The 55,510-nt window shown below is 72.9% G+C and carries 56 protein-coding genes (2 of these 56 only partly in view); 40 read left to right on the top strand and 16 right to left on the bottom strand.

Annotated elements, in window-relative coordinates:
- Nucleotides 1-246: the 5' end (the start) of a pyridoxal phosphate-dependent aminotransferase gene (locus ACFIF2_RS13210; RefSeq protein WP_395572795.1), read on the bottom strand. It extends 957 nt beyond the left edge of the window; the window shows 246 of its 1,203 coding nt (coding positions 1-246); it begins with the start codon at nt 244-246; its stop codon lies off the left edge, out of view.
- Between the two features lie 185 nt (nt 247-431).
- Here ACFIF2_RS13210 and ACFIF2_RS13215 point away from each other — a divergent pair, with 185 nt between their 5' ends.
- The 18 genes from ACFIF2_RS13215 to ACFIF2_RS13300 all read left to right on the top strand — a co-directional run bounded on the left by ACFIF2_RS13215 (nt 432) and on the right by ACFIF2_RS13300 (nt 18,103).
- Nucleotides 432-719: a hypothetical protein gene (locus tag ACFIF2_RS13215; protein WP_395572796.1), complete on the top strand. Its 288-nt coding sequence runs from the start codon at nt 432-434 to the stop codon at nt 717-719.
- A 395-nt stretch (nt 720-1,114) separates the two neighbouring features.
- Entirely contained in the window at nt 1,115-1,654 is a 540-nt protein-coding gene (locus ACFIF2_RS13220) for a DUF2617 family protein (protein ID WP_395572797.1), read from the top strand.
- A 118-nt stretch (nt 1,655-1,772) separates the two neighbouring features.
- Nucleotides 1,773-3,491: a polyamine aminopropyltransferase gene (locus ACFIF2_RS13225; protein ID WP_395572798.1), complete on the top strand. Its 1,719-nt coding sequence runs from the start codon at nt 1,773-1,775 to the stop codon at nt 3,489-3,491.
- Nucleotides 3,492-3,615: 124 nt separating this feature from the next.
- On the top strand, nt 3,616-4,488 hold the full coding sequence (locus tag ACFIF2_RS13230; protein ID WP_395572799.1) for an SRPBCC domain-containing protein: 873 nt from the start codon (nt 3,616-3,618) through the stop codon (nt 4,486-4,488).
- Nucleotides 4,489-4,528: 40 nt separating this feature from the next.
- A complete protein-coding gene (locus ACFIF2_RS13235; RefSeq protein WP_395572800.1) occupies nt 4,529-5,326 on the top strand; it encodes an aldose 1-epimerase in 798 nt (265 codons plus the stop codon).
- A gap of 9 nt (nt 5,327-5,335) precedes the next feature.
- Nucleotides 5,336-5,884: an orotate phosphoribosyltransferase gene (pyrE, locus tag ACFIF2_RS13240; protein ID WP_395572801.1), complete on the top strand. Its 549-nt coding sequence runs from the start codon at nt 5,336-5,338 to the stop codon at nt 5,882-5,884.
- Nucleotides 5,885-6,042: 158 nt separating this feature from the next.
- On the top strand, nt 6,043-7,074 hold the full coding sequence (gene fbaA / locus ACFIF2_RS13245; RefSeq protein ID WP_395572802.1) for a class II fructose-bisphosphate aldolase: 1,032 nt from the start codon (nt 6,043-6,045) through the stop codon (nt 7,072-7,074).
- 87 nt (nt 7,075-7,161) lie between these two features.
- Nucleotides 7,162-7,575: a DUF3151 domain-containing protein gene (locus ACFIF2_RS13250; protein ID WP_395572803.1), complete on the top strand. Its 414-nt coding sequence runs from the start codon at nt 7,162-7,164 to the stop codon at nt 7,573-7,575.
- A 156-nt stretch (nt 7,576-7,731) separates the two neighbouring features.
- The gene (locus ACFIF2_RS13255) at nt 7,732-8,547 is read left to right on the top strand and encodes a tryptophan 2,3-dioxygenase family protein (RefSeq protein WP_395572804.1); all 816 of its coding nucleotides are present in this window, start codon (nt 7,732-7,734) and stop codon (nt 8,545-8,547) included.
- Nucleotides 8,540-9,811, top strand: coding sequence for a kynureninase (gene kynU, locus ACFIF2_RS13260; protein ID WP_395572805.1), 1,272 nt, complete (start codon nt 8,540-8,542; stop codon nt 9,809-9,811). Before ACFIF2_RS13255 ends, kynU begins: the two co-directional genes overlap by 8 nt.
- 44 nt (nt 9,812-9,855) lie before the next feature.
- On the top strand, nt 9,856-10,185 hold the full coding sequence (locus ACFIF2_RS13265) for a hypothetical protein (RefSeq protein ID WP_395572963.1): 330 nt from the start codon (nt 9,856-9,858) through the stop codon (nt 10,183-10,185).
- 170 nt (nt 10,186-10,355) lie between these two features.
- Entirely contained in the window at nt 10,356-11,291 is a 936-nt protein-coding gene (locus tag ACFIF2_RS13270; protein WP_395572806.1) for an alpha/beta hydrolase, read from the top strand.
- Nucleotides 11,292-11,493: 202 nt separating this feature from the next.
- Nucleotides 11,494-12,480 carry an alpha/beta hydrolase gene (locus ACFIF2_RS13275; protein WP_395572807.1) on the top strand — a complete coding sequence of 329 codons (987 nt, stop codon included), beginning with the start codon at nt 11,494-11,496 and terminating at the stop codon, nt 12,478-12,480.
- 134 nt (nt 12,481-12,614) lie between these two features.
- Nucleotides 12,615-13,841, top strand: a complete 1,227-nt coding sequence (locus ACFIF2_RS13280) for an acyltransferase (protein WP_395572964.1) — start codon at nt 12,615-12,617, stop codon at nt 13,839-13,841.
- Nucleotides 13,834-15,282 carry a histidine kinase gene (locus ACFIF2_RS13285; RefSeq protein WP_395572808.1) on the top strand — a complete coding sequence of 483 codons (1,449 nt, stop codon included), beginning with the start codon at nt 13,834-13,836 and terminating at the stop codon, nt 15,280-15,282. Before ACFIF2_RS13280 ends, ACFIF2_RS13285 begins: the two co-directional genes overlap by 8 nt.
- On the top strand, nt 15,279-15,965 hold the full coding sequence (locus ACFIF2_RS13290) for a response regulator (protein WP_395572809.1): 687 nt from the start codon (nt 15,279-15,281) through the stop codon (nt 15,963-15,965). Before ACFIF2_RS13285 ends, ACFIF2_RS13290 begins: the two co-directional genes overlap by 4 nt.
- Nucleotides 15,966-16,082: 117 nt before the next feature.
- A complete protein-coding gene (locus ACFIF2_RS13295) occupies nt 16,083-17,432 on the top strand; it encodes a sensor histidine kinase (protein WP_395572810.1) in 1,350 nt (449 codons plus the stop codon).
- A complete protein-coding gene (locus tag ACFIF2_RS13300; RefSeq protein WP_395572811.1) occupies nt 17,429-18,103 on the top strand; it encodes a response regulator in 675 nt (224 codons plus the stop codon). The genes ACFIF2_RS13295 and ACFIF2_RS13300 overlap by 4 nt, the downstream gene beginning before the upstream one ends.
- Nucleotides 18,104-18,114: 11 nt before the next feature.
- On the opposite strand, the gene ACFIF2_RS13305 is transcribed toward ACFIF2_RS13300, so the two are convergent.
- A complete protein-coding gene (locus ACFIF2_RS13305; protein WP_395572812.1) occupies nt 18,115-18,921 on the bottom strand; it encodes a hypothetical protein in 807 nt (268 codons plus the stop codon).
- Between the two features lie 76 nt (nt 18,922-18,997).
- Here ACFIF2_RS13305 and ACFIF2_RS13310 point away from each other — a divergent pair, with 76 nt between their 5' ends.
- The gene (locus tag ACFIF2_RS13310) at nt 18,998-20,215 is read left to right on the top strand and encodes a cytochrome P450 (RefSeq protein WP_395572813.1); all 1,218 of its coding nucleotides are present in this window, start codon (nt 18,998-19,000) and stop codon (nt 20,213-20,215) included.
- Between the two features lie 124 nt (nt 20,216-20,339).
- Here the strand turns inward: ACFIF2_RS13310 and ACFIF2_RS13315 are convergent, their stop codons facing one another.
- Nucleotides 20,340-22,010: an ABC transporter permease gene (locus ACFIF2_RS13315; RefSeq protein ID WP_395572814.1), complete on the bottom strand. Its 1,671-nt coding sequence runs from the start codon at nt 22,008-22,010 to the stop codon at nt 20,340-20,342.
- Nucleotides 22,007-22,927, bottom strand: coding sequence for an ATP-binding cassette domain-containing protein (locus tag ACFIF2_RS13320; protein WP_395572815.1), 921 nt, complete (start codon nt 22,925-22,927; stop codon nt 22,007-22,009). Before ACFIF2_RS13320 ends, ACFIF2_RS13315 begins: the two co-directional genes overlap by 4 nt.
- A 73-nt stretch (nt 22,928-23,000) precedes the next feature.
- On the opposite strand from ACFIF2_RS13320, the gene ACFIF2_RS13325 reads away from it, so the two are divergent.
- Nucleotides 23,001-23,507: a GbsR/MarR family transcriptional regulator gene (locus tag ACFIF2_RS13325; RefSeq protein WP_395572816.1), complete on the top strand. Its 507-nt coding sequence runs from the start codon at nt 23,001-23,003 to the stop codon at nt 23,505-23,507.
- Nucleotides 23,508-23,594: 87 nt separating this feature from the next.
- Entirely contained in the window at nt 23,595-24,188 is a 594-nt protein-coding gene (locus ACFIF2_RS13330) for a Uma2 family endonuclease (protein WP_395572817.1), read from the top strand.
- 17 nt (nt 24,189-24,205) lie between these two features.
- Here ACFIF2_RS13330 and ACFIF2_RS13335 read toward each other — a convergent pair whose 3' ends face one another.
- Nucleotides 24,206-25,252, bottom strand: a complete 1,047-nt coding sequence (locus tag ACFIF2_RS13335) for a diacylglycerol kinase (protein ID WP_395572818.1) — start codon at nt 25,250-25,252, stop codon at nt 24,206-24,208.
- A 185-nt stretch (nt 25,253-25,437) separates the two neighbouring features.
- On the opposite strand from ACFIF2_RS13335, the gene ACFIF2_RS13340 reads away from it, so the two are divergent.
- From ACFIF2_RS13340 to ACFIF2_RS13355, 4 genes are all read left to right on the top strand, one after another.
- Nucleotides 25,438-26,721 (top strand): adenylosuccinate synthase, encoded by a 1,284-nt coding sequence (locus ACFIF2_RS13340; protein ID WP_395572819.1) that lies wholly within the window; start codon nt 25,438-25,440, stop codon nt 26,719-26,721.
- A 186-nt stretch (nt 26,722-26,907) separates the two neighbouring features.
- Nucleotides 26,908-27,396 (top strand): DUF3515 family protein, encoded by a 489-nt coding sequence (locus tag ACFIF2_RS13345; protein ID WP_395572820.1) that lies wholly within the window; start codon nt 26,908-26,910, stop codon nt 27,394-27,396.
- An 86-nt stretch (nt 27,397-27,482) separates the two neighbouring features.
- Nucleotides 27,483-27,683, top strand: a complete 201-nt coding sequence (locus ACFIF2_RS13350) for a hypothetical protein (protein ID WP_395572821.1) — start codon at nt 27,483-27,485, stop codon at nt 27,681-27,683.
- A 92-nt stretch (nt 27,684-27,775) separates the two neighbouring features.
- Nucleotides 27,776-28,066 carry a hypothetical protein gene (locus ACFIF2_RS13355; protein WP_395572822.1) on the top strand — a complete coding sequence of 97 codons (291 nt, stop codon included), beginning with the start codon at nt 27,776-27,778 and terminating at the stop codon, nt 28,064-28,066.
- Between the two features lie 22 nt (nt 28,067-28,088).
- Here the strand turns inward: ACFIF2_RS13355 and ACFIF2_RS13360 are convergent, their stop codons facing one another.
- From ACFIF2_RS13360 to ACFIF2_RS13370, 3 genes are all read right to left on the bottom strand, one after another.
- The gene (locus ACFIF2_RS13360) at nt 28,089-28,739 is read right to left on the bottom strand and encodes a hypothetical protein (protein WP_395572823.1); all 651 of its coding nucleotides are present in this window, start codon (nt 28,737-28,739) and stop codon (nt 28,089-28,091) included.
- Between the two features lie 155 nt (nt 28,740-28,894).
- Complete coding sequence (locus ACFIF2_RS13365; RefSeq protein WP_395572824.1) at nt 28,895-29,629, bottom strand: GntR family transcriptional regulator; 735 nt, start codon at nt 29,627-29,629, stop codon at nt 28,895-28,897.
- Between the two features lie 154 nt (nt 29,630-29,783).
- On the bottom strand, nt 29,784-31,139 hold the full coding sequence (locus ACFIF2_RS13370; RefSeq protein ID WP_395572825.1) for an aspartate aminotransferase family protein: 1,356 nt from the start codon (nt 31,137-31,139) through the stop codon (nt 29,784-29,786).
- 188 nt (nt 31,140-31,327) lie between these two features.
- Between ACFIF2_RS13370 and ACFIF2_RS13375 the strand changes: the two genes are divergently transcribed.
- From ACFIF2_RS13375 to ACFIF2_RS13385, 3 genes are all read left to right on the top strand, one after another.
- Nucleotides 31,328-31,939 (top strand): DJ-1/PfpI family protein, encoded by a 612-nt coding sequence (locus tag ACFIF2_RS13375; protein ID WP_395572965.1) that lies wholly within the window; start codon nt 31,328-31,330, stop codon nt 31,937-31,939.
- A complete protein-coding gene (locus ACFIF2_RS13380) occupies nt 31,936-32,403 on the top strand; it encodes a MarR family winged helix-turn-helix transcriptional regulator (protein ID WP_395572826.1) in 468 nt (155 codons plus the stop codon). Before ACFIF2_RS13375 ends, ACFIF2_RS13380 begins: the two co-directional genes overlap by 4 nt.
- An 88-nt stretch (nt 32,404-32,491) precedes the next feature.
- Nucleotides 32,492-34,459 (top strand): protein kinase, encoded by a 1,968-nt coding sequence (locus ACFIF2_RS13385; RefSeq protein WP_395572827.1) that lies wholly within the window; start codon nt 32,492-32,494, stop codon nt 34,457-34,459.
- Nucleotides 34,460-34,710: 251 nt separating this feature from the next.
- On the opposite strand, the gene ACFIF2_RS13390 is transcribed toward ACFIF2_RS13385, so the two are convergent.
- Complete coding sequence (locus ACFIF2_RS13390; protein ID WP_395572828.1) at nt 34,711-35,469, bottom strand: SLATT domain-containing protein; 759 nt, start codon at nt 35,467-35,469, stop codon at nt 34,711-34,713.
- 235 nt (nt 35,470-35,704) lie between these two features.
- Here ACFIF2_RS13390 and ACFIF2_RS13395 point away from each other — a divergent pair, with 235 nt between their 5' ends.
- Genes ACFIF2_RS13395 through ACFIF2_RS13405 form a run of 3 tightly spaced genes read left to right on the top strand, consistent with a single transcriptional unit; the run spans nt 35,705 to nt 37,360 of the window.
- Nucleotides 35,705-36,049 (top strand): YbaB/EbfC family nucleoid-associated protein, encoded by a 345-nt coding sequence (locus tag ACFIF2_RS13395; protein WP_395572829.1) that lies wholly within the window; start codon nt 35,705-35,707, stop codon nt 36,047-36,049.
- Between the two features lie 59 nt (nt 36,050-36,108).
- Entirely contained in the window at nt 36,109-36,708 is a 600-nt protein-coding gene (gene recR, locus ACFIF2_RS13400; RefSeq protein ID WP_007451877.1) for a recombination mediator RecR, read from the top strand.
- On the top strand, nt 36,701-37,360 hold the full coding sequence (locus tag ACFIF2_RS13405) for a DUF5063 domain-containing protein (RefSeq protein WP_395572830.1): 660 nt from the start codon (nt 36,701-36,703) through the stop codon (nt 37,358-37,360). Before recR ends, ACFIF2_RS13405 begins: the two co-directional genes overlap by 8 nt.
- A gap of 69 nt (nt 37,361-37,429) precedes the next feature.
- On the opposite strand, the gene ACFIF2_RS13410 is transcribed toward ACFIF2_RS13405, so the two are convergent.
- Nucleotides 37,430-39,625, bottom strand: a complete 2,196-nt coding sequence (locus tag ACFIF2_RS13410; RefSeq protein WP_395572831.1) for an FG-GAP repeat domain-containing protein — start codon at nt 39,623-39,625, stop codon at nt 37,430-37,432.
- A gap of 273 nt (nt 39,626-39,898) precedes the next feature.
- Here ACFIF2_RS13410 and ACFIF2_RS13415 point away from each other — a divergent pair, with 273 nt between their 5' ends.
- From ACFIF2_RS13415 to ACFIF2_RS13430, 4 genes are all read left to right on the top strand, one after another.
- Nucleotides 39,899-41,176: an aspartate kinase gene (locus ACFIF2_RS13415; protein WP_395572832.1), complete on the top strand. Its 1,278-nt coding sequence runs from the start codon at nt 39,899-39,901 to the stop codon at nt 41,174-41,176.
- Entirely contained in the window at nt 41,176-42,252 is a 1,077-nt protein-coding gene (locus ACFIF2_RS13420) for an aspartate-semialdehyde dehydrogenase (protein ID WP_395572833.1), read from the top strand. Before ACFIF2_RS13415 ends, ACFIF2_RS13420 begins: the two co-directional genes overlap by 1 nt.
- Nucleotides 42,253-42,788: 536 nt before the next feature.
- On the top strand, nt 42,789-43,364 hold the full coding sequence (locus tag ACFIF2_RS13425; RefSeq protein WP_395572966.1) for a SigE family RNA polymerase sigma factor: 576 nt from the start codon (nt 42,789-42,791) through the stop codon (nt 43,362-43,364).
- 299 nt (nt 43,365-43,663) lie between these two features.
- Nucleotides 43,664-44,767 carry a hypothetical protein gene (locus ACFIF2_RS13430; RefSeq protein ID WP_395572834.1) on the top strand — a complete coding sequence of 368 codons (1,104 nt, stop codon included), beginning with the start codon at nt 43,664-43,666 and terminating at the stop codon, nt 44,765-44,767.
- A 58-nt stretch (nt 44,768-44,825) separates the two neighbouring features.
- Here the strand turns inward: ACFIF2_RS13430 and ACFIF2_RS13435 are convergent, their stop codons facing one another.
- Nucleotides 44,826-45,647 (bottom strand): SURF1 family protein, encoded by an 822-nt coding sequence (locus tag ACFIF2_RS13435; RefSeq protein WP_395572835.1) that lies wholly within the window; start codon nt 45,645-45,647, stop codon nt 44,826-44,828.
- Nucleotides 45,648-45,800: 153 nt separating this feature from the next.
- Here ACFIF2_RS13435 and ACFIF2_RS13440 point away from each other — a divergent pair, with 153 nt between their 5' ends.
- The 3 genes from ACFIF2_RS13440 (at nt 45,801) to ACFIF2_RS13450 (ending at nt 50,100) form a co-directional block, all read left to right on the top strand.
- Nucleotides 45,801-47,648 (top strand): S9 family peptidase, encoded by a 1,848-nt coding sequence (locus ACFIF2_RS13440; protein WP_395572836.1) that lies wholly within the window; start codon nt 45,801-45,803, stop codon nt 47,646-47,648.
- A 300-nt stretch (nt 47,649-47,948) separates the two neighbouring features.
- The gene (locus ACFIF2_RS13445; protein ID WP_395572837.1) at nt 47,949-48,458 is read left to right on the top strand and encodes a hypothetical protein; all 510 of its coding nucleotides are present in this window, start codon (nt 47,949-47,951) and stop codon (nt 48,456-48,458) included.
- A gap of 97 nt (nt 48,459-48,555) precedes the next feature.
- Nucleotides 48,556-50,100 (top strand): flotillin family protein, encoded by a 1,545-nt coding sequence (locus ACFIF2_RS13450; protein ID WP_395572838.1) that lies wholly within the window; start codon nt 48,556-48,558, stop codon nt 50,098-50,100.
- Between the two features lie 26 nt (nt 50,101-50,126).
- Here ACFIF2_RS13450 and ACFIF2_RS13455 read toward each other — a convergent pair whose 3' ends face one another.
- The 4 genes from ACFIF2_RS13455 to ACFIF2_RS13470 form a co-directional block, all read right to left on the bottom strand.
- Nucleotides 50,127-51,209 carry a PucR family transcriptional regulator gene (locus tag ACFIF2_RS13455; protein ID WP_395572839.1) on the bottom strand — a complete coding sequence of 361 codons (1,083 nt, stop codon included), beginning with the start codon at nt 51,207-51,209 and terminating at the stop codon, nt 50,127-50,129.
- Nucleotides 51,210-51,301: 92 nt separating this feature from the next.
- A complete protein-coding gene (locus ACFIF2_RS13460) occupies nt 51,302-51,613 on the bottom strand; it encodes a zinc-ribbon domain-containing protein (protein WP_395572840.1) in 312 nt (103 codons plus the stop codon).
- A 151-nt stretch (nt 51,614-51,764) separates the two neighbouring features.
- Nucleotides 51,765-52,049 carry a helix-turn-helix domain-containing protein gene (locus tag ACFIF2_RS13465; protein WP_395572841.1) on the bottom strand — a complete coding sequence of 95 codons (285 nt, stop codon included), beginning with the start codon at nt 52,047-52,049 and terminating at the stop codon, nt 51,765-51,767.
- Complete coding sequence (locus ACFIF2_RS13470; protein WP_395572842.1) at nt 52,049-52,546, bottom strand: DUF2975 domain-containing protein; 498 nt, start codon at nt 52,544-52,546, stop codon at nt 52,049-52,051. Before ACFIF2_RS13470 ends, ACFIF2_RS13465 begins: the two co-directional genes overlap by 1 nt.
- A gap of 177 nt (nt 52,547-52,723) precedes the next feature.
- Here ACFIF2_RS13470 and ACFIF2_RS13475 point away from each other — a divergent pair, with 177 nt between their 5' ends.
- Together ACFIF2_RS13475 and ACFIF2_RS13480 are read left to right on the top strand one after the other, a co-directional pair.
- Nucleotides 52,724-53,854: an amidinotransferase gene (locus ACFIF2_RS13475; protein ID WP_395572843.1), complete on the top strand. Its 1,131-nt coding sequence runs from the start codon at nt 52,724-52,726 to the stop codon at nt 53,852-53,854.
- A 222-nt stretch (nt 53,855-54,076) separates the two neighbouring features.
- The gene (locus ACFIF2_RS13480) at nt 54,077-54,379 is read left to right on the top strand and encodes a DUF3040 domain-containing protein (protein WP_395572844.1); all 303 of its coding nucleotides are present in this window, start codon (nt 54,077-54,079) and stop codon (nt 54,377-54,379) included.
- 285 nt (nt 54,380-54,664) lie between these two features.
- Here the strand turns inward: ACFIF2_RS13480 and ACFIF2_RS13485 are convergent, their stop codons facing one another.
- Nucleotides 54,665-55,510 carry the 3' portion of a YaaC family protein gene (locus ACFIF2_RS13485; protein ID WP_395572845.1) on the bottom strand. It continues 210 nt past the right edge of the window, so the window shows 846 of its 1,056 coding nt (coding positions 211-1,056); its start codon lies beyond the right edge, outside the window — the gene reads right to left on this strand; the stop codon is at nt 54,665-54,667.

The raw sequence follows: 55,510 nt of genomic DNA on the forward strand, positions 1-55,510 counted from the left end.
GGCGACGGCGGCGCGTAGCTCGGGGACGCCGGGGCCCGGCGGGTACTGGTTGCCGCGCCCGTCGCGCAGCGCCCGTACGGCGGCCTCCCGGACCTCCTCGGGACCGTCGGTGTCGGGGAAGCCCTGCCCCAGGTTGATCGCCCCGGTCCGCGCGGCCAGGGCGGACATCTCGGCGAAGATCGTCGTCCCGAACTCGGCGAGCCGGCGGTTGAGGAGGGGGCGGGCGCTGGAGCTCATGGAGGTCATGGCGGCCATCCTGCGCAAAAGCTCTGGAGTTCCTCAACTCTGCTTTGGCGCTCGGCGGCGAAGGGCATCTCCCGTTCACGCAACGAGAGCTTCACGTCACGACGCGGACAGCGGGGCACCCACGGGGGGTTGCTTCGGGGGAACTCCCGGGCGCGAGCCCGGGCATCGGAAGGAGGGGTGAGGCCATGATCATCGGCATCGTCTCGATCGTGTTCGTCGTCCTGCTGGTCGCCGCGCTGGTGGCCGGCGTGCGCAGCGGTTCGTCCGCCGGCCGGACGCGGCGGGGCCGCGGCTCGCGCTCGTCCGGCGACGGGTACGGCGGGGGCAACGGCAGTTGGTGGGCCGGGGACAGCGGTTCGTCCTCGGACGGCGGCCGTTCGGGCCACTCCTGCGGCGGCGGCTCGTCCTGCGGAGGCGGGTCGTCGTCCTGCGGGGGAGGAGGGGGCGGCGGATGCGGTGGCGGAGGCAGCTGACACGGGGCAGCTGAGCTTCGCCCAGGGGGAACCGCATCCCGCGCGGGGTCCGCTCCTGGGACCGGACCCCGCGCCTCCCACGAGCGCCCACCGGGTGACACACCCGGTGGGCGCTCCCACGCACCGGCGCACGCCGTGCGGGCGGGGTGTGCGCCGTGGTTGAACAGTTGAGCTGGGGAGCCCCCTGAGGGATGGAAACCCCACGAAGTTGGGTAAAAACGCTGTGGCGTCACCGCACTTCGTGATTCTCTCTTCATCATCAACGCAGCTCCTCGGACGACCTGTTGACCCCCCTCCTGACCGGCCGACTGGGCTGAGCGGGCCGCATACCCGGCAGTGTCCGGGACGCGCAGACCCCACACCTTCCTCTCCTTGTGTGCTTGCGGAGCCGATCCATGCTCACGACCCTGAACACCGCCTACACCGACACGCGTGCCGCCGACCTGGCCTGGGCCCTGGGACGCGAGCCGCTGCCCGCGCTGGCCAGCCTCGATCTCGAACTGGAGGGCGCGAAGATGCAGTTGAGACTCCTGGGCGCCTCACATCAAGTGCTGCTGGAGGAGGAGCACGGCAGCTGTTCGGAGACGGTGGCGTGCATCCCCGGCAGCAGCACGCCCCTGCCGCTGGGGGTCGCCAAGCGGGTGGGGGACTGGGAGTACGAGTTCGCCGCCCGGGTGGAGGTGCTGACGCCGGGCTCCTTCGCCGGCCGCGCGCAGGAACTGCTGGCCCTGGTGGCCGACCATCCGCACGGACTGGCGGGTGTCTTCCCCGGCAGTCCGCACGCCTTCACCGCGCTGCTGGCCCACCGGCACGAGGGGCAGGTGCACTGGCGGACCTGGCACGCCTATCCCCAGGACGGCCAACTGGTCGCGACCCGGACCCGCGTGGGGGTGCGGGTGCCGGCCTCACGGCTCAGCCCGTCCGCCGCGGTGTGAGCGGGCGGGAACGGGCGGGAAGGGGCGGGAGCGGGATAAACCTGTGGGCTCCAACGGCGCGACAGTTTCACACGTGTGGGTGACGAAGCGCAGTGCTGGAGTGACGTAACGTCACCCCGTGATCGAACCGCACGCGCCCGCCCCGCCCGGCTCTCCGCCGTCCTGGGGCGGCCCCGGCGGCTCCCCGGGCGGCTCCGGCAGCCCCTCCGGGTCCGGCAGTCCTTCCGGGGCCGGTGGACCGCCGGGGCCCGGTGGTCCGGCGCGGCTGCCGGTCCGGCCGGACGTCGGGCGGTTCCTGGTGCTGGCGGGGGTGTTCGTCTGCGCGGCCTGCGGGCTCGTGTACGAGCTGGAACTCGTCGCCCTCGCCTCGTACCTGATCGGCGACTCGGTCACCCAGGCGTCCGTCGTCCTGTCCGTCATGGTCTTCGCCATGGGCATCGGCTCGCTCGCCGCCAAGCGGCTGCGCCGGTTCGCGGCGGCCGGCTTCGGCGCGGTCGAGGCCGTCCTCGCCCTGGTCGGCGGCTCCAGCGCGATGGTCCTGTACGCCGTCTTCGCCTGGACCGGCGGCTGGGGCGGCCTGTGGGCGGACGGCCCGCGCTTCCTCCTGGTCGCCTTCTCGCTCGCCATCGGCATGCTGATCGGCGCCGAGGTGCCGCTGCTGATGGAGCTGATCCAGCGGATCCGCCGCCAGGACGCGGGCGGTGCCGTCGCCGACCTGTTCGCCGCGGACTACGTCGGCGCGCTCGTCGGCGGCCTCGCCTTCCCCTTCGTCCTGCTGCCCTTCCTCGGCCAGCTCACCGGCGCGCTGCTCACCGGCACCGTCAACGTGCTCGTCGGCGCCGCCCTGGTCCTCGGCCTGTTCCGGCGGGACATGACCCGCCGCGCCCGCCGGCTGCTGCTGGCCGCCAACGCCGTCGTACTCGCCCTCCTCACCACGGCCGCCCTGCTCGCCGACGACTTCGAACGCGCCGCCCGGCACGCCGTGTACGGCCAGGACGTCCGCGTGGCCGTCCGGACCGACGTGCAGGAGGTGGTCCTCACCGGTGACGCCGACGGCCGGCCCCTCGGCCTGTTCCTGGACGGCCGGCTGCGGGTCGGCGGCGGTGACGAGCGGCGGTACCACGAGGCCCTGGTGCACCCGGCGATGAGCGGCCCGCACGCCCGCGTGCTGATCCTCGGCGGCGGCGACGGCCTCACCGCGCGGGAGGTGCTGCGCCACCCGGGGGTGCGCCGCGTCGACGTCGTCGGACTCGACGCCGAACTCGTCCGGCTGGCCCGGCACGACCCCGGCCTGTCCGCGCTGAACGAGCACGCCTACGGCGATCCGCGCCTGCACGTCGGCACGGCCGACGCCTTCCGCCGGCTGCGCGCGACGCCCACCGCGACGTACGACGTGGTGATCTCGGACCTGCCGGACCCGGGCCTGACGGCCAGTACCAAGCTGTACTCGCAGGAGTTCTACGGCCTGCTGCGGCGCGTGCTCGCCCCCGGCGGACGGGTGGCCGTGCACGCCGGCCCGGTCGCCGCGCGCCCCCGGGACTTCTGGACGGTGGACGCGACGCTCCGCGCGGCCGGCCTGCGCACCGCCCCCTACCGCGTCGACGCCCGGCACACCGGCCGGGAGCCCGGCCCCGAACGCACGGCCGCCACACCCTCCGCGCCCGGCGACTGGGGCTTCCTTCTGGCCGCCCGTACGCCGCCCGCCCCGCGCCTCGACCCGTCGGCCCCCTGGCCGCGCACCCTGACCCCCCGCACCCTGTCCGAGGCCGCCCGCGCCGCCTCCCGCACCCGCGTCCCCGGCCTGCCGGCGTCGACCCTGGTGCATCCGCGGTACTGAGCCGGCCGCGGCGTACGGGGCGGGTGCCGCCGGGGTCGGGAGCGCGGGAAGGAGGGCGTGGGCGGCGGGTGACTTCGTGCCGACGGGGGGTGCACCGGGCGTCCGCTGGGTAGGCTGCGCTGACATGGAGCATGAGGTGTTCGTTCCGGTTCCGGCCGAGCGGCTCAGGGACGTGCTGGCCGACCCCGTCCGGGTCGCCCGGGCGGTTCCGGGGCTCCAGCAGGACGCGGGTGCCGAGCCCGTCGCGGGCCGGCTGAAGGTCCGCGTCGGCAGCCACTCCATCACCTACCGGGGCTCTCTGCGCCTGTCCGCGCGGGAGGACGGTGCGTACGCCGTCGAGGGCGACGCCACCGAGTCGCGCGGCACCGGCACGGTCACGCTGGCGCTCACCCTGCGCGTGCGGGACGCCGAGGAGGGCTCCACCCTGGTGATCGACGGAACGGCCACGGCGTCCGGGCGGGTCACGGAGCTGCCCGCGGACGCGGTGACGTCGGCGGCGACCCGGTTGCTGACCCGGTTCGCGGAGAACCTGGGCACGGCGGCGGAGCGGGAGTCCGAGCCGGAGCGGCCCGAGGCGCGGGCGGAGCCGCGGCACACGTCCGTCTTCGACACCGAGATCCCCCCGTCGGCCCTCGCGGACACGGATGCGGAGACGGACACGGACGCGGTTCCGGGCAAGGACACGGACCCGGGCAAGGGCAAGGACACGCCCCCGGGCAAGGACAAGCACCCGGGCGACGACGAGCCCGCCCACCTCGAAGCCCCCGCCGCGCCGGACGTCCCCGAGCCCCCCGCCGAGGCCGCGCACGCGCGCCGCACGATGATCGGACGCAGCGCCGAGGAGGTGGACCACGCCCCGCCGCGCGGCCGGTACGCACCCGTGCCCGCGCCCCAGTCCGGCGGGACCGGCGCCCCCCTGCGCTGGGCGGCCCCGGCGGCGGCGCTGGTCGTGGCGTCGGCGATCGTCGTGGGCCGCGCGCTGCGCAGACGCCACTGAACCCGCCACCCGCCCTTGATCGCCCCAGTAGGGTCGTGGCGTGAGTAACGAACCCATCACGCTGACCGCGGGTGACGCGGAGGCGACGGTGCTGCCGGGCAACGGCGGCCGGCTCGGCGGACTGCGCGTCGGCGGCACGGAACTGCTCCGGCAGGGCGACCGCTACGGCTGCTTCCCGATGGTCCCCTGGTGCGGCCGCATGCGCGAGGGCCGTTTCCGGGACGGCGCCGTCGTCCACCGGATGCCGCTGAACTCCCCGCCGCACGCCATCCACGGCACCGCCCGCGACGCCGCCTGGCGCACCGCCCGCGTCACCGCCGACGAGGCCGTCCTCACGTACGACCTCACCGACCCCTGGCCCTACCCCGGCCGCGTCACCCAGGTCTTCGCCCTCGCCGAGGACGCGCTGACGCTGACGATGTCCGTGGAGACGTACGAGTCGTCCTTCCCGGTGCAGGTGGGCTGGCATCCCTGGTTCAACCGCACCCTGGAGGGCGCGGACGGCCCGGGTGTGGCGATCTCCTTCGACCCCGCCTGGCAGGAGGAGCGCGGCGACGACCACCTGCCCACCGGCAACCGGATCGACCCGAAGCCGGGCCCCTGGGACGACTGCTTCGGCATGCCGGACGGTGTCGACGTCACCCTCACCTGGCCGGGCCGGCTGGAGCTGAAGGTGACCAGCCGGGAGCAGTGGGTCGTCGTGTACGACGAGCAGGACGCCGCCGTCTGCGTGGAGCCGCAGACCGGGCCGCCCGACGGCCTGAACACCCTCCCGCGCCTGGTCACGCCCCTGGAGCCGCTGGAGGCCACGACGACCTGGAGCTGGACCCGGCTCTAAGCTGGGGGCATGACGGACGTACGCGCGGCGCTGCTGCAGCAGATCAAGGACAAGGCCGTGGTGCACGGCAAGGTGACCCTCTCCTCGGGGCTCGAGGCCGACTACTACGTCGACCTGCGCCGCATCACCCTGGACGGCGAGGCCGCGCCGCTGGTCGGTCAGGTGCTGCTGGACCTGACGGCCGACCTGGAGTTCGACGCGGTGGGCGGCCTGACCATGGGCGCCGACCCCGTCGCCGCGAGCATGCTGCACGCCGCCGCCGCGCGGGGCCGGAAGCTGGACGCCTTCGTCGTCCGCAAGGCCGCCAAGGCGCACGGCCTCCAGCGCCGCGTCGAGGGCCCGGACATCAAGGGCCGCCGCGTCCTGGTCGTCGAGGACACCTCCACCACCGGCGGCTCCCCGCTCACCGCCGTCGAGGCCGTGCGCGAGGCGGGCGCCGAGGTCGTGGCCGTCGCGACGATCGTCGACCGGGCGACGGGCGCCGCCGAGAAGATCGAGCAGGGCGCGGGGGTGCCGTACCTGTACGCGTACGACAAGGACGAGCTGGGCCTGGACTGACGCCGGCCCCGGGGGGCGGTCCGGCCGGGGGGCGGACGTCCACTCGGAGTATCCCGGTTCGTCTGGAAGGATGGGGCCGACGATGACGTCGCCCCCCATGGTCTAGGTCAGGGCCTAAGCACGTATCACGCCCACCCGCACATACAAGGAGCGGACAGATGCCCATCGCAACTCCCGAGGTCTACAACGAGATGCTGGACCGGGCGAAGGCAGGAAAGTTCGCCTACCCGGCCATCAACGTGACCTCCTCCCAGACGCTGCACGCGGCCCTGCGCGGTTTCGCGGAGGCGGAGAGCGACGGCATCGTCCAGATCTCCACCGGCGGCGCCGAGTTCCTGGGCGGCCAGCACAACAAGGACATGGTGACCGGCGCCGTCGCCCTCGCCGAGTTCGCGCACATCGTGGCCGAGAAGTACGACGTCACCGTCGCCCTGCACACGGACCACTGCCCCAAGGACAAGCTCGACGGGTACGTCCGTCCGCTGCTGGCGGTCTCCGAGGAGCGCGTCAAGGCCGGCCGCAACCCGCTGTTCCAGTCGCACATGTGGGACGGCTCCGCCGAGACCCTGGCCGACAACCTCTCCATCGCCACCGAGCTGCTGGAGCGCGCCCGCGCCGCGAAGATCATCCTCGAGGTCGAGATCACCCCGACCGGCGGCGAGGAGGACGGCGTCTCCCACGAGATCAACGACTCCCTCTACACGACGGTCGACGACGCGATCCGCACCGTCGAGGCCCTGGGCCTGGGCGAGAAGGGCCGCTACCTGCTCGCCGCGTCCTTCGGCAACGTGCACGGCGTGTACAAGCCGGGCAACGTCGTGCTCCGCCCCGAGCTGCTCAAGGAGCTGAACGAGGGCATCGCCGCGAAGTACGGGCAGCCGGCCGGCAGCAAGCCGTTCGACTTCGTCTTCCACGGCGGTTCCGGTTCCTCCGCGGAGGAGATCGCGACCGCGCTGGAGAACGGCGTGGTCAAGATGAACATCGACACCGACACCCAGTACGCCTTCACGCGTCCGGTCGCCGACCACATGTTCAGCAACTACGACGGCGTCCTGAAGGTCGACGGCGAGGTCGGCAACAAGAAGACCTACGACCCGCGCACCTGGGGCAAGCTGGCCGAGGCCGGCATGGCCGCCCGGGTCGTCGAGGCCTGCGGCCACCTGCGCTCGGCGGGCCAGAAGATCAAGTAACGGCGCCCTCGCGACGCAACTGCCGGACGCCCGGTCGTACCCCCCTGGTACGGCCGGGCGTCCGCGTGTCCGGGGATACTGGTCCCCATGGCCATTCACGAGAACCTCCTCGGGGGACCGCCCCCGACCCACCTCCCCGACGACCCCGGCCCGCGCGAGCTGCTGGCCGGCGGCACCTCGCCCGCCGACGTCGCCGCGAAGTACCCGACGTCCTCGCTGGCCTGGGCCCAGCTGGCCGACGAGGCGTTCGAGCGGGGCAGCGTCGTGGAGTCGTACGCGTACGCCCGTACCGGCTACCACCGCGGCCTGGACGCCCTGCGCCGCAGCGGCTGGAAGGGCCACGGCCCGGTGCCCTGGGAGCACGAGCCGAACCGCGGCTTCCTGCGCGCCCTGCACGCCCTCGCCCGCGCCGCCCAGGCGATCGGCGAGAAGGAGGAGTACGAGCGCTGCAGCCAGTTCCTGAAGGACTCCTCGCCTGCCGCCGCGGACGTGCTGGGCTGAGCAGGGCCTTCGGCGCCCGGGAGCGTTCCGCAGGGCCCGCGACGGGCGGGCCTTGCGGTTTCCTGGCACGATTGCGGAGGATGCCGGTGGGGACCGGGGCCCCGTGCCGGTAACGGCAGGGCGGACCGCTACCCGGAGTGCCATCAGGAGACAGAAATGTCCCACGACGCCCCGAACCTCGACTTCGAGGGCAGCACGCCGTACGAGGACTACGTCAAGGCGGACGTGCTCACCCATCTCCAGCACACCCTCTCCGACGACCCCGGAGAGATGGTCTTCCTGGTCACCACCCAGGTCATGGAGCTGTGGTTCACGGTCATCGTCCACGAGTGGGAGACCGCGGCCCGCGCCCTGCGCGAGGACCGGACCGACGTGGCGAGGGACGCGCTGAAGCGTTCGGTGCGGGAGCTGGAGGCGCTGAACGCCTCCTGGACGCCGCTCGCGGGGCTCACCCCCGCCCAGTTCAACTCGTACCGGAGCGCCCTCGGTGAGGGCTCCGGTTTCCAGTCGGCGATGTACCGCCGCATGGAGTTCCTGCTCGGCGACAAGTCCGCGTCCATGCTCGTCCCGCACCGCGGCTCCCCGCGCGTCCACGCGGAACTGGAGAAGGCGCTGCACGAGCCGAGCCTGTATGACGAGGTGGTCCGGCTGCTGGCCCGGCGCGGGTACGACATCCCGGACGCCGTGCTCCAGCGCGACCTCACCCGCAAGTACGAGCCGGCGCCCGAGGTGGAGGCCGCCTGGACGGCCGTGTACGCCGGCGACCAGAACGGCGAGCTGGCCCGCCTCGGCGAGGCCCTCACCGACGTAGCCGAGCTGGTGTGGCGCTGGCGCAACGACCACCTGGTCGCCACCCGCCGCGCGATGGGCTCCAAGACCGGCACGGGCGGCTCCGCCGGGGTGGCCTGGCTGGAGAAGCGGGCCCGCGGCAACGTGTTCCCCGAGCTGTGGACGGCGCGGTCGTATGTCTGAGCTGATGAGCGAGGCGGAGAGGCTGGACGCCGCCGACGGGCTGGCCGCGCTGCGCGACCGGTTCGTCCTCGACGACGTGACCTACCTGGACGGCAATTCGCTGGGCGCCCTGCCGGCGCACGTCCCCGCTCGGGTGGCGGACGTCGTCGGCCGGCAGTGGGGCGAGCTGCGCATCCGGTCCTGGGAGGAGAGCGGCTGGTGGACCGCGCCCGAGCGGATCGGCGACCGGATCGCCCCGCTGGTCGGGGCGGCGGCCGGGCAGATCGTGGTGGGCGACTCAACGAGCGTCAACGTCTTCAAGGCTCTCGTGGCGGCGGTGCGGATGGCGGGGGAGGACGGCCCGGTCGACCCCGGGCGGGACGAGATCCTCGTCGACGCCTCCACCTTCCCCACGGACGGCTACATCGCCGAGTCGACGGCCCGGATGACGGGGTGCGTCCTGCGTCCGGTGGCCCCGGACGAGGTGCCGTCGGCGCTGGGCGAGCGCACGGCGGCCGTGCTCCTCAACCACGTCGACTACCGCACCGGCCGGCTGCACGACCTGCCCGCGCTCACGGCCGCCGTGCACGCGGCGGGGGCGTACGCCGTCTGGGACCTGTGCCACAGCGCGGGCGCGCTGCCGGTCGGGCTCGACGAGCACGGCGTGGACCTGGCGGTCGGCTGCACCTACAAGTACCTCAACGGCGGCCCCGGCTCGCCCGCGTACCTGTACGTGCGCCGTGACCTCCAGGACCGCTTCGACTCCCCGCTGCCGGGGTGGAACTCGCACGCCGAGCCCTTCGGCATGCGGCCCGCCTACACGCCCGCGTCCGGCGCGGTGCGCGGCCGCGTCGGCACGCCGGACATCCTCTCGCTGCTCGCCCTGGAGGCGGCCCTGGAGGTGTGGGACGGGGTGTCGGTGGAAGCGGTGCGGGCCAAGTCCCTGGCGTTGACGGACTTCTTCCTGCGCTGCGTCGGGGCGTACGTCCCGGACGGCCGGGTGGTGTCCGTGACCCCGGCGGCGCACGCCGAGCGGGGCAGCCAGGTCGCGCTGCGCTGCGCGGACGCCGGGGACGTCATGAAACGGCTGATCGAGCGGGGGGTGGTCGGGGACTTCCGCGCGCCGGACATCCTGCGCTTCGGCTTCACCCCGCTGTACGTCGGCTTCGCGGACGTGGAGCGGGCGGCGCGGGTGCTGGCGGAGACGCTGGACGAGATGCCGGGCGGGACGCCGGGTGGGACGCCGAGTGGGGCTCTGGACGGGACGCCGGGAGAGGGTGGCTGAGGAACCGTGGTGGGCTCCGGCGCGTGAACACGGGTGTGGATGACGTGGATCGCCCGGCCCGTGGCTGCGCCGGAAGCCTGGCCGCCGGCCTGGTCGGCGGCCCGGCCGCGCTGCTCGCCTGGGCGCCGCACGCCCGCGTCAGGGTGACCGGCGGCTTCGAGCAGCAGCACCGCGACCTGAGTGTGCTGTACGTCGACCTGCCGCTCGTCGCGCTCGGTGGTGCGCTCGTTCCGGCCGCCGCGTGGGCACTGGGTCTGCGTCTGCTGGGCCGGCCGTGGGCCGCGGCGCTGGTGGCCGTGGCCGCGCTCGGCGTCGGCGTGTGGGGTCTGACCTCCTGGTGGACGCCGTACGAGCGGCCCGAGTTCACGGGATAGGCCGGGGCGGTCCCGCCTCCCGGCCGGCCGGACCGCCCGCTGGACCGTTCGCCCCTCACCCTGCGTGACATCCCCGTGTTCGCGCACGTCATCGGCCTGATACGGTCCCGCCAACGGCCGATTCCCCACCCCTGGTCCGCCAACACCGTTTCGCCGCTGAGAGGTTGAGCATGCCGGACGCCGCCGTAGAACCGGGCAACGCTGCCGCGAGGGCCGCCGCGGAGGCGGCGGAGGAGAAATCGGCCTTCTCGCACCCGGCCGTCGAGCCCGACAGCACCGCCTCGTACGGCGACCATCCCGACCAGGTGATCGACTTCTACGTTCCGCGCGGCCCCGGAGGCCCGGGGGGTGCCGCTCCCGTCGTGGTGGTCCTGCACGGAGGCTCGTGGCGGGCTCCGTACGACCGCCGGCACGTCAGTCCGTTCGCCGGCTTCCTGGCCCGTCGGGGGTTCGCGGTGGCCAGTGTGGAGTACCGGCGCGGTGCGGAGGGCGACGGTGGCGCCGGTGAGGGCGGTGGCCGGGGTGCTGGTGAGGGGCGTCCGCTCGCCGGGCGCTGGCCCGACACCTTCGACGACGTGGCCGCCGCGCTGGACGCGCTGCCCGCGCTGGTACGGCGGCACCTCCCGCAGGCCGACGCGCGCCGCGTGGTGCTCGCCGGCCACTCCGCGGGCGGTCATCTCGCCCTGTGGGCGGCGGCCCGGCACCTGCTGCCCGCCGACGCCCCGTGGCGCGTCGACCGCCCGGTCCCCCTGCGGGGTGTGGTCGCCCTGGCGCCGATCGCGGACTTCGGGGTCGCCGTGGACCTGGACGTGTGCGGGGGCGCGGTGCGTCAGCTCATGGGCGAAGGAGCGCTGTTCGCCGAGCGCCGCCCCTATGCCGACCCGTCCCTGCTGCTGCCCACCGGCATCGCGACGACCCTCGTCCAGGGCCGTGCCGACGTCGACGTTCCGCAGGCGGTCGCCGAGGCGTACGCCGATGCGGCGGCGAAGGCCGGCGAGGTGGTGGGCGTGACGCTGCTGGAGGGCGTCGGCCACTACCCGCTCATCGACCCGGCGGCGGACGCGTGCGCGGTGGTGGCGGAGGAGATCGCACAGCTGGCCTGGTGAGGACGAGTGGCCTGGTGGGGCGGCTTACCTGGCGAGGGCTGCCGGGCGCCGTCGTGGGGGGGGCGGACACCCCGGCCATACCCGTAATACCTGAGAGCTACCTCGCAGGTGAGTCCCCGGGCGTGACGCGGGTTACCCGTCGCGATTCGTAACTTCCCTTTCATGCGGGCCCGATGGGCGGGCGAGCTGGAGGGGAGCGGCCATGAGGCCCGGGACGACGGCATGGTGGCGGCGACGCGTGAACAGATGGCGTCGTACCGCCCTCGCCGCGCTCATCTGTGGCGCCGTGGTCGGACCCCTCTCCGGCGCCGCGCGGCCCGAGGTCCCCGCTCCGCCGCCTCCCGCGCTCGCGGCCCCGACCGCCGCCACGCTGGCCGACACCTACGCGGCCAACCGGGCCAACGCCGCCGAGGCGTCCCGGATGGCCGCCACGCACGGCGACCGTGACCGCGCGGCGGCGGACCGCTCGCTGGCCGACCCGTCCCGGCGGCTGCTCGCCTTCGACGGCCGGGGCTCCGGCCTCGCCACGGAGGTCTTCGGCGACCTGCCCCACGCCGACCGCGTCGCCGTCCTGGTCCCGGGCTCCGACACGAGCCTCGACACGTACGGCCGGTTCCGCGCCGCCGCCCTCGCCCTGCACCGGCGGCTCGCCGCCCAGGCACCCGAGGACACGCGCACGGCGGTCGTGGCCTGGCTGGGCTACGAGACACCGGGCACCGTCAGCACCACGGTCGCCACGACCGGTCGCGCCGACCGCGCCGCCCCGAAGCTGCGCGCCCTGGCCGACACCCTGCGCGGCATCACGGGCCCGGACGCCCGCGTCGCCCTGCTCTGCCACTCCTACGGCTCGGTCGTCTGCGCCCGCGCCGCCGGCGGGCTGGACGTCGCCGACATCGTCCTCGTCGGCAGCCCCGGCACCGGTGCCGATTCCGTCGCGGGCCTGCGCACGGACGTCCGCGTCTGGGCCGCGCGGGGCGCCGACGACTGGGTGGCGCACGTCCCCCACCTCAGCGCGGGCCTCTTCGGCACCACGGTCGGCTTCGGCACCGATCCCGTCGCCCCGGACTTCGGCGCCCGGGTCTTCACGGCCGGCGACGGCGGCCACAGCGACTACTTCGACCCCGGCTCCGTCTCCCTGACCAACCTGGCCCGGATCGTCCTGGGCGAGACCACGGAGGTGACCCGATGACCGACCTGGCCACTCCCTTCTCCGCAGCCACTCCCTTCTCCGCAACCGCTTCCGAATCCCCTCCGACTCCGTCCGGCGCGTCCCCGTCCGCGGCCGTGTCCGCAACCGCGACCGTGACCGCGTCCGGGCCGCGCCTGCCGCACGACGCCCCGCGCGGGCGGCTACTCGTCCGCGTCCGCGTCCGCGACGCCCTGCGCCGTACCGCCACCCGGATCGACGCCGCCACCCCCGTCTCGCGGGACCGGGCCGTCGACGCGCTGCGCGCCTTCGCCATCCTCGGCGTCGTCCTCGGCCACTGGCTGGTGACGGCTCTGGTCGCCGACGGCACGGGGCTGCGCGCGGCGAGCCCCCTGCAGGACATGCCGTGGCTGGCCCCGGTGTCCTGGGCCTTCCAGACCCTCGCCGTCTTCTTCCTGGTCGGCGGCCATGTCGCCACCCGGGGCTACGAGTCGGCCCGCGCCCGGGGCATGTCGTACCGCCCCTGGCTGTCGGCCCGGCTCTCCCGGCTGTTCCGCCCGGTCGCGGCCGTCCTCGTCCTGTGGACGGTGACGGTGGCAATGCTGCTCCTGACGGGAGCCGAGGCCGGGACCGTCCACACCTTGGTGAAACTGGCCCTTTCCCCGCTGTGGTTCCTCCTGGTCTTCGCCGCGCTGACCGCGGCGACCCCGCTCCTGGCCCGGCTGCATCCGCTGTGGCCGCTGGTCGTCGTCCTCCACGTGGACCTGCTGCGCTTCGGTTTCGGCGCCCCGGCCTGGCTCGGTTGGCTCAACCTCGCCGCCGGCTGGATGGTCCCCTACACCCTCGGCGCCGCCTGGACACGCGGTGAACTGGACCGACGTCGCGCGGGTCTGCTCCTCCTCGTCGGCGGGACGGCGGCGACCGCCGCGCTCGTGGTCTGGGCGGGTTACCCGGCCGCCATGGTCGGTGTCCCCGGCGCCGAGGTGTCGAACCTCAACCCGCCGACCCTGGCCGCCGTCACCTTCGGACTCGCGCAGTGTGGCCTCGCCCTGCTGCTGCGCGAGCGGCTGCGCCGCGCGATGCGACGGCCGGCGGCGTGGGCGGCGGTCGCGCTGGTCAACCTCTCCGCGATGACCGTCTTCCTGTGGCACCAGACCGCGTTGATGGCGACGACGGCCACCGGTCTCCTCGCGGGGCGCCTGCCCGGCCTGCACACGCTCCCCGACGGACTGGGCTGGGCAGCGGCCCGGCTCGTCTGGCTGCCGGTGTTCGCGCTCGTGCTGACCGTCTGCTGGGGCGCCTTCCGTTCCTGCGAGCATCGCGGCGGACGTCGGCGTTCCCGGATCGTGCGGACGCATCGCCCGAAGCAGGGGGCCGGGGCGGCGGGTGCCCGCCATGTCTAGGGTGGACCGTGTGATGCGTAGGGGGAGTCGGCCGTCGGCCGGGGGGCGGGTCGAGCGGGCGGCCCGGGTGCTGCGCGACGACCTGTGGACCTGGCGGACGGATCCGCTGCCACCGTCGGTGTGGCTGCGCTGGTTCCCGCACGGGGTGGTCTGTCTGGCCGCGCTGGGCGTACTGCTCGGTGACGCGGCCCAGCTCGGCGACAACGGCCGCGTCGACCCAGGGTTCGCCTTCCTGATCGCCCTGGCCCAGGCCGGCGCGATGGTGGGCGCGCTGTGGCGGCCGGTCGCGGCGTGGTGGCTGTCGCTGGCGGCCATGCTGGTGGGCGCGTTCGCCGTGCGGGTCGGGATGACCGCGGGCGACGACAGGTTCACCTGGCCCTGGACGGCCGCCGGGATCGTCGCGCACCTGTTCGTCCTGCTGCTGCTGGCCCTGCGGGTCCGCAGCCGGGTGTCCGTGGAGGCGCTGGCCCTGACCGCGCTCGTCACCTACGTCGTGCAGGGCCTGGTGGGCGCGTCGCACTACCAGGCGACCGGCCAGCTCGCCGTCGTCCTGTTCGCGGTCGTCGTGCTCCTGGGCACCGCCCTGCGCGGACGCCGCGAGGCCCGTACCCAGCTCGCGCGGCAGACGTCGCTGACCGCCGAGGAGAGAGCCCGCCGCACCTTGCTGGAGGAGCGCAGCCGCATCGCGCGCGAGCTGCACGACGTGGTCGCCCACCACATGTCCGTGATCTCCATCCAGGCCCAGGTCGCCCCCCACCTCGTCGAGAACCCGTCGGAGGAGCTGAAGGAGAACCTCACGGGCATCCGGGAGAACGCGCTGGAGGCCCTCACCGAGCTGCGCCGGGTGCTGGGCGTGCTGCGCTCGGAGCACCCTGACGCACCGGGGCGGACCGACGGGGACGACACCGCCCCGCACGCTCCGCAGCCCACCCTCGACCGGCTCGGCTCGCTGGTGGAGAACACCCGGGCCGCCGGGCTGACCGTCACCACCGAGATCAGCGGCAGGCCCAGAGCCCTGCCGCCCGGCGTGGAGCTGTCGGCGTACCGGATCGTGCAGGAGGCCCTCAGCAACGTCCTACGGCACGCGCCCGGCGCGACCGCCCGGGTCCACCTCACCTACCTGTCGACCGGGCTGCGCGTGGACGTGTTCAACACCCGCCCCGAGCGGGCCCCGGCACCCTCCCAGGGAGCGGGGCACGGACTGCTCGGCATGCGGGAGCGGGTGGCGATGCTCGACGGCAGCCTGAGGGCGCACGCACTGCCGGACGGCGGTTATCAGGTGGCGGCGTTCCTGCCGGTCGACGCCACGGAACCCGACGCCTTCCCCGACCCCCACCCCGACGCCGACGCCTTGCCCAACCCCCACCCCGACGCCGACGCCTTGCCCGATCCCCTCCCCGACGCCTTCCCTGGCCCCTTCTCCGAGGACGACACCCCATGACGACCAGCAGCGACGGCCGCGTGATCCGCGTGCTGATCGCCGACGACCAGCAGATGGTCCGGCAGGGCTTCACCGTGCTGCTCAACACCCAGCCCGACATCGAGGTGGTCGGGCAGGCGGTGGACGGCCTGGACGCCGTGGCCTCGGTCGCCGACCTCGCTCCGGACGTCGTCCTCATGGACATCCGCATGCCCGAGCTGGGCGGCATCGAGGCGACCCGTCGCATCACCGGGTCGAGCCCGCGGATCAGGGTGCTGGTGCTGACCACCTTCGACCTCGACGAGTACGTGTACGAGGCGCTGCGGGCCGGCGCGTCCGGGTTCCTGCTGAAGGACGCCTCGGCCGATCAGCTCGCCGAGGCGGTCCGGGTGGTGGCGGCCGGCGACGCCCTGCTGGCACCCGGCATCACCCGGCGGCTGATCACCGAGTTCGCCCGGCTGGACGACCGGCCCCGTGCCCCGCTGAAGGAACGCGTCGGTGACCTCACCGAGCGGGAGACCGAGGTGCTCGCCCTGATCGCCCAGGGCCTGTCGAACGCGGAGATCGCCCGGCGCTTGGTGGTCGCCGAGCAGACGGTCAAGACGCATGTGGGCCGCATCCTGGTGAAGCTCGGGCTGCGGGACCGGACGCAGGCGGCGGTGTTCGCGTACGAGTCGGGTCTGGTGCGGCCGTCCGGGTACTGACACACCCCCTGGGCCCGACGCGGGCGCCCGTAGCCGCCGTAGTACCTGAGACGGATACCGAAGGACCCCTCTCACTGGTGACGACCGGCCACCCCGCCGACGCCTACCGTTGCCAACGTGACCGAGACGACCCAGACGCGGACCACGCTCTCCGGAGACGGAAGCGGGTCGCGCAGCCCCGAGTACCGGCTGGCCATGGACGCCCTGAGCGGGCTGCGCGAGGACCTGTTCCACGATGCCTTCGCCTACCGTCCGCTGTCGCCCACCGCGCCGGACGGCCCGGTGATCCGCCGCCTTCCGGCGCGGGCGCGGCAGTACGCGGCGCGGATCCCGTACCTGGTGGTGGCCGCCGCCGCCCTGCTGTGCTTCTGGGCCGGGTCGGTGGCCGGCGGCACCGCCGACGGCTTTCCGGCCCTGCTGTCCGGGCTGATCTGCGCGGTTCCGGTGCTGGCCACGCTGGTCCGGCCGGTCGGTGCCTTCTGGATGTCCATGGTGGCGACCCCACTGGTGGCCGTCCTCGGCAGCAGCTTCGGCGACTGGCCCTGGCTGCCCGGTACGTTCATGTGTCATCAGGCGGTGCTGGTGATCGTGGCGATACGCACGCGGCCCCGGACCGCCGCGTGGATGTGGGTGCTGACCGCGGCCTACGGCTTCGTCACCGAGACCCTGTTCGGCAGCGGCCACTTCAGCACCAACTCCGCCCCGCTGCTGACCGTCTCCGCCATCGCCCTGCTCGTGGTCTCCGTCTGGCACATCCGCCGCGACGCCCGGCGGCAGGTGAGCGCGCAGCAGACGGTCACCGCGCACGAGCGGTCCCGGCGCACGCTGCTGGAGGAGCGCACCACCATCGCCCGCGAGCTGCACGACGTGGTCGCCCACCACATGTCGGTGGTCGCCATCCAGGCCGAGGCCGCGCCCTACCGGGTGGAGAACCCGCCGGAGGAGCTGGAGCGGGCCTTCGCCACCATCCGGGAGAACGCGGTGGCCGCCCTCACCGAGCTGCGGCGCGTCCTCGGTGTGGTCCGCGCCGAGGACTACGAGGCCCCGGACGCCCCGCAGCCCACCCTCGCCGATCTCGACGCCCTGCTCGCCAACGTCCGCGACGCCGGTCTGGACGTGGAGAAGGCGGTGACCGGCGCGGTGCGCGAGCTGCCGCCCGGCGTGGAGCTGTCGGCGTACCGGATCGTGCAGGAGGCCCTGAGCAACTCCCTGCGGCACGCGCCCGGCGCCACCGCGCGCGTCGAGGTCTCCTACGTCCTGGGCGGACTGGGCCTCAGAATCGTCAACGCCGCGATGCCCGAGCCGTCCCTGGTGAAGCCCTCGCCCGGAGCCGGGCACGGCATCACGGGCATGCGGGAGCGGGTGTCGATGCTGAACGGCGAGATGACGGCCGGCCCCACCGGCGACGGGGGTTACGAGGTGGCGGTGTTCCTGCCGGTCACGGCACCGACCGAGGGGGAGGCATGAGCGACCGCACGATCCGCGTACTGATCGCCGACGACCAGATGATGGTGCGGGAGGGTTTCTCGGTCCTGCTGAACGCGATGCCGGACATCGAGGTGGCCGGCGAGGCGGTCAACGGCCGGGAGGCCGTGTCGAAGGTCAGGGAACTCGCCCCGGACGTCGTCCTGATGGACATCCGCATGCCGGAGCTGAACGGCATCGAGGCGACGAGGGAGATCGTCGCCGCCGACGGCGCGGCGAAGGTCCTCGTCCTCACGACCTTCGACCTCGACGAGTACGTGTACCAGGCGCTGCGCGCGGGAGCCTCGGGCTTCCTCCTGAAGGACGCCTCGGCCCGTCAGCTCGCCGACGGGGTGCGGGTGGTGGCCGCCGGCGAGGCACTCCTCGCCCCCTCGGTCACCAGGCGCCTGATCACCGAGTTCTCCAAACTGTCCGACAGTCCGCGCCCGTTGTCCTCGGCCCACGGGGCGTTCGGCGAGCTGACCGAGCGGGAGACGGAGGTGCTGGTGCTGATCGCCCAGGGCCTGTCGAACGGGGAGATCGCCGAGCGCCTGGTGGTCGCCGAGTCGACGATCAAGACCCACGTCAGCCGGATCCTGGTGAAGCTGGGCCTCAGGGACCGCACCCAGGCGGCGGTGTTCGCGTACGAGGCCCGCCTGGTCAGACCGGGCTGACGGGCTGATGGTCAGACGGTGAGGACGAGGGACAGGGTGAGGAGGCTGAAGAGGACCGCGGGGATGCCGAACAGGTACATCGGGAAGAGCTGGATCCCCCTCCCGAGGAGGAACTGCCGCTCGACGCCGTTGAGGGGGTCCTCGGGGTCGTAGACGATCTCGACCTCTTCACCGCGGTAGTCGTGCGGGGCGTAGGCGTACGGCCGGCCGTCGAGGGCGGTGAAGTCGTACACGTACATGCCGTCCACGAACTCCTTGTACCGCGCGATCACCGTGACGCCGTCGGTGGTCAGCCGCCAGCGCGGCTTGCCGTACGGCCGCGCGCTGATCGCCGCGGCTCCCAGGATGCCGGAGATCAGGCACCCCACCCCCACGAGGACGGAGACCTCGGGGGAACCGGCTTCGGCGGCGATCCAGCCCACCACGACGTGCGGAAGGACGAAGGCGAGCGCGGCCGGCCAGGCCCACCACCGCTTCCTGATCCGGGCGCGTTCGGCGTCGAGGGTCCGCACGCGGACCAGGGCGGATCCGTCGACGGCCGGGTCCGCCGCCTCGGGCAGTGCGGCGTCGACCACCCCGGCGAAGGCGCGGGCGGCACTCTCGCCGACGTCCTCGACGCGGTGGACGGCCGGTTCCACGCCGTGCGGTGCCCGCAGCACGACCTCGACGTCCCCGCGCTCACCGCGGACCCGGGCGACGGCGGCGACGGGTATGTGGTGCTCCCGGCCGGCCCGGCTCAGGACCAGCGCCGAACCGTCGAACCGGAGGGAGGTCTTCCTGCGGCCCCGCAGCACGGGGACCGACGGCGTGATCGACATGGGCGCGATCGTAAGGGGGGAACAAGGCATTCCGGGCCCCTGGTCAGGGCGGGGGTCGCCGGGCTAGCGTCCGTTCATGGCCGCACCCGTACCCCTCGCGTTCGACCCGTGGGACCCGGCGTTCGTCGCCGACCCGTATCCCGCCTTCGCCGAGCTGCGGGCCCGGGGCCGCGTGCTCTACTACGAGCCGAGCGACCAGTGGCTGGTCCCGCACCACGCGGACGTGTCGGCACTGCTGCGCGACCGGCGCCTGGGCCGGACCTACCAACACCGATTCAGTCACGAGGAGTTCGGCCGCACCCCGCCGCCGGCGGAGCACGAGCCCTTCCACACGCTCAACGACCACGGGATGCTCGACCTGGAGCCGCCGGACCACACCCGGATCCGGCGCCTGGTGTCCAAGGCGTTCACGCCGCGCACGGTGGAGCGGCTGAAGCCGTACGTGCGCGCTCTCGCGGACGACCTGGTCGCCCGGCTGGTGGCGGCGGGCGGCGGTGACCTGCTGCGGGACGTGGCCGAACCGCTGCCGGTCGCCGTGATCGCCGAGATGCTGGGCATCCCGGAGTCCGAGCGCGCCCCGCTGCGTCCCTGGTCGGCGGACATCTGCGGGATGTACGAGCTGAACCCGTCCGAGGCGACGGCCGCGAAGGCGGTGCGCGCGTCGGTCGAGTTCTCCGAGTACCTGCGCGACCTGATCGCCGCCCGTCGCAAGGAGCCCGGTGACGACCTGGTCTCGGGTCTGATCGCGGCCCACGACGAGGGCGACCGCCTCACCGAGCAGGAGATGATCTCGACCTGCGTACTGCTCCTGAACGCCGGTCACGAGGCCACGGTCAACGCCACCACCAACGGCTGGCTGGCCCTCTTCCGTAACCCCGCCCAGCTGGCCGCCCTGCGCGCCGACCCCTCGCTGGTCCCCTCGGCCGTGGAGGAGCTGATGCGCTACGACACCCCGCTCCAGCTGTTCGAGCGCTGGGTGCTGGACGAGATCGAGATCGACGGCACGGTCCTGCCGCAGGGCGCCGAGGTGGCGATGCTGTTCGGCTCTGCCAACCACGACCCGGCGGTCTTCGCCGACCCCGACCGCCTCGACCTGGCCCGCCGGGACAACCCCCACATCTCCTTCAGCGCCGGCATCCACTACTGCATCGGCGCCCCGCTGGCCCGTATCGAGCTGGCGGCGTCCATGACGTCCCTGCTGGAGCGGGCGCCCGCGCTCAAGCTCGCCGCCGAGCCGCGGCGCAGGCCGAACTTCGTCATGCGGGGCCTGGAAGCGCTGCCCGTGGAGGTCTGAGCGGACCCGGGAGGCCCGAGCCGGCCCGGGGAGGTCCGAGCCGGCCCGGGGAGGCCCGGGGAGGTCCGAGGCCGCCCGGGAGGCCCAAGGCGGCCCGGGGAGCCCCGAGCCGGCCCGGCGTGGCCTACTTGGTCTCCAGGTCCCGTCGCCCCAACCCCGCCAGGCCCAGCCACACCAGGGCGGCCGCGACGAGCGTCAGCACCAGCAGCGGCGTCCACTCCATCTCCGCGGCCGGGAGCCGGGGGACGTGGCCGAAGGGGGAGAGGTTGTTCATCCAGTCGGGGAACCGGAGGATCTGGCCGAGGTAGCCGACGACGAAGGCGTACACCGGCACGGCCCAGGCCGCCGCGCTCGCCCGCGGGAACCAGCCGAACAGCACCACCGCCACGCCGACCGTGACCCACAGCGCCGGTGCGTAGGCGAGGGCCGCGCCCAGCAGTTCGGGGACCAGGCCACCGTCGCCCGTGGAGGCGGCACCCGCGATGCCGAAGCCGAGGCCGGCCAGCAGCAGGACGAACGTCCCCCCGCCCGCGGCCACGGCCAGATGGCTCCCGGCCCAGCGTCCCCGGGACAGGCCGGTGGCGAGCAGCGGTTCGGCGCGGCCAGCGGTCTCCTCGGCGCGCGGCCGCAGCGCCGCCATCACCGCGTACACGGCGGCGACGACCGTGATGACCACCATGACCATCGAGGCGAAGGACTCGGCCGTGCTGGAGCCGCCGATGCGTTCCAGCGCTTCCTGGATCTGGTCGATGTCCTTCAGCATGTCCTCGGCCTGTCCGAGGATCGAGCCGTACATCGCGCCCATCAGGAACAGGCCCGCGCCGAAGCCCAGGAGCATGCCGCGGTGCAGCCGCAGCGCGAAGCCCAGCGGCGTGCCCAGTGCCGCCGAGGCCACCGGACTGCCCAACCGCTCCGGCCGCAGGCCCGCGCCCACGTCCCGTCGGGTGGAGAGCACGAACCCCGTCGCCGCGCACGCCACGGCCAGGGCGAGGCAGAGCAGCAGCGGCCACCAGTCGTCGTCGACGTAGACGTAGGTGCGCTGCGTCCAGCCGATCGGGGAGAGCCAGGACAGGGCGCCGCTCTCGCCGCTGTCCCCGGCGGCGCGCAGTACGTAGGCGACGCCGATGACGGCGAGGGCCGTGCCGGTGGCGCCGCGGGTGTGCGCGGTGAGCTGGACGGTGACGGCGGCCACGGCGGCGAAGACGATGCCGGCGGCGGCGTGGCAGGCGCCGTACAGCAGCGAGCCGGTGGTGTCGACGCCGTCGATGCCGAGACCGGCCAGGCCGAGGGCCAGCAGAAGGGCGAGGGCCAGGTTGGCCAGCACCGCCACCGACAGGGCGGCGGCCAGGTGGGCGTGCCGGCCGACGACCGCGGAACGCAGCAGCTCGGCCCGCCCGGTCTCCTCCTCGGCGCGGGTGTGCCGGGTGACGACCAGGACGCTCATCAGGCCGACGAGGACGGCCATGAAGCCGAGCATCTGGTGGCCGAGCATGGCGCCGGAGGTGTAGTCGTCGAGGTAGTGGCGCGGGCCCGTCATGGCGAGGCCGGCCGGGCTGCCCATGGTCTCGACGGCGTTGGCCCGGTCCTCGGGCGCGCTGTACAGCTCCTGGTAGCTGTTGGCCGTCGACACGGTGCCGAGCACCAGCGCCAGGAGCCACACCGGGAGCCGGACGCGGTCGCGGCGCAGGGCGAAGCGGACGAGCGTGCCGGTGCCGGCCAGCGCGCCCGCGCCGTTCCCGGCGGCCGGGCGGGGGCGGGCCGGGGCGCCGGGGGCGGTGGACGTCGTGGAGGTCATCGCACGGCCCCCCGGGCGTCGGTGCCGGCGTCGGCGCCGTCGTCGTAGTGGCGGAGCATCAGCTCCTCCAGTGTCGGCGGGTGGCTGACGAGGCTGCGGATGCCGAACTCGGTGAGCTTGCGGACCGCGCGGTCCACCTCCCCGCCGTCGACGGCGAAGTGGACCCGGCCGTCGGTGGTCCGCAGGTCGTGCACGCCGGTCAGCGCGTCCAGGCCGACGGCGGGGCGCTCGGTCTCCGCCTCGATGGTGGTGCGGGTCAGGTGCCGCAGCTCGCCGAGGGTGCCGGACTGGACGATGCGGCCGAGCCGGATGATGCTCACCCGGTCGGCGAGCTTCTCCACCTGGGCGAGGATGTGGCTGGAGAGCAGGACGGTCTTGCCCGCGGCCTTGGCCTCGGTGATGACGTCCTGGAAGACGACCTCCATCAGCGGGTCCAGGCCCGCGGTCGGCTCGTCGAGGAGGAGCAGTTCGGCGTCGGAGGCGAGCGCGGCGACGATGGCGACTTTCTGCCGGTTGCCCTTGGAGTACGCCCGCCCCTTCTTGGTCGGGTCCAGGCCGAACCGTTCGACGAGTTCGGCGCGGCGCCGCCCGTCGAGCCCGCCGCGGAGCCGCCCCAGCAGGTCGATGGCCTCGCCGCCGGTGAGGTTCGGCCACAGTTCGACGTCGCCGGGAACGTAGGCGAGGCGGCGGTGCAGGGGGACCGCGTCCGCCCACGGATCACGGCCGAGGACCTGGGCGGCGCCCGAGTCGGCGCGCAGCAGGCCGAGCAGGACGCGGATGGTGGTGGACTTGCCCGCGCCGTTGGGGCCGAGGAAGCCGTGGACCTCGCCGGCCTCGACCTCCAGATCGAGTCCGTCCAGCGCGCGCGTCCGGCCGAACGACTTGTGGAGCCCCGAGACGCTGATTGCCTTCGTCATGATGTGGAACGTACGCTTCTTTCAGAAATTTGTGAAGTTAAGAAATCGTCAGGATGTGAGGGATGATCGAAAGATGAGGGAAGCAGCGGGGCCGACGGGACGGGAACGCGACCCCGAGGCGGTGTCGCGCTTCGTGGAGGGCTTCGCCGCCCAGCTCGTCGAGGCCGGGATGCAGCGGATGCCGGCCCGGGTCTTCGCCGCCCTGCTGTCCTCCGACTCGGGGTCGCTGACCTCCGCCGACCTGAGTGAACGGCTCCAGGTCAGCCCGGCCGCCGTCTCCGGCGCCGTGCGCTACCTCTCGCAGCAGCACATGGTCTCGCGCGAGCGCGAACCGGGCTCGCGCCGGGAGCGGTACCGGGTGCACAGCAACCAGTGGTATGAGGCGCTCACCAACCGCGAGGCGATCCTCAAGCGCTGGGAGGGCGCCCTGCGCGAGGGCGTCACCAGCCTCGGCGCCGAGACCCCGGCGGGCCGCCGCATGGCCGAGACGCTGGCCTTCTTCGAGTTCATCGACGGCGAGATCGCCGCCATGATGGAACGCTGGCGCGTGCACCGGGAGGAGCGGTTCGGGCAGGGCTGACGGGGTGACGGGGCGAACCGGTCACGCACGCGTAAGCGATCGACTACGCTGAGTGAGGACTGGTCCGCATCAAGGGGAGGGCGCATCATGACAGTCATGGCAGAGCGACCGACGATCAGCGGCACTGAGTCCCAGAGCTTCGAGGGGTTGCTGAAGACCCTCGACGAACTGGTCGTGCCCGACGGCTTCAAGGCCGAGATCATCAGGGGGAGCATCGTCATGTCGCCGTGGTCGAAGGGGTACTACCAGAGGGTCATGCGTCTGGTGTGCGCGCAGATGGAGCCGTACGTCCCCGAATCGCACCTCATCGAGCGGGCGCCGTTCCTGTATGTCTTCCCCGGGAACGAATGCGCCTACGGGCCGGACATCCACGTGGCGCACGAGCGAGCCTTCGAGACGGAGAGCCGCCACCTCGACGGTGAGAGCCTGTCCCTCGTGGCTGAGCTGACCTCGCCCGCCACCAGGAAGGACGACCTCACCGACAAGGTCGGGGTGTACGCCAAGGCAGGCGTCCCCGTCTACCTCATTCTCGACATGCAGGAAGAGCAGGCCATCGTCTACGGTTCCCCCTCCCGGGAAGGGATCTACGAGGTCCGCTTCACGAAGCCCTTCGGCGAGAAGCTGTCGATCCCCGACCCCTTCGGCTTCCTCCTGGACACGACAGGCTTCAAGGCCCCCTGAGCCCCTCAGCCCCGCGGTTACCCCACCGGCAGCGTCAGCCCCCAGGCCCCCTCCCGCACCACCCACGTCCGCGTACGCACCGGCCCCGAGACCACCGCGTCCGCCCGGTACCGGAAGTGCGCCCCCGACACGGTCACCGTCCGCCCGCTCGCCGTCAGCGGCGACGCCTGCGCGCCCACCGACACGGGCCGCACCTCCACCTCGGCCATCCCGCCGGCGCCCGGCAGCACCGAGACCCCCTCGACCGGCTCGTCCAGGTCCACCAGGGTCACCCCGTCGACCTCCACCCGCAGCCGGACGGGACCGGCCGCCCCCGGCCCCGACGCGGCCCGGACCGGCCGTGCGGACGCCAGCGTGCGTACGAGGGACTGACAGGTCCGCAGCCAGGGCCGCCCCGCCGGGCCCGCACCCGAACCGAACCCGGAAGCCGAACCGGACCCGGAAGCCGAAGCGGAACTGGAGGCCGAACCGGAACGCCGATCCGAGTCCGAGCCCATCCCCACCCCCACCCCTGAGACCCAGCCCGGGCCCGCACCCGCCCCGCCCGGCCCCCCGCCCGGCCCGCCGCCCCCGCCCACCTGCTCCCGCGGCCCCACCGGCGGGATCCCCACCGCCCCCAGCACCACCCCGTCACTGTCGTCGACGAGCAGGTCCAGTCGCCGCTCCGCCCCGTCCAGCACCGCCCGCGCCGCCGCCACCGCACCCGACGGCAGCCCGAGCGACCGGGTCAGGCCCAGCTCCGGCCCCACCGGAACCACGGACAGGGCGCACGCCGACAGCTCCCGGTGCCGGTGCAGCAGGCCGACGGCACGCAGCAGCGCGTGGTCGTCCCCGATCACGACGGGCCGTCGCGAGCCCCGCCTCCGCAGCGCCCGGGCGAACTCCTCCGGCCCGTCCGGCAGGCACACCTTCGTACTCGCCGCACCCGCGCTGAGCACGTCTTTCGCGATCCGGACGGACTCCCCGTCCGCCCGCCGGGCGACCGGATCGACGACCACCAGAAGCTGATCGGGCCTCGCGGAGGATCTCGCGGAAGAGTTCGCGGAAGTCGCCACCTCGGCCATGCCTCGCTTCCTCGGGTAGCATCTTTGTGCAAGAGCCCCTTGCGCTATTGCGCCAGGGGCTTCGTCTATTCCGGGGCATCCGGTCCGACGGTTGGCGGCCAACGACGGTCGCGGTGCACGCGGTGGATCCCCTCCGCGTACGCCCTCGACCTTGGACATGCCCCACCCGGAAGGGGTGTACGCGCGTGCCCGCACTTGTGCTGCTCGGTGCTCAGTGGGGTGACGAAGGCAAGGGAAAGGCGACGGACCTGCTCGGTGGCTCCGTCGACTATGTGGTGCGCTACCAGGGCGGCAACAACGCCGGCCACACGGTAGTCGTGGGCGACCAGAAGTACGCCCTCCACCTGCTCCCTTCCGGGATTCTCTCCCCCGGCTGTACGCCGGTCATCGGTAACGGTGTCGTTGTCGACCCGTCGGTCCTGTTCTCCGAGCTGAGCGGGCTGAACGAGCGCGGCGTCGACACGTCCAAGCTCCTGATCAGCGGAAACGCGCACATCATCACGCCGTACAACGTGACCGTCGACAAGGTGACGGAACGCTTCCTCGGCAAGCGCAAGATCGGCACCACCGGTCGCGGCATCGGCCCGACCTACGCCGACAAAATCAACCGCGTCGGTATCCGCGTCCAGGACCTCTACGACGAGTCGATCCTCACCCAGAAGGTGGAGGCGGCGCTCGACGTCAAGAACCAGATGCTCACCAAGCTCTACAACCGCCGCGCGATCGCCACGGGCCAGGTCGTGGAGGAGCTGCTGGGCTACGCGGACAAGCTCCGCCCGTACGTCGCCGACACCGTCCTGGTCCTCAACCAGGCGCTGGAGGACGACAAGGTCGTCCTCTTCGAGGGCGGTCAGGGCACCCTCCTCGACATCGACCACGGCACGTACCCCTTCGTCACCTCGTCGAACCCGACCGCGGGCGGCGCCTGCACCGGCGCCGGCGTCGGCCCGACGAAGATCAGCCGGGTCATCGGCATCCTCAAGGCGTACACGACCCGCGTCGGCGCCGGTCCCTTCCCGACCGAGCTGTTCGACGAGGACGGCGAGGCGCTGCGCCGCATCGGCGGCGAGCGGGGCGTCACCACCGGCCGTGACCGCCGCTGCGGCTGGTTCGACGCGGTGATCGCCCGGTACGCCACCCGCGTCAACGGCCTCACCGACTTCTTCCTCACCAAGCTCGACGTCCTCACCGGCTGGGAGCAGATCCCGGTCTGCGTGGCGTACGAGATCGACGGCGAGCGCGTCGAGGAGCTGCCGTACTCGCAGTCCGACTTCCACCACGCGAAGCCGGTCTACGAGATGCTGCCCGGCTGGAGCGAGGACATCAGCAAGGCGAAGTCCTTCTCCGACCTGCCGAAGAACGCCCAGGCGTACGTCAAGGCGCTCGAGGAGATGTCCGGCGCCCCGATCTCCGCGATCGGCGTGGGCCCGGGCCGGGACGAGACGATCGAGATCAACTCGTTCCTGTAGGACCTGTAGGACCTGTAGGACCTGTAGGACCTGTAGGACCTGTAGGACCTGTAGGACCCGGTCTGTAGGGCCGTAGGACTGTAGGACCTGTAGGACTGGTGCCACCGCCCGGCGGATACGCTGGCCGGTGGCACCAGCGGATGGCCAGCACGGACAGCGGTACGGACGGCACGGAGCGAGCGGAACATGCGGAAGCCCACCACCCGGATGTGGATCTGGCTGACCGTGGCGGTCGTCGCCGTGGCCGGAGGGCTCCTCTTCCTCGACAGCCACCGCGTCTCCGCCGCGCCGCACGCCGACGACCCCAAGTGCGACAAGATCGTCTCCCGTCTTCCGGACGACATCCCGGGCGCCTCGCGCGACTGGACCCTCGGTGACGGGGTCGCCGCCTGGGGCGGCCGGAAGGCCGTGTTCCGCTGCGGCGCCGAGGAACTGCCGCCGAACATCAACCTCTGCGTCACCGCCGACGGGGTCGACTGGGTCCTGGACGAGGAGCGGCTGAAGCGCGACGGCGTGAGCGTCCTGCGGACGTACGGCCGCTCCCCGGCCGTGGAGTTCACGTACTCCGGTCCGCGCGAGGAGGTCGGCGGCATCCTGGCCGCCCTGGACCCGGCGGTGAAGTGGATCCCGCAGAAGCGCCAGTGCGTCGGCCTGTCCGACGCCGAGATCGCGTAGCGAGCGGCATCCGGACACGACGCGCCGGCTTCCGTTCGGCCCCCTTCGCCGGGCGTCCGCGCGGGGCGTGGTGTCGGATCGTAGGCATGACCGACCGCGACCGCGCCGCTTCCTGTCAGGGCCCGTACGGCGGCGGGGGCGACCCCGGGGACTGCGGCGACCCGGCCCGCTTCGAGGTCGCCCGGCACCTGCGGGCACCGCTGCGGGTGTGCCCCGTACACCTGGGGCCGTCCCTGCTGCTGGCGGACGGGGTGCTCTGGCCGCCGGGAATCTCCCTGATCCGCTGACGGGCCGGCCCGCTCCGCCGACGGAACAGTCCGCGCGTATCGGGCATAGGCTGAGGTTGTACACGTCGCGTCGGCAGAAGAAGGTGAGTGCGATGCGCGTGCTGCTCAAGGCCACGCTGGACACGGAGAAGTCGAACGAACTCGTCCGCAGCGGCAAGATGGCCGACCTGATGAGGGAGACCCTCGATCACATGAAGCCGGAGGCCGCCTACTTCGGCGCCATCGGCGGCCGGCGGACGGCCCTGCTGGTCATCGACATGCAGGACAGCTCGGATCTGCCCCGGCTCGGTGAACCGTTCTTCATGGAGATGAACGCCGACGTCGAGGTCTGCCCCATCATGAACGGCGAGGACCTGGCGAAGGGCCTCGCCCAGCTCCGCTGACCCGGTCGGTCGGCAGCTCGGGTCAGCTGAAGACGATCATCGATCCCTGTGCCAGGCTCCGCGTGGCCGCCGCGTGCAGACCCAGCCACACATGACGCTCGCGGGCGAAGGGGCTCGCGTCGTACGGCGCGGGGACGGCCGGCTCCTCCAGTTCCGTGGGGGCGAGCGGCGCCGCCGGCGGTGCCGGGGGGTTGGCCGGATCGATGCCGAGGGCCGGGGCGACGGCCTCCAGCTCCCGCAGCAGGGTGTGCGAGGAGCCCAAGGGGCCGCCGCCCGCGAGGAGTTCGTCGCTGGAGAGCGGGTGCGGGAAGTCGACCGGGACGTACGCGCCCGCGTGGTCGTAGTGCCAGACCAGGTGCGACTGCTGGGCCGTCGCCTCGAACATCTCCAGCAACTGCTCGTAGTCGCCGCCCAGTTCGTCCACCGGCGTCACCGGCAGCCCGCACACCTGGAGCAGGTACGCCCGGCGCAGGAAGTGCAGCGCGTCGTAGTCGAAACCGGCCACCGGCGCGACCTCGCCGGACAGCCCCGGCATGTACTGGTACACCGGCACCGGCGGCAGCCCGGCCTCGGCGAGCACCTTGTCGTATTGCGCGAGTTCCTCGGCGAACGGGTTGTCCGGCGTGTGGCACAAGATGTCGACGAGGGGTACCAGCCACAGGTCACAGGCCAAAAGAGGGCTCCTCACGGGGGACGGGCGCGCGGGACGGGCACGCGGGACGGGCACGGTGGTCAGGAAGCGTAGTCGGTGCGCGGGGTGTGCGGGATGCGCGGTGCGTGCAGGTCCCATACCCATCTGGAGCCGGACCACGACACGTCAGGCGTCCGTCATCCGTCCGTCATCCGTCCGTCAGCCGCCGGTGAGCCACCGGTGAGCCGCTCGATCAGGGCGAGCGAGTGGGCGTTGTACGCCTCGACGAGCGAGCGCGCGGCCGGGGCGTCGCGGCGGGCGAGGGCGTCGACCAGTTCGGTGTGCCCGGACCACAGGGCGCCGCGCAGGTCGCTGAGCCGGCGCAGGTGCTGCACCGTGCACACCCAGCTCTGCACGCGCAGCCGGTGCAGGAAGTCGGAGAGGTAGGGGTTGCCGAACAGGACGGCCAGCTCGCGCCAGTAGCGGAGGTCGTAGCCGATGAGGACGGTCAGGTCACCGGCCGCGGCGGCGCGCTGGGCCTCCTCGCCGCGCCGGCGGACGCCGGAGAGGGCGGCGGCGATGCGCGGGTCGTCCGGGTCGGGTCCGCCCCGCCGCTCGCCGACGAGGGCGGCGAACATCCCGTCGGTGACGAGGCTGCGCGCCTCGATCATGCCGCGGAAGTCGCTGACCGAGTACTCGTGCACGCGGAAGCCGCGGTGGTGGTCGGCGTCGAGGAGCCCCTGCGCGGACAGGTCGACCAGCGCCTCGCGCACCGGCGTCGCGGACACGCCGTACTGCTCGGCGATCTCCTTGACGGTGAACTCCTGCCCCGGCTGGAGACGTCCGGCCAGCACCTCGTCGCGGAGCGCGTCGGCGATCTGCCGCCGCAGGGTGCTGCGCGTGACGGCGCCGGTGCCGCTGGGGCCGGGCATGGTCGGGCGGTCTCCTCGTCGCGTGGGGGAGGGGCGTACTCGTACACCTGTCTACCGTGTACGAGCACGCCACCTTACGCGCTCGGGCCGCCGCACCCCTGCCCGTGAGCGGGCAGGGGCCGCCGCCTGCACCGCGTATGCGTCCGCGGGCCGTCTACGCCGTGTACTCGTCCGCGACGGACAGGGCCGTGTCCAGGACCGCCAGGCCCTCCTTCAGTTCCGCCTCCGAGATGTTGCACGGCGGCACGACGTGGGTGCGGTTCATGTTCACGAAGGGCCACACGCCGTGGGCCTTGGCGGAGGCGGCGAACGCGTTCATCGGGGTGGCCGCCTGACCGGTCGCGTTGTACGGGACCAGCGGTTCCCGGGTCTCCCGGTTCTTCACCAGCTCCAGGGCCCAGAACATGCCGGTGCCGCGCACGTCGCCCACGCTCGGGTGCCGCTCGGCCAGCTCGCGCAGCGCGGGCTCGACGACCTCGGCACCGAGCCGGGCCGCGTGCGCGACGATGCCCTCCTCCTCCATCACGGTGAGGGTGGCGACGGCGGCGGCGCAGGCCAGGGGGTGCCCGGAGTAGGTCAGCCCGCCGGGGTAGGGGCGCTCGGCGAAGGTCGCGGCGATCTCGCCGGAGATCGCGACGCCGCCCAGCGGGACGTAGCCCGAGTTCACGCCCTTGGCGAAGGTCATCAGGTCGGGCACGACGTCGTACAGGTCCGCCGCGAACCAGGAACCGGTCCGGCCGAACCCGGCCATGACCTCGTCGAGCACGAAGACGATGCCGTACTTGTCGCAGATCTCGCGCACCCCGGCGAGGTAACCGGCCGGCGGCATCATGATCCCCGCCGTGCCCGGGATCGTCTCCAGGATGATCGCGGCGACGGTCCCCGGACCCTCGAACGCGATCGTCGTCTCCAGGTGCTCCAGCGCCCGCGCGCACTCCTGCTCCTCGGTCTCGGCGTAGAAGCGCGAGCGGTAGAGGAACGGCGCCCAGAAGTGCACGACACCGGCCGTGCCGCTGTCGGAGGCCCAGCGGCGCGGGTCGCCGGTGAGGTTGACCGCCTGCTGGGTGCCGCCGTGGTACGAGCGGTACGCCGACAGCACCTTGGTCCGGCCGGTGTGCAGCCGCGCCATGCGCACGGCGTGCTCGACCGCGTCCGCGCCGCCGTTGGTGAAGAAGATCTTGTCCAGGTCGCCGGGCGTCCGCTCGGCGATCAGCCGCGCCGCCTCCGAGCGCGCCTCGACGGCGAACGCGGGCGCGAAGGTCGTCATCTTCGCCGCCTGCTCCTGGATCGCGGCGACGACCTTGGGGTGCTGGTAGCCGATGTTCGTGTAGACGAGGCCGCTGGCGAGGTCGAGGTAGCGCTTGCCGTCGTAGTCCCAGAAGTACGACCCCTCGGCGCCGGCGACGGCGAGCGGGTCGATGAGCTCCTGGGCGGACCAGGAGTGGAAGACGTGCGCGCGGTCCGCGGCCTTCACGGCGGCGCCGGCCTGGGGATGGGGCTGAGGGGTCATGCGGCCGAGCGTAGATGTCCGCGATGCGGAAACGGAATCGGCGTCCTGTCTGCGGTCGACGACTTTCCACGACAGGTTGTCGACGCGGCGGCACGGCGCCGGCCCTCGAAGTCTATTGACAGCATGCTGTCTACATGACAGCCTTCTGTCATAAGTCGTACGACCCCCGCGCCACCGCAGGAGGACTCATGAACGGCATCCGCAAGCCCGTCCATCTCGCCGTGTACGACACCCTGGCCGACTGGGAGACCGGCCACGCGACCGCCTTCCTGGCCCGCGCCGGTTACCCGGTCCGCACCGTCGCCGCCGCCACCACCGCCCCCGTCACCAGCATCGGCGGCCTGCGCGTCCAGCCCGACCTGGCCCTGGCGGAGCTGCGCCCCGAGGACAGCTCGCTGCTGATCCTCCCGGGCGCCGACCTCTGGGACACCACGGACGACCTGGCCCCCTTCGCCCGCACCGCCCGCGCCTTCCTGGACGCCGGCGTCCCCGTCGCCGCCATCTGCGGCGCCACCGCCGGACTGGCCCGCGAGGGCCTGCTCGACGACCGCGCGCACACCAGCGCCGTCTCCTTCTACCTGGCCGCGACCGGCTACGCGGGCGGCGGGCGGTACGTGGAGGCCGACGCGGTCACCGACCGCGGCCTGATCACCGCCGGCCCCACCGAGCCGGTCGCCTTCGCCCGCGAGGTCCTCGGCCTGCTGGGGGCGTACGAGGGGGAGGTCCTGGACGCCTGGTACCGGCTGTTCCACGACTCCGACCCCGAGGCGTACGCCGTACTGGAGAAGGCGGGCGCGTGAGCGTCCGGGAGCGGCAGGACCTGCTCAGCCGGGCCGCGCTCGGCGTCTTCCGGCTCAACGGCCAGTTCCTCGCGGTCGCCGAGGAGCTGGCCCGGCCCGCCGGGCTCACCGCCGCCCGGTGGCAGGTGCTCGGCGCGGTGCTGCGCGAGCCGCTGCCCGTCTCCGGCGTCGCCCGCGCGATGGGCATCACCCGGCAGAGCGTGCAGCGCGTCGCCGACCTGCTGGTGGAAGGCGGCCTCGCCGAGTACCGGCCCAACCCGGCCCACCGCCGAGCCAAGCTCCTCGCGCCGACGGAGGCGGGCTTCGCGGCCGTCTCCCGCATCGACCCCGGCCACGCCGCCCTCGCCGACCGGCTGGCCGGGGCGTACGGGTCCGTCGCGGAGCTGGCGGAGGCGGTCGAGGCCGTCGAACGGCTGTCGAAGGCGCTGGACGACATCGGCGGCCCGCCCGTTACGGAACCGTAGACAGAACGTGGAGCAGAGCCGCTCACCGTGAGGCCCCCGCGCACTATCCTCGGTCTGTTGCTCACGTTCGGGGGGAAGGCGGCGCAACATGCACAAGCTCGAGGGCGGGGACCCGCGGCACATCGGCGCCTACCGGCTGCTGGGACGGCTCGGCGCGGGCGGGATGGGCCACGTCTACCTGGCCAGATCGGACCGCGGGCGCACGGTCGCCGTGAAGCTGGTGCGCGAGGAACTGGCCGCGCAGGAGGAGTTCCGGGAGCGGTTCCGGCAGGAGGTCCGGTCCGCGCGCCGGGTCGGCGGGTACTGGACGGCGCCCGTGCTGGACGCCGACACCGAGGCCGCCGTGCCCTGGGTCGCCACCGGGTACGTCGCGGGCCCCAGCCTCCAGCAGGTCGTCGGGCACGACCACGGCGCCCTGCCCGAGCGTTCGGTACGCACGCTGGCGGCCGGCCTCGCCCACGCGCTCCAGGACATCCACGCCGCCGGGATCGTCCACCGCGACCTCAAGCCGTCCAACGTGCTCGTCACCATCGACGGCCCCCGGGTCATCGACTTCGGCATCGCGCGGGCCCTGCAGACGGTGACCGACGGCGGCCTCACCCGGACCGGGGCGCTCGTCGGCTCGCCCGGTTTCATGGCGCCCGAGCAGGTGCGCGGCGACCGCATCACGCCCGCCTGCGACGTCTTCTGCCTGGGTTCCGTCCTCGCCTACGCCGCCACCGGCGAACTGCCCTTCGGCACCTCCAACAGCGGCGTGCACGCGCTGATGTTCCGCATCGCGCAGGAGGAGCCCGACCTGGACGGCGTGCCCGAGGGCATCGCCGACCTCGTCCGCGACTGCCTGAAGAAGGACCCCGCCGCCCGCCCCGTCCTCGCCGAGGTCCTGGAACGCACCGGCGCCCAGGACACGGTCGCCGAGGGCCGTTCCCGCGACCCCTGGCTGCCCAGCGCGCTGGTGGCGCAGCTCGGCCGGCACGCGGTACGCCTGCTGGACACGGAGAACCCGGAGAACCCGGAGAACCCGGAGAACCCGGAGAGCCTGGACAGTCCGGAGAGCCCGGCATCCTCGGGGCAGGCCGAGGCGGTCACCGCGGTGACCGCCCCGAACACCCCGCCCGCGGACCCGCCCCAGGCCGGCCCCGCTCCCTCCCCGGCCCTCGATCCGGCCGCCGATCCGGCCGCCGGCGTGCCGGACGGACCGCCGCCCCCGCGCGAGCCGGGCAGCGGCAGCGGCGGCGCCCCGCTGAACCACCTGCCCACACTCGTCGCGGGCCAGCACCCCCCGACGCCCCCGCCCACCCACAACCACCACCCCCACCATCCCCACCAGCAGCCCCAGCAGCCGGCCCACGGGTACGCCCCACCGCCCTACGGCGCCCCGCCCGGCTACCACCCGTACGGCGGTGGCCTCGGCGCGACCCCGCCCTACGGGCCCCCGCCGCCCTACGGCCCGCCCCACGAGCCGCACCGAAGAGGCCGCTCCACCGCGCTCCTGATCGTCGTCGCCCTGGTCGTCGCGCTGGGTGCCGGAGGCTCGGTCTACGCCCTGATGAGCGGGGACGAGGGCGGCGACCAGGCCGGCGGCGACCCCACGCACACCGCGACGGCGGGCGCGTCCCAGAACCCGGGCCCCAGTCCCGACGGCCCGGACCCGACGACGGAGGCCGACGGGTCCGCCACGCCCTCCACCTCGGCGCCCGAGGACGGCACGATCCCCTCGGCCTACCTGGGCACCTGGGCCACGACCATCGACAACGCGTCCGGCGTCCACACCCGGCAGCTGACCATCCAGCAGGGCGAGGTGGGGGACACGGTGCTGTCACTCGTCGCCGACGGTCCCGCGGGCAACGGCAGCTACCACTGCGTCTTCGAGGCCGACCTGGCCGGCGACCCGGGCTCCGACGGGCCCCTGAGCATCGGCCCCTCGACGGTGACGGTGGGCCCGTCCAGCACCTGCACCCCGGGCGAACCCTCCCGGGTCAGACTCCTGCCGAACGGCACCTTGGAACGCACCAACACCGGCACCGACGAAAAACTCACCTACCGCCGCCAGTAACCCCCCCCCAGATGCCGCCGCTGCCGCCGCCGCTGCCGCTGCCGCTGCCGCTGCCGCCGCTGCCGCTACGGCCGCCCCAGCCGCTGTTGCCGCCGTAGCTGCGGGCAGTCGTGCCGCTGGGGCGGCACGGGTGGGCGCAGCGGCTCCCCGTCACGCCGGGCAGGCGCACCCACCCCCGGCCCCCACCGGCCCCGGGCACCGAAACACGCCGGTCACCGGAACGCCCCCGGCCCCCGGCCGCGCGGCACGCGTCACCGCGGCTCCGGCGGCCGCTGCCGCGGCATGTTCGGCCGAGCCCCGTTCGGCGACACCGAGAAGCGTCCGGGCCCTCCGGAGCCCCCCGCCTCCGACCGCGCCGTCCCCCCGGCCGCCCCCCACTGCAACCCCAGCGGCGCGGCCCCGGACCGGAAGTCCACCATCCAGTCCGCCGTCTCCGCCCGCACCAGCTCCGTCACGTCCTCGGAGAACCGCCGCAGCACCGTCAGGCACCGCTCGGCCGCCTCGCTCGCCGTGCCGTCCGCCGGCCCCAGCACCTCCCGCACGCTCTCCGACGCCCAGTCGAACTGGAGCGCCTGGAGCCGCCGCTGCACCGCCTGTGCCGTGGCCACGTCCCGCATCCAGCCTGACGTCACCCCGAAGTACCGGTCCCCGGCCACGCACGCCACGGCGAACAGCAACGCCAGATACCCCCACGGGGCGGCGCCGCCCACCACACCGGACATGTCCAGCAGCGGCAGTGCGGCCCCGGCCACCGCCCCCGCCGCGGCCCCGGCCCGCAGTGCCATGGCGCCGCGCCGCTTCCACACCCGGTCCGCCAGGTACCAGGCCGCCGTGTCCAGCGCGCCCCGCTCCACCCACCGGTACAGCTCGTCCAGGCGCTCCGCGGGCAGCGCCCAGTCCCCGAGCGGAAACGCCCGTCCGGTCAGGTCGCCCGGCCGCGGTCCGGTCGCCCCCTCACCGGCCCGCCCGTCGTGCGGCGGCCTCTCGGGCTGCATCTCCGGCTGACCCACCCGGCACTCCCTACGCTCACCGTCCGTGGGGATCCTTCCTACCGCCCAATGGGTGGCGAAGAAGCTGGTTCCGCGGCTTTTCCGCCCGGAAGAGGGCGTTGATCAGGTATAGGACTCCGCCGGTATCACTCGAAAGAGTGCTGGAGCGAGGGCCGCCCGGACCACGTAGGCTCGTGCCGAACGGCAAAAAGGCGCCGCGGCGACCCCGCGGCGACAGCGGCGACAGGAGCTGAACGTGATCCCCGGTGGTGGCCAGCCCAACATGCAGCAGCTGCTTCAGCAGGCGCAGAAGATGCAGCAGGACCTCGCCCAGGCCCAGGAGGAGCTGGCGAGGACCGAGGTCGACGGGCAGGCGGGCGGCGGCCTGGTGAAGGCGACGGTCACCGGCTCCGGCGAGCTGCGCGCCCTCGTGATCGACCCGAAGGCGGTGGATCCGGAGGACACCGAGACCCTCGCCGACCTGGTCGTCGCCGCGGTCCAGGCGGCCAACGAGAACGCGCAGAACCTCCAGCAGCAGAAGCTGGGCCCCCTCGCCCAGGGCCTGGGCGGCGGCAGCGGTATCCCCGGTCTGCCTTTCTAAGACCGGCCGCGGGCATCTACCGTACGTAGTGCAGGAACCTCAGGAAGGACGGCAGTCCGTTGTACGAAGGCGTGGTCCAGGACCTCATCGACGAGCTGGGGCGGCTGCCCGGCGTCGGTCCCAAGAGCGCGCAGCGGATCGCCTTCCACATCCTCCAGGCCGAGCCGACCGACGTACGGCGGCTCGCCCAGGCCCTCATGGAAGTGAAGGCCAAGGTCCGCTTCTGCGCGACCTGCGGAAACGTCGCGCAGGAGGAGCAGTGCAACATCTGCCGCGACACCCGCCGCGACCCGTCCGTCATCTGCGTGGTGGAGGAGCCGAAGGACGTCGTCGCCATCGAGCGCACCCGCGAGTTCCGCGGGCGCTACCACGTGCTCGGCGGCGCGATCAGCCCAATCGACGGGGTCGGCCCCGACGACCTCCGCATCCGTGAACTGCTCGCCCGCCTCGCGGACGGCACCGTCACGGAACTGATCCTGGCCACGGACCCGAATCTGGAGGGCGAGGCCACGGCCACGTACCTCGCCCGCATGATCAAGCCCATGGGCCTCAAGGTCACCCGCCTGGCCAGCGGCCTCCCGGTGGGCGGCGACCTGGAATACGCGGACGAGGTGACCCTCGGCCGCGCCTTCGAGGGGAGACGACTCCTAGATGTCTGACGCCACGCTGCACGCGACCAATCAGAATCCCGACGACTTCGCCGTCCAGATCGCCGACCAGATCGAGAGCTTCCTGGTCGCCGTCACCGAGGTGGCCAAGGGCGACGAGCCGGACTCCGCCGTCCCCTTCCTCCTCCTGGAGGTCTCCCAGCTCATGCTGGCCGGCGGCCGCCTGGGCGCCCACGAGGACATCGTCCCCGACGAGCGCTACGAGCCCGACCCGGGCCCCGAGCTGGACGTGGACGAGCTGCGCGAGAACCTCGCCCGCCTCCTCGACCCGATCGACGTCTACTCCGAGGTCTTCGACCCCTACGAGCCGCGCAAGGCGCCCGTCCCGGCCCGTATCTCCGACGACCTCACCGACGTCATCACCGACCTGCGCCACGGCATGGTCCACTACAGGGCGGGCCGCACCACCGAGGCCCTGTGGTGGTGGCAGTTCTCCTACTTCTCCAACTGGGGCTCTACCGCCTCCGCGACCCTGCGCGCGTTGCAGTCCGTCGTCGCCCACGTCCGCCTGAACCAGCCCCTGGAGGAGCTGGACGGCCTCGACACCGACCAGGACCTCGGCGACGAGACCCTGGAGACGGAGGCCGGCCGCGTCATGGTCCAGGAGATCGCGGCCCCGCTCGGTCTGCGCCCGGTCCGCTGACACGTCCGCGCGGTGGGCGGCCCGCGCCGACCGGCCCGGGGGCGAGCCCCGGGCCGGGACGGGTGACGGTCAGGACACGGCCGTGTGGACCGGCTCCGTCGTGAAGAACCAGGGCGTGGGCTGTCGGCCGGCGAAGGGGGTACGCCAGTCGCCGGTGCCCTTGTAGACGTACGTGCCCTCAGAGCTGTAGGCGAACAGGTCGGCGCGGTCGTCGCGGTCGGCGTCGCCGATACCGACGGTGTACTGGTACGCGTTCCAGCCGCCGCCGATCCGCGTACGGGACGCGAAGGTGCCGTCGCCCTTGCCGAGGTGGAGCCAGAGGACGCCGGCCTTGTCCCGGGCGATCAGGTCGCCGGTGGCGGCGCCGCCGATGTTCCCGGTCGCGGTGATCTGGTTGTAGCCGCCGTAGCCCGTACCGGCCTTGACGCGTGCGGCGAAGGGCGCGCGCCAGTCGCCGGTGCCCTTGTAGAGCCACAGGACGCCGCTCTTGTCGGTGGCCAGGAGGTCGGCCCTGCCGTCGTTGGTGACGTCACTGCCCGCGGCGATCTTGTCGTAGACGCCCCAGCCGCCGCCGATCCTGCTCCGCGTGGCGAACGTGCCGTCGCCCTTGCCGAGGTAGAGCCAGAGGACACCGGCCTTGTCCCGGGCCACCAGGTCGCCGGTGGCGGCGCCGCCGAGGTCGCCGGCTGCTTCGATCTGGTCGTAGCTGTTCCAGCCGCCGCCCACGACCACGTTCTCGACCTCGAACAGCTGGTTGTCGTTCCAGGGGTCGATGTGGGTGTCGGAGCGCCACAGGCGGCCCGAGGTGTCCCGGGCCAGGAGGTCGGGGCTGCCGTTGTCGTTGTAGTCGTGCGGGGCGGCGTCGCGGACGACCTTGAAGGTGCCGGAGGAGGTCAGGGCCGGACCGATGCCGTTGAGCGGGCGGGCCGTGATCTCCCAGGTGTAGTCGCCGTTGGGCGCACTGGCCCTCGTCTGGTCGACGTCGCCCCGCCAGTCGAAGGTGAAGTCCGTCGATGTCGGGCCGTGGAAGGTGGCCTGCGCGGTCTTGCCGGTGCGCTGGTGGCGCAGCGTCACCCACAGCAGCGCGTTGTTCCGCGACAGCGTCCAGCGCAGCTTGACCCGGCCGCCGTCGCGGTCGAGGTCGATCACCGCGGGGACGTCGTGGCCGACGAGCGCGAGCTTCGTGGGTTCGCCGGTGCTCGCGACCAGGGCCGCGGCCGGGGTGCCGTCGGCGCCCGAGGTGACGGTGTAGACCCCCTCGCCCCGGGCCACCGTGCCGCCGCGGGCGTACAGGACGCCGTCGGGTGAGGTCGCGGCGGACGTGAGGTGGTCCAGCAGCTTGGTGGTCGACCCCGTCTTCAGGTCGCGGGCGGTCAGGGCGGACAGGGTGCCCTCGTAGTCGTAGGACTGGCCGCCGGGGTCGCCGTACACCAGGAGGTCTCCCTGGAGACCGACCTCCACGTCCCGGGGCAGCGAACTGGCCAGCGCGATCCGTCGCGTCTCGCCCGAGGCGCGCGTGCGGACGGCGACGCTGGTGCGCTCCGAGCCGTACTCGACCCACGCGACGTAGTCCGCGGAGACGGCGATGTCACCGTTGCCGGACGGTTCGTCCCGCAGGCCGGTCTCCGTGACCGCGCCGGTGGCGAGGTCGACCAGGCCCCAGTACTTCTTGCCGCCGCTGAGGTACGTGACCAGGCCGTGCGTGGAGGTGCCGGCCGAGACACGGCGGCTGGTCGCGTCGGCCGGGAGGCCGGTGACCGGGGACCGTCCGCCGTCCTTGGTGTGCAGGAACAGGTCGGCACCCTCGGGGGCACTGCTGTCCGTGCTGAACAGTGCCTGGCCCGCGGCGCCCGCGAAGTCGAGGCCCGCGGCCGGCTGGACGAAGACGTCGAAGACCTTCCGGCCGGTGGCCAGGTCCCGCAGCTCCGCCGTGTCGCGGCGAGGCTGTACGGCCACCAGGTCGCCGTATCCGGTGGCCTGCATGGGCAGGCTGTCCGCCAGGTCGGTGACCATGCCGTCCGACGCCCGGATCCAGGCCCGGTCGTTCTTGGTGTTGTCCCAGGTCAGGTAACCCGAAGCGGTCGCCGCCAGGATCCTGTGGCCGACCGGGAAGGCGACCGTCGCCGCGTCGGCGGCCGCCACCGCCCCCTGCGACGGCGGGACGGCCGCCGCCGGGAGGGCCGGAAGGGTGGCGCCCAGGCCGGCGGCGAGAGCGACGGTGGCGGCGACGGCGAGGCGTCTGCGCGCCGGACGTGCGTGCGTCAAGGTGGTGATCCTCCCAGCGGCGGCGCACCGCGCACCGCCGATGATCAGACTCGCCGCCGCCCGGCGGGGTTGTAACCCGGCGACCTTGTGAACGTGTGACACACCGCACGTTCCCGAGTGACCCGCGCCCTCCTGGGCATGAGCCAGCCTGAGCGAGTACCCGGGTCTCATCATGCGATACCGCAGTGGTGGAATCCGGACGCTCGGTAAAATGAGCCGACCGCAGTACATGTACGTACGTGCGGAAAGAGACGGATTGAGCGAGGAGCGCACGTGGGCCTTGTCGTGCAGAAGTACGGAGGCTCCTCCGTAGCCGATGCCGAGGGCATCAAGCGCGTCGCCAAGCGGATCGTGGAAGCGAAGAAGAACGGCAACCAGGTGGTCGCCGTCGTTTCCGCGATGGGCGACACGACGGACGAGCTGATCGATCTCGCCGAGCAGGTGTCCCCGATCCCTGCCGGGCGGGAACTCGACATGCTGCTGACCGCCGGAGAGCGCATCTCCATGGCGCTGCTGGCCATGGCGATCAAAAACCTGGGCCACGAGGCCCAGTCGTTCACCGGCAGCCAGGCCGGAGTCATCACCGACTCGGTCCACAACAAGGCCCGGATCATCGACGTCACGCCGGGGCGCATCCGCACCTCGGTGGACGAGGGCAACATCGCCATCGTGGCCGGCTTCCAGGGCGTCAGCCAGGACAGCAAGGACATCACCACGCTGGGCCGCGGCGGCTCCGACACCACGGCCGTGGCCCTCGCCGCCGCCCTCGACGCGGACGTCTGTGAGATCTACACGGACGTCGACGGCGTGTTCACCGCCGACCCGCGCGTGGTGAAGAAGGCGAAGAAGATCGACTGGATCTCCTTCGAGGACATGCTGGAGCTCGCGGCCTCCGGCTCCAAGGTGCTCCTCCACCGCTGTGTGGAGTACGCCCGCCGGTACGACATCCCGATCCACGTCCGGTCCAGCTTCAGCGGACTCCAGGGCACGTGGGTGAGCAGCGAGCCGATCAAGCAAGGGGAAAAGCACGTGGAGCAGGCCATGATCTCCGGTGTCGCGCACGACACCTCCGAGGCCAAGGTCACCGTCGTCGGTGTGCCGGACAAGCCGGGCGAGGCGGCCGCGATCTTCCGGGCGATCGCCGACGCCCAGGTCAACATCGACATGGTCGTGCAGAACGTGTCCGCCGCCTCCACGGGTCTGACGGACATCTCCTTCACCCTGCCGAAGACCGAGGGCCGCAAGGCCATCGACGCGCTGGAGAAGAACCGGTCGGCCATCGGCTTCGACTCCCTGCGCTACGACGACCAGATCGGCAAGATCTCGCTGGTCGGCGCCGGGATGAAGACCAACCCCGGGGTCACCGCCGACTTCTTCACCGCGCTGTCCGACGCGGGCGTGAACATCGAGCTGATCTCGACCTCGGAGATCCGCATCTCGGTCGTCACCCGCAAGGACGACGTCAACGAGGCCGTCCGCGCCGTGCACACCGCCTTCGGGCTCGACTCCGACAGCGACGAGGCCGTCGTCTACGGAGGCACCGGACGCTGATGGTCGACATCGCGGGTGCCGGGCGCACCGGGCGGCCGACGCTGGCCATCGTCGGAGCGACCGGCGCCGTCGGTGCGGTCATGCTCCAGATCCTGTCCCAGCACGCGGACGTCTGGGGCGACATCCGTCTGATCGCCTCGCCGCGCTCGGCCGGCCGCAAGCTGGCCGTGCGCGGCGAGGAGGTCGAGGTCGTCGCGCTGAGCGAAGAGGCCTTCGACGGGGTCGACGTCGCCATGTTCGACGTACCCGACGAGGTCTCTGCCCAATGGGCGCCCGTCGCCGCCGCCAAGGGCGTGGTGGTGGTCGACAACTCCGGCGCGTTCCGGATGGACCCGGACGTGCCGCTCGTCGTGCCCGAGGTCAACCCGCACGCGGTGCGGATGCGGCCGCGCGGGATCATCGCCAACCCGAACTGCACGACGCTGTCCATGATCGTGGCGCTGGGCGCGCTGCACGCCGAGTTCGGGCTGCGCGAGCTGGTCGTCTCCTCGTACCAGGCGGTGAGCGGGGCCGGCCGGGACGGCGTGGAGACCCTGCGCCGCCAGCTTTCCCTGGTGGCCGGCACCGAGCTGGGGACGCACCCCGGTGACGTACGGCGGGCGGTCGGCGACGACACCGGGCCGTTCCCGGAACCGGTCGCGCTGAACGTCGTACCGTGGGCCGGGTCGCCGCGCGAGGACGGCTGGTCGTCGGAGGAGATGAAGGTGCGGGACGAGTCCCGCAAGATCCTCGGGCTGCCGAACCTCCCGGTGGCGGTGACCTGCGTACGGGTGCCGGTCATCACCACGCACTCCCTGACCGTGCACGCCCGCTTCGAGGGCGAGGTCACCGTCGACAAGGCCCGCGAGATCCTCGCCACCGCGCCCGGCGTCGTCCTCTTCGACAACCCGGCCGCGGGGGAGTTCCCGACCCCCGCCGACGTCGTCGGCACCGATCCGACCTGGGTCGGCCGGGTGCGGCGGGCCCTGGACGACCCGACGGCGCTCGAACTCTTCGTCTGCGGGGACAACCTGCGCAAGGGCGCCGCGCTGAACACCGCGCAGATCGCGGAACTGGTGGCCGCCGAGTTCGCCTGAGCGGGACCACCTGAGCGGGACCGCCTGGGCGGGATCAATCGGGTCAACAGGACCAACAGCCCCAACCGGGCGGGACGTCCTGGGCCTGTGGGGTTCCTTTGTAGAATCCATGTGCGAGATGTGATCCGGAAGTTGGTCCGGACTACTTGTAACCAACACCTGTGGCATCAGAGGATTTCCTCCCCGCCCTCCGCAACCGTGCGGAGGGCGGGGAGCGTCTTTGCGGTCACCCATTCAGGGCGCGGGGCGCGTGGTCGGCGTGGGGACGCCGAGGGCGGGCGTGGGGACGCTCGTGCACACGGGACATAGGGGAAGAGCGGGACGATGAGGGCCTATGACGCACCGTCAGCCGGAAGGCCGCCCGGTCGGCGCGGGAACATGACGCCCGGCGCGTACAACCCTCACGGGGGTGAGCGTGTCCAACTGGCGTGGCAGAGGTACTCGATTTTCCCGCAGCGACGCGTGGCCCCGCCGTGCGGCCGCCCGTCCGGCCCGTCCGGCCCGTCCGTCCCCGTGTGGCCGGCCCGGCCGGTGGCATGCCGGTGATCGCGCCGATGCCCGCAGCGCGGCCGGCCCGCATATCGAACCAGCGCGACGGCGCCGAGGACGCAGTGGCGGCGGGTACCACCGTCGACCACCTCACCGAGACCTACCGGGCGCACTACCGCTCGCTGCTCGGCCTCGCCGCCCTCCTCCTCGACGACACCGCCTCCTGTGAGGACGTCGTCCAGGAGGCGTTCATCCGCGTCCACTCCGCGCGCAAACGCGTCCGGGACCCGGAGAAGACCCTGGCGTACCTGCGCCAGACCGTCGTCAACCTCTCGCGCTCGGCGCTGCGCCGCCGCATCCTCGGTCTCAAGCTGCTCTCCAAGCCCATGCCGGACATGGCGAGCGCGGAGGAGGGTGCCTACGACCAGCTGGAGCGCGACTCCCTGATCAAGGCGATGAAGGGACTCCAGCGCCGTCAGCGCGAGGTCCTGGTCCTGCGCTACTTCGCGGACATGACCGAGGCGCAGGTCGCCGAGACGCTCGGCATATCCCTGGGCTCGGTCAAGGCGTACGGCTCCCGCGGCATCGCGGCGCTCAGGGTGGCCATGGAGGCACCGGTATGAGCGACGGCGACGACGCGCGGCAGGACGCCCGCGCCGCCGACCAGGGCCCCCGGCCCCGGCAGGCGGACGCGCCCGCCGAACCGGCCACACCGGGCGAACCGTCCGAACCGGCTACACAGGACGAACCGTCTGCATTGTCTGAACCGGTCGCACCGGGCGAACCGCCCGAACCGGTCACACAGCCCGGGCCTGACGAGCCGCCTGGGCCGGAGAGGCCGGACGGGCGGGATGGGCCCGACGGGCCAGTCGGGCCGGACAGGCAAGAGCAGTCGAAGCACACGCACGCTGGGAACGGAACTGTGAACCACGGCCCCGCCGACCAGGGCCCCGACACCCGAGGGCCCGCCGGCCTCGACCCTCAGGGTCGTGCCGGTCTCGACACCGACGAACTGGCCCTGCGCAGGATGCTGCACCAGGCCGTCCAGGACGTGGAGCCGAGCGACGGCACCCTGGAGCACCTGCGCCGCGCGGTACCCGCCCGGCGGGCCCGCAAGCGCCAGGCCGTCGTCGGCATGGCCGCCGCCGCTCTCTTCGTCGGCACGGCGGTCCCGGCCCTCCTGCACGTCTCCAACAGCACCGGGCCGGGCGCGGACCCGTCCGTCGCCGGCCACGCCTCGCAGGCCCAGGGCGGCGCCTCCCAGGGCAAGGACCCGGCCGGCGGCCAGAGCGGCATCGCCGGTTCCTCCGCGGGCACGGCCGAGGGCAAGGAGACGACCGACCCGAAGGAGACGCCCAAGGGCGAGGAGAGCGGCGCCGCGACGGGCACGGCCCCCGGCGCCGGCCCCTCCGCCAGCACCTCCGCCGGCATCCCCGCGTGCACGTCCGCGCAGCTCGGTCCCGCCGTCGCCAGCAGCGCCGCCCCGGACTCCACGGGCGTGGTCTACGGCTCCTTCCGCGTCACCAACGTCTCCTCGGACGGCTGTACCGTCGTCGGTCCCGGCAGTGTGACCGTCACCCCGCAGGGCGCGGCGGACGCCACCAGGATCGGTACGGCACGGCACGCGGCCGGGGACGCCGCGGCCGGACTGCCCGACCCGTCCCTGGAGACCGCGTCGCTGACCCTGGGGGCGGGCTCCGCGTACGAGGTGCAGTTCGCCTGGGTGCCCTCGGAGACCTGTCCCACCACCGGCGGCGGTACGACCGGGGGCAGCACGGGCGGACCCTCGCCCGAGCCTTCGCCGTCCGAGGACCCGACCGCCGCGGGCGGCACCACCACGGGCGCCGGCGGCGGCGACGCCGAGACCGGCACCACGACCCAACTGGTCACCGAGGAGGGCCCGGCCGACGGCAGCGTCTCGGTGACGTACACCCCGGAGGGCGGCTCGGGCTCGGCGACGGCCACGGTGTCCAACGCCTGCGCGGGGACCGTCTACTGGACGGGCGTGCTGGCGGGAACGCAGTAGGACACCCGGCGTCGTACGGCCGGAGGGCGGACACGACCCGGCATGCCGGGTGGGCGTTTCAGACGCCGGACGGGGTGGGGCGGGACTCCCGCTCACTCTCCTGCCCGGCGTTCTCCTCGTCGTCCGGGACCAGGCCCAGCTCCGCGTCCCGGGCGAGTTCGACCTCGCGGCGCAGCAGCCGGAACCACATGAAGACCACGAAGCCGACGAAGGCGAACCACTCGGCGGTGTAACCGAGGTTCTGGAACGCCTTCAGGTCCAGCCCCGTGTTCTGCGGCGCGCTCACGGGCACGGTCCGCATCCCGGAGTCGCCCTCGTTGAGCGTGACCCACGCGTCGTACACGTCGTACGGCACGAGGTTCAGCAGCGTCGCCGCGCTGATCGCCCCGGTCTGCCCCTCCGGCCAGCCGGAGCGTCCGCTGACACCGTTGCTGCCGGGCGACTCGGCCGCCTGGAGCGCTCCGGTGACGGTGACCTCGCCGGCGGGCGGGGCCGGTGCCTTCGCCGGGTCGGGGTCACCGGGCAGCCAGCCGCGGACGACCGGCAGGGCCTCGCCGGCGTCGGTGCGCAGCATCGTGAGGACGTAGAAGCCCTCGCGGTCGTCCAGCTTCCGCTCCGGGACGAGCAGCTGGTCGTCGTACCGCCCGGTCACGGTGGTCTGCTCGCCGACCGTCGCCTTGTCCACGGGCAGCAGCTCGGCCAGCGGGCGGGCCGCCTCACGCTGCGCCGACTCGTGGCGGCTGGTCGCGGTCTCGTGGTCCTGGACCCGGTCCTCGAAGCGGCCCAGCTGCCAGGAACCCATGAAGATGCAGAAGGGGATGGCCAGGACGACGAAGACGTTGATCCCCCACCAGCGGGGCGTCAGCAGAAACCGGTACACGCCCTCCACGGTACGGGGCGCGGCCCGGCGGCCCGCCCGCGGGGCTGTGGAAAAGCCGGGGCGGAGACCGGGCGGGGCGCGGGACGGGCGGAGTTTTCCACAGGCTGGGGATCTGATCTGCGCGTTGTCGCCGGGGAGAGGCAGTATGGGGCCATGACTGAGAGCAACGGGTCCGCGTCGTCGGACCAGCGGCGGGACCAGGACGGCCGGCGGGGCGAGGAGATGCCCGACTGGGAGAAGCGGTTCCGGGCACCGCGGGTGTCGCTGCCCGACTGGGCCGAGGACGCACCGGACCGCTCCCTGTTCGTGTCGAACGCGACGGGGACGTACGAGCTGTACGCCTGGGACCGGTCGACCGGCGAGCAGCGCCAGGTCACCGACCGGCCCAACGGCACGACGGACGGCGTCCTGTCGCCGGACGGCGCCTGGATCTGGTGGTTCGACGACAAGGACGGCGACGAGTTCGGCGTCTGGCGCCGCCAGCCCTTCGCGGGCGGCGAGGACGAGCCGGCGGTGCCCGGCCTCGACCCCTCCTACCCGGCGGGCCTCGCCCTCGGCCGGGACGGACGTACGGCGGTGATCGGCCGCTCGACCGACGAGGAGGGTACGACGATCCACCTCGCGCGCGGGGAGGCTTCCCCGGTGGAGATCTACCGGCACCGCGAGTCCGCGGGCGTCGGCGACCTCTCCCACGACGGCACGCTGATCGCGATCGAGCACACCGAGCACGGCGACGCCATGCACTCGGCGCTGCGCGTCCTGCGCCCCGACGGCACGACGGTCGCCGAGCTGGACGACACGCGGGGCGGCGAGGAGGAGCTGGGCCTGGAGGTGCTCGGCTTCGCCCCGGTCGACGGCGACACCCGGCTGCTCATCGGCCACCAGCGCCGGGGCCGCTGGGAGCCCCTGGTGTGGGACGTGGCGACGGGGGAGCAGACCGACCTCGCCCTGGAGCTGCCCGGCGACGTCAGCGCCGAGTGGTACCCGGACGGCAGCGGACTGCTGATCGTGCACGGCTTCGAGGCCCGCAGCGAGCTGTTCCGCTACGACTTCGCCGAGCGCGAGCTGGTGGAGATCGAGACCCCGGCCGGCACCGTCTCCGGGGCGACGGCCCGCCCGGACGGCAGCGTGGAGTACCTGTGGTCCTCGGCCGCCGAACCGTCGGCCGTCCGCTCCACCACCGGCCGGGTCGTCCTGGACCCGCCCGGCATGAAGTCGCCCCGCTCCGTCCCCGTGGAGGACGTGTGGGTGGAGGGTCCCGGCGGCCGCATCCACGCCCTGGTCCAGAAGCCGGCCGGCACGACCGGCCCGCTCCCGACGGTCTTCGACATCCACGGCGGCCCCACCTGGCACGACAGCGACGCCTTCGCCGCCGGCCCCGCCGCCTGGGTCGACCACGGGTACGCGGTCGTCCGCGTCAACTACCGCGGCTCCACCGGATACGGCCGCGCCTGGACCGACGCCCTCAAGCACCGGGTCGGCCTCATCGAGCTGGAGGACATCGCGGCGGTACGCGAATGGGCGGTCGCCTCGGGCCTGGCCGACCCCGAGCGCCTGATCCTCACCGGCGGCTCCTGGGGCGGCTACCTCACGCTCCTCGGCCTCGGCGTCCAGCCCGAGGCGTGGACGCTGGGCATCGCCGCGGTACCGGTCGCCGACTACGTCACCGCGTACCACGACGAGATGGAGGCGCTGAAAGCCCTCGACCGCACCCTCCTCGGCGGTACCCCCGAAGAGGTCCCCGACCGCTTCGCCGCCTCCTCCCCGCTCACCTACGTCGACCAGGTCAAGGCCCCGGTCTACATCTCGGCCGGGGTCAACGACCCGCGCTGCCCGATCCGCCAGGTCGAGAACTACGTGAAGCGCCTGGAGTCGAGGGGCGCCGTCCACGAGGTGTACCGCTACGACGCGGGTCACGGCTCCCTGGTCGTGGACGAGCGCATCAAACAGGTCCAGCTGGAACTGGACTTCGCCGCCCGCCACCTCCCGACGACGCGGTAACCGGGGGACCGGCCGAGCCGGAACCGGCAGGCCCGCCCGCCCGGTCGGCAACACGCCTGCCGGGTCTGCCGGGTCTGCCGGGTCGGCTTGGACGGTGGCTTCTCGGCCAACCGAGTCGGGTGGTGGGTGGGCATAGGCCGGGGGTCCAGGGGGCGGAGCCCCCTGGCACGGCACGGCACGGCACGGCGCGGCATTAAAGACGCGTAAAGATTGCCGGAAGCAGGCAATGACCAGGCCCCCGCCGCGTGTGAACATGCGTGTCACCGAAGCTCAGCGACGGGCGAGAGGGGGACGGCACGCATGGCCTGGTTTCTCGGGCTGGGTATCACGGGGGTCGTGCTGCTCGCCCTGTCGCTGGTCTTCGACGGACTGCTGGAAGGCGCGTTCGGGGGAGCGCTGGACGGCGTCCTGGAGGGGTGGCTGTCGCTGCCGGTCGTCGCCGGGTTCACGGCGATGACCGGCTTCGCCGGCGCCATCGCCCTCGGCACCGGCTGGACCGGGCCCGCGGGAGCGACCGGTGCCGGCGCGGTCGCCGGGGCGGGGGCCGGCTGGCTGGCGTACCGCTTCAGCCGCGCGCTGATGCGCGAGCAGACCGCGGTCACGCCCCGCACGGACGACCTGCTCGGGACGTCCGGCAGGGTCGTGACCGCCATCCCCGCCGACGGCTTCGGCGAGGTGCTGCTCCGGCTCGCCGGCCAGCCCTTGAAGTGCGCGGCGCGCAGTGCGGGGCCGGTGGCGCGGGGCACCGAGGTGTGGGTCGAGGCGGTGCCGACCGGGACGTCGGTCGTGGTCCGCCCGGTGGACCGCTGACCAGTCCTCCCTCTCGTTCACCCCTTTCTTCCGTCCCCCCTGTTCGTCCTGTCCATCCTGTTCGTCCTGTTCTTCTCTGCGATTCGGGGGCGTTGGCATGAGTCCTGTCGTCATCGCGGTGCTGGGAGTCGTCGTGCTCCTGGTGCTGCTCGCGCTGGTGGTGGTCAGCCGGTACAAGGTGGCCGGCCCGAGTGAGGCGTTCATCGTCACCGGGCGGCGCGGAAAGAAGTCCACCGATCCGGAGACGGGCCGGGTGTTCACCGACAACAGCGGCCAGAAGGTCGTGGTCGGCGGCGGTGTGTTCGTCGTGCCGTTCGTGCAGCAGAGGTTCACGCTCGACCTCTCCTCCCGGCACATCCCGGTCGCCGTGCGGGGCGCGGTGACCCTGCGCGGGGTGAAGGCCAACCTCGAAGGTGTCGCGATCGTCAAGGTCGGCGGCACGGAGGACGCGATCCGCGCCGCCGCGCAACGGTTCCTGATGCAGCAGGACGGCATCGTCGGCTTCACCCAGGAGGTGTTGTCCGGCGCGCTGCGGGCGATCGTCGGCCGGATGTCCGTGGAGGACGTGATCCGGGACCGGGCCGCGTTCGCCGGGCAGGTCGCCGAGGAGGCGGAGGCGAGCCTGTCCGGTCAGGGCCTGGTCCTCGACGCCTTCCAGATCCAGGACATCACCACCGAGGGCTCCTACCTGGAGGACCTCGGCCGTCCCGAGGCGGCCCGGGCCCGGCAGGAGGCCGACATCGCCGAGGCCGTGGCCCGGCGGGCCGCCGAGCAGGCGCGGCTGAAGGCGGAGGAGGAGATCGCGGTCGCGCAGCGGACCCTCTACCTGAAGCAGGCGGAGATCAAGGCCGAGACCGACCAGGCGTCGGCCCGCGCCAACGCCGCCGGCCCCCTCGCGGAGGCGGCCCGGCAGCAGGACATCCTCGCCGAGCAGGAGAAGGTCGCCGAACGGCAGGCCGCGCTGAAGGACCGTCAGCTCGACACCGAGGTGCGCAAGCCCGCCGACGCCCAGCGGTACGCGGCCGAGCAGGAGTCGGAGGCCCGCCGGGTGGCGCGGGTCAAGCAGGCGGAGGCGGAGCGGTCGGCGGAGATCGCCGCGGCCCAGGCCGAGGCCGAGCGGGCGCGGCTCACCGGTGAGGGCGAGAAGCAGCGGCGTGGCGCGCTGGCCGAGGCGGAGGCCATCGAAGGGCTCAAGCAGGGTGAGGCCGAGCGGTCCCGGCGTGCGGCGATCGCCGAGGCCGTACGGCTGGAAGGCGAGGCGGAGGCCGCCGCGATCGGTGCCAAGGGCGCGGCCGAGGCCGAGGCGATGGAGAAGAAGGCCGACGCCTTCGGGCGCTACGGCGACGCGGCCGTGCTCCAGATGCTGGTCGAGGTGCTGCCGCAGGTGGTGGCCAAGGCGTCCGAACCGCTGGCGGCCGTGGACAAGATGACGGTCATCTCCACGGACGGCGCGAGCAGCCTGTCGCGCACGGTCGCCGACAACGTGGCGCAGGGCATGGAACTGCTGGGTTCCACCACGGGCGTCGACCTGGCGGCACTGCTGAAGAACCTCACCGGGCAGGGCGCCGGGGCGACGGACGCGTCCGGCCTGCCGGACCGGCCCGAGCCGCGGCGCGACGGCAAGGTGGAGATCACGGGCTGACACCTGCGTCTCCCGGGTCGGCCCGCTCAGATCTCCTGGGCGGGCCAGCCCAGCAGCCGCGCCCCGATGACCGCGGTCTGCAGGGTGTAGCGGTGCACGGGGTCGGCGGGGTTGGCGCCGGTCAGCTGGTGGATGCGGTCCAGCCGGTAGGTGAGGGCCCGCACACTGAGCGCGAGGCGCCGGGCGGCCTCGGCCGAGGTGCAGCCGGCGTCGAAGTACGCCTCCAGGGTCCGCAGCAGCGGCTCGGCACCGCCCCGGGCCCCGCGCAGCGGCCCGAGCACGCTCAGCACCAGGTCGGCCATGGCCTGCCGGTCACGGGTGAGCACCGGGTAGACGAGCAGGTCGGCGGCGCGCAGCACGGGCTCGTCGAGTTCCAGCCGCTCGGCGAGTTCGAGGGTGCTCAGCGCCTCCTCGTAGCTGTGGACGACGCCGCCCGCGCCGGCCTGGGGGCGCCCGATGGCGACCCGGCTGCCGTCGGTGGCGGCGTACGCCTGCTTGGCGAAGAAGGTGAGGACGTCGTCCTGGTCGCCGGGGGCGATGCAGATCAGCTGCCCGTTCTTGGTGGTGATCAGGATGCGCCGGTCGCCGAAGCGGGAGATGAGCGCGCTCTCCACGAGCCGCGTGACCGGCGCGGTGTCGTCGTACGCCTCGGGCCCCTCGGCCACGGCGACGGCGTGGGCACGGGAGAGGACGAGGCCGAACCGCTCGGCCCGTTCGGCGAGCCGGCCCAGGTCGCTGCGCCCGTAGAGCAGGTCGTCGATGAACTCCCGCCGCGCGGCCTCCTCCTGCCGTACGGCCAGTCGCTGGGCACGTTCGTAGCCTTCGGCGAAGGCGTCGACGGCCTGGGCGACGGCGGCCAGCACACTGTCCGTGACCCCGGTGCCGGAGACCGTCGTCGCGGAACGGGGCCAGGAGGTGCGGGTGGCATCCAGGTGCAGGCGTACGAGACCGCGCAGGCTGTGCCCGGCCTCCGCGGCCCGCTCGCCGAGGAGGCGCCGTTCCTCCACCTCGTCCCGGGTCAGCCGACGGCCCGTGCCGGCGGCCTCCGCGAGGATCTCGGCGTATCCGGTCAGATACGTGTGCGGCTGGTCCGCCTGCTGGTCCGTCACCCGCGCCTCCCCGTGTCGTCGCCGCCCGGTGTGCGGTGTCCGGCGACGTGAGGGTAGTCAGAGCTGCCGGAAACCGGCAACGCGCGAGATGCTCACGGCCGCTGGTACGGCTGCTGCGGTGACTGCCCGTAGGCCTGGCCGCCGGGACCGCCGGGGCCACCCGCACCGCTCGCGGCCTGAGCCTGGAGCTGGTCCGCCTGCTCCTTGGTCAGCTGCTGTTCGGCGCCGCAGAAGGTGCACTGCGTCAGGTACTTCGTGGAGAACGGGAACAGCGGCACGAAGAACAGCGTGAACTTGTTGACGCGCTTCCTGAGCGTGTGCGCGGAGGGATTGCCGCACCGGCCGCACACCAGCGTCAGTATCGCGAGCTGGTAGAGGTATCCCTTGGTGCCGAAGATGATCACGAGCTGGGTCCTTCCGGGTCGGGGCCCGCGGGCGCGCAGGGCACGCAGATCTTCTCCCAGATTGCGCCCGGAAGGGTCCCGGAAGCCAGCCACGGCCGACGACGGACCGTCCCCCCCCCGCGTACCGCCGTCCTGCGCACCGCGGCCCGCGTCACTCCCCGGCGCCCGGCCCCGCGCCCACCCCCGCCCCCGCGCTCCCCGCGCCCTTGCCCCCCACGCCCGTCCGAGCCCCCGCCGCCTCGTAGCGGAGCAGGTCTCCCGGCTGGCACTCGAGCACCTCGCAGAGCGCGGCGAGCGTGGTGAAGCGGACCGCCTTGGCACGGCCGTTCTTGAGCACCGCGAGGTTGGCGGGCGTGATCCCGACGCGCTCCGCCAGTTCGCCGACGGACATCTTGCGCTTCGCGAGCATCACGTCGACGTCGACGACGATCGGCATCAGATCACCTCGGCCAGCTCGGCCCGCATCCGGGCCGCCTCGATGTCGCGCGCGACGGCCTGGGCGAGCAGCATCCGCAGCACGAGCACGACCAGCGCGACCCCCAGGACCGCCACGGCGACCCCGCCCAGCAGGAGGACGACACCGGGCGCGACGGCCTCACCGGGCGCCAGGACGACCCCGAGGGCGAAGACCAGGAGCGCGGCCGCGACGAAGGCGCCGATCACGACATGGACGTACCGGAAGGCGCCGAGGGAGAACACCGTGCCCCGCCGCACCATCGTCACCAGCCGCCAGACGCAGACCAGCACGGTCTCGGCGGCCAGCGCCCCGAGCACGACGATCAGGAAGACCGGCGTGCGTACGTCCGCGAGCGCGGCGTCGGGATCGCTCGACCCGGCCGCCAGCAGCCAGACCAGCACCGTCTGGATGAACACCGCCCCGCCGAGCAGTACCCCGATCACGCCACGCAGCGCGAGTACGGTCAGTTGTCCCATCGCCCCTCCCTCAATCGATCCACGATGAAGCCTTCCATCGACCTACGATGGAAACCTATCGAAAAACGATAGCTCCGGCAAGCTCTCCCCCGAACCGGCGGGTGTCATGCCGCCGGTTCGGGGCACCCCGTAGACACGGAGAGGTCACGCAGGGCCAGCACTCGGGAGCGGTCAGTCATGGTGATGGCACAGGAACCCGATGTCGATGCTGTGGAGACGGCGGAACCAGCCGTCTCGCCGGTCAGCTCCCACAACGAGTGGGACCCGCTGGAGGAGGTCGTCGTCGGGCGGCTCGAGGGCGCGACGATCCCCTCCGACCACCCGGTCGTGACCTGCAACGTCCCACCGTGGGCGGCCCGGTTGCAGGGACTTGCCGCCGGCTTTCGCTACCCGCGCCCGCTGATCGAGCGGGCGCAGGAGGAACTCGACGGTTTCATCGCCCTCCTGCGATCCCTCGGCGTCACGGTCATCCGCCCGGACCCCGTCGACCACCGTCGCCGCTTCGCCACCCCGGACTGGTCGTCACGCGGGTTCTGCAACACCTGCCCGCGCGACTGCCTGCTCGTCGTCGGCGACGAGATCATCGAGACCCCGATGGCCTGGCCGTGCCGCTACTTCGAGACCCACTCCTACCGCACGATCCTCAAGGACTACTTCCGCCGCGGCGCGCGCTGGACGTCCGCGCCCAGGCCCCAGCTCACCGACGAACTCTTCGAACCGGACTTCCGCGTCCCCCGCGCCGGTGAGCCGATGCGCCACATCCTCACCGAGTTCGAGCCGGTCTTCGACGCGGCGGACTTCGTCCGCGCCGGACGCGACCTCTTCGTCACCCGCAGCAACGTCACCAACCGCATGGGCATCGAGTGGCTGCGCCGCCACCTCGGCCCCGGCTACCGCGTCCACGAGATCGAGAGCCGCTGCCGCACCCCCATGCACATCGACACGACGTTCGTCCCCCTCGCGCCGGGCAGGGCCCTGATCAACCCGGAGTACGTCGACGTCGACCGCCTCCCCGACGTCCTCTCCTCCTGGGAGATCCTGACCGCTCCCGAACCCGACCCGATCGACGACCGCCTGCTCAAGATCACGTCGATGTGCGGCAAGTGGCTCAGCATGAACGTCCTCGTGCTCGACGGCCGACGCGTGATCGCGGAACGGCACCACACCGGCATGCTGCGCGCGCTGGAACGCTGGGGCTTCGACCCCATCCCGTGCGACCTCCTGCACTACGCCCCGTTCGGCGGCGGCTTCCACTGCGCGACCCTCGACGTACGACGCCGGGGCACGCTGGAGTCGTACGTCGACTGAATCCTCCACCCCAAGAGGTACGCCCCTACAGGTCGCGACCCACCCCTTCTGAGCTCCGCACCGGATGGCCCCCACCCCCGGTGCCGGGGAGGCTGTACCTGTACCTGTACCTGAGCCACCTCTCGTGACGTACGACTGACGTTCCACGAGTGATGTGAGGTTCCGGCAAGGCGACCAGACGGCCTGCCCGCCCGCCCGCCCGCGCCGGGGAGGAGGACACCGTTGTCCGGACCCGACGACCGACGACAACTCGGCGAGATCGAGTCCCACCTGCACCACGACGACCCACGTTTCGCCCGCGCCCTCGACGCCGGCCACCCCCACCCACCACGCGAGTACCGCCCCCGGCGGGCCTGGCTGTTGCTCACCACCGCCCTCGCGCTACTGGCCGCCGGCCTGACCCTCCCCAACGGCCTGCTCCTCGCCGCCGGCCTGGTCCTGGCCGGCGTGGCCGGCGACCTCTTCGACCCCCACCGCCACACCCGCCCACCCCGCCACCCCCCACCCCGCTCCTGGCCCCGGTGACCACCCTCGACACCCGGCCGAGAACAGAGCCGCCCGACGCCCGCCGGACATGACAGAGGGCCTGGTGCGCAACATGCACACCAGGCCCTCTGATTAGCGTCGGGGTGGCGGGATTTGAACCCACGACCTCTTCGTCCCGAAGCAACTTGCGTGGGGCGCCGCCTTGAGTTGGTGCGTCTCTCACCTGGCCTGATGGTCCGTAGGCGTCCACGCTCGTCCGCCGCGGTTCGTCGGCGTTGCCACGCAGTTAGACACTCAGCGCCGGCCGCCACCTGGGGCTCGGAACTAGGTAGTCACCTCATCGATCGCGGCGAGGATCAACTCAGGCACCGCGGCAAGGGCGCTGTCCAAGAGGTACTCGATCGCTACAGCATCCTTGCTGCGGTTCACGTCGATCTGTGCAGTCCACTGGCCTGGCTGGTAGCGAGCAAGCATTGAAAGTGCGTAGAGCACCGCCCACCAGGCCAACAGAGGGTGGAGCACACGGTCGTCACCGCCGAATCGCGCGTGGATCACTCGTGTGGAGTCTGAGAGGCTGCGCCCCTTCCACGGCGCGATGTCCTCGAACCTACGCTTGGCGGCCTCCTCTCCACCTACCACGTCCCATACCAGGCGGCAGCCGATCGTGCCTTGCATCGAATCCCAGCTATCCGGCCCGCTATCAGGGATAGCGCCAATCGACCGGAAGCGGTAGCCCGTCAACGACGGATAGTCGGCGAGCCACGCACGTACAGCCTGCTCACGGTCCTGCGGGCTCGCGTGGTCTTGGAGGTTTCCAGGCAAGCCGGAAACCATCGCCTGCAAGGTGTTCGGGTCTCCTTGATGCGTCTCTCTACTGACTGAGAGCTGCGGACGCGTTGTCGACTGCAAAGGCCAGAGACTCACTTCCAAGATGGACGCCCACACGTCCGCGAGACGGGCTTCGTCAGGCAGTGATCGTGACCCGAGCATCGCCGCAATTTGAGTGAACGACTGCGTTCCGGCTGCGCCCTTGTCTTTGACGGTGACCGAGCCTAGGTCTGGCTGGTCCATCTGGGCGGCGGCGATTCCATGGCCGTTCAGGCGGCATTTGTCGGCGGGGACGGGTGCACACGCTGCGATGGCCCTGCCTGCCTGGCTCAGGCCGTAGAA

This window comes from Streptomyces sp. BK79 (assembly GCF_044142145.1).
Classification (GTDB): Bacteria; Actinomycetota; Actinomycetes; order Streptomycetales; family Streptomycetaceae; genus Streptomyces.

Excerpts from the sequence above, each read along its gene's own strand:
- ACFIF2_RS13320 (WP_395572815.1), bottom strand. The coding sequence starts at position 22,927 with ATGACGAAGGCAATCAGCGTCTCGGGGCTCCACAAGTCGTTCGGCCGG.
- ACFIF2_RS13445 (WP_395572837.1), top strand. The coding sequence starts at position 47,949 with ATGGCCTGGTTTCTCGGGCTGGGTATCACGGGGGTCGTGCTGCTCGCC.
- ACFIF2_RS13355 (WP_395572822.1), top strand. The coding sequence starts at position 27,776 with ATGCGCGTGCTGCTCAAGGCCACGCTGGACACGGAGAAGTCGAACGAA.
- ACFIF2_RS13440 (WP_395572836.1), top strand. The coding sequence starts at position 45,801 with ATGACTGAGAGCAACGGGTCCGCGTCGTCGGACCAGCGGCGGGACCAG.
- kynU (WP_395572805.1), top strand. The coding sequence starts at position 8,540 with ATGTCTGAGCTGATGAGCGAGGCGGAGAGGCTGGACGCCGCCGACGGG.
- ACFIF2_RS13285 (WP_395572808.1), top strand. The coding sequence starts at position 13,834 with ATGTCTAGGGTGGACCGTGTGATGCGTAGGGGGAGTCGGCCGTCGGCC.
- ACFIF2_RS13425 (WP_395572966.1), top strand. The coding sequence starts at position 42,789 with ATGCCGGTGATCGCGCCGATGCCCGCAGCGCGGCCGGCCCGCATATCG.
- ACFIF2_RS13300 (WP_395572811.1), top strand. The coding sequence starts at position 17,429 with ATGAGCGACCGCACGATCCGCGTACTGATCGCCGACGACCAGATGATG.
- ACFIF2_RS13220 (WP_395572797.1), top strand. The coding sequence starts at position 1,115 with ATGCTCACGACCCTGAACACCGCCTACACCGACACGCGTGCCGCCGAC.
- fbaA (WP_395572802.1), top strand. The coding sequence starts at position 6,043 with ATGCCCATCGCAACTCCCGAGGTCTACAACGAGATGCTGGACCGGGCG.
- ACFIF2_RS13330 (WP_395572817.1), top strand. The coding sequence starts at position 23,595 with ATGACAGTCATGGCAGAGCGACCGACGATCAGCGGCACTGAGTCCCAG.
- ACFIF2_RS13350 (WP_395572821.1), top strand. The coding sequence starts at position 27,483 with ATGACCGACCGCGACCGCGCCGCTTCCTGTCAGGGCCCGTACGGCGGC.
- ACFIF2_RS13315 (WP_395572814.1), bottom strand. The coding sequence starts at position 22,010 with ATGACCTCCACGACGTCCACCGCCCCCGGCGCCCCGGCCCGCCCCCGC.
- ACFIF2_RS13305 (WP_395572812.1), bottom strand. The coding sequence starts at position 18,921 with ATGTCGATCACGCCGTCGGTCCCCGTGCTGCGGGGCCGCAGGAAGACC.
- ACFIF2_RS13405 (WP_395572830.1), top strand. The coding sequence starts at position 36,701 with ATGTCTGACGCCACGCTGCACGCGACCAATCAGAATCCCGACGACTTC.
- ACFIF2_RS13230 (WP_395572799.1), top strand. The coding sequence starts at position 3,616 with ATGGAGCATGAGGTGTTCGTTCCGGTTCCGGCCGAGCGGCTCAGGGAC.
- ACFIF2_RS13345 (WP_395572820.1), top strand. The coding sequence starts at position 26,908 with ATGCGGAAGCCCACCACCCGGATGTGGATCTGGCTGACCGTGGCGGTC.
- ACFIF2_RS13365 (WP_395572824.1), bottom strand. The coding sequence starts at position 29,629 with ATGCCCGGCCCCAGCGGCACCGGCGCCGTCACGCGCAGCACCCTGCGG.
- ACFIF2_RS13465 (WP_395572841.1), bottom strand. The coding sequence starts at position 52,049 with ATGCCGATCGTCGTCGACGTCGACGTGATGCTCGCGAAGCGCAAGATG.
- ACFIF2_RS13270 (WP_395572806.1), top strand. The coding sequence starts at position 10,356 with ATGCCGGACGCCGCCGTAGAACCGGGCAACGCTGCCGCGAGGGCCGCC.
- ACFIF2_RS13475 (WP_395572843.1), top strand. The coding sequence starts at position 52,724 with ATGGTGATGGCACAGGAACCCGATGTCGATGCTGTGGAGACGGCGGAA.
- ACFIF2_RS13325 (WP_395572816.1), top strand. The coding sequence starts at position 23,001 with ATGAGGGAAGCAGCGGGGCCGACGGGACGGGAACGCGACCCCGAGGCG.
- ACFIF2_RS13375 (WP_395572965.1), top strand. The coding sequence starts at position 31,328 with ATGAACGGCATCCGCAAGCCCGTCCATCTCGCCGTGTACGACACCCTG.
- ACFIF2_RS13450 (WP_395572838.1), top strand. The coding sequence starts at position 48,556 with ATGAGTCCTGTCGTCATCGCGGTGCTGGGAGTCGTCGTGCTCCTGGTG.
- ACFIF2_RS13250 (WP_395572803.1), top strand. The coding sequence starts at position 7,162 with ATGGCCATTCACGAGAACCTCCTCGGGGGACCGCCCCCGACCCACCTC.
- ACFIF2_RS13370 (WP_395572825.1), bottom strand. The coding sequence starts at position 31,139 with ATGACCCCTCAGCCCCATCCCCAGGCCGGCGCCGCCGTGAAGGCCGCG.
- ACFIF2_RS13385 (WP_395572827.1), top strand. The coding sequence starts at position 32,492 with ATGCACAAGCTCGAGGGCGGGGACCCGCGGCACATCGGCGCCTACCGG.
- ACFIF2_RS13275 (WP_395572807.1), top strand. The coding sequence starts at position 11,494 with ATGAGGCCCGGGACGACGGCATGGTGGCGGCGACGCGTGAACAGATGG.
- pyrE (WP_395572801.1), top strand. The coding sequence starts at position 5,336 with ATGACGGACGTACGCGCGGCGCTGCTGCAGCAGATCAAGGACAAGGCC.
- ACFIF2_RS13255 (WP_395572804.1), top strand. The coding sequence starts at position 7,732 with ATGTCCCACGACGCCCCGAACCTCGACTTCGAGGGCAGCACGCCGTAC.
- ACFIF2_RS13335 (WP_395572818.1), bottom strand. The coding sequence starts at position 25,252 with ATGGCCGAGGTGGCGACTTCCGCGAACTCTTCCGCGAGATCCTCCGCG.
- ACFIF2_RS13290 (WP_395572809.1), top strand. The coding sequence starts at position 15,279 with ATGACGACCAGCAGCGACGGCCGCGTGATCCGCGTGCTGATCGCCGAC.
- ACFIF2_RS13215 (WP_395572796.1), top strand. The coding sequence starts at position 432 with ATGATCATCGGCATCGTCTCGATCGTGTTCGTCGTCCTGCTGGTCGCC.
- ACFIF2_RS13470 (WP_395572842.1), bottom strand. The coding sequence starts at position 52,546 with ATGGGACAACTGACCGTACTCGCGCTGCGTGGCGTGATCGGGGTACTG.
- ACFIF2_RS13420 (WP_395572833.1), top strand. The coding sequence starts at position 41,176 with ATGGTCGACATCGCGGGTGCCGGGCGCACCGGGCGGCCGACGCTGGCC.
- ACFIF2_RS13310 (WP_395572813.1), top strand. The coding sequence starts at position 18,998 with ATGGCCGCACCCGTACCCCTCGCGTTCGACCCGTGGGACCCGGCGTTC.